Annotated in this window: 45 protein-coding genes (1 of these 45 running past the window's edge); 30 read left to right on the top strand and 15 right to left on the bottom strand. The window is 49.1% G+C overall.

Annotated features, from left to right (window positions below):
• A protein-coding gene (locus tag WG89_RS18790) for a TonB-dependent receptor (protein ID WP_153301686.1) crosses the window boundary here: on the bottom strand, positions 1–284 show its 5' end (the start). The gene continues 2,491 nt to the left of window position 1, outside the view; only the first 284 of its 2,775 coding nucleotides appear in the window; its start codon is at positions 282–284; its stop codon lies beyond the left edge, outside the window.
• A gap of 435 nt (positions 285–719) precedes the next feature.
• Between WG89_RS18790 and WG89_RS18785 the strand changes: the two genes are divergently transcribed.
• Together WG89_RS18785 and WG89_RS18780 are read left to right on the top strand one after the other, a co-directional pair.
• The gene (locus WG89_RS18785) at positions 720–1,670 is read left to right on the top strand and encodes a GGDEF domain-containing protein (RefSeq protein WP_062268690.1); all 951 of its coding nucleotides are present in this window, start codon (positions 720–722) and stop codon (positions 1,668–1,670) included.
• Positions 1,671–1,678: 8 nt separating this feature from the next.
• Entirely contained in the window at positions 1,679–2,713 is a 1,035-nt protein-coding gene (locus tag WG89_RS18780) for an AraC family transcriptional regulator (RefSeq protein ID WP_062268688.1), read from the top strand.
• A 389-nt stretch (positions 2,714–3,102) separates the two neighbouring features.
• Here WG89_RS18780 and WG89_RS18775 read toward each other — a convergent pair whose 3' ends face one another.
• Together WG89_RS18775 and WG89_RS18770 are read right to left on the bottom strand one after the other, a co-directional pair.
• Positions 3,103–4,473 (bottom strand): hypothetical protein, encoded by a 1,371-nt coding sequence (locus WG89_RS18775; protein ID WP_062268686.1) that lies wholly within the window; start codon positions 4,471–4,473, stop codon positions 3,103–3,105.
• A 201-nt stretch (positions 4,474–4,674) separates the two neighbouring features.
• Positions 4,675–5,538, bottom strand: coding sequence for a DMT family transporter (locus WG89_RS18770; RefSeq protein ID WP_172806864.1), 864 nt, complete (start codon positions 5,536–5,538; stop codon positions 4,675–4,677).
• 425 nt (positions 5,539–5,963) lie between these two features.
• Between WG89_RS18770 and WG89_RS18765 the strand changes: the two genes are divergently transcribed.
• From WG89_RS18765 to WG89_RS18700, 13 genes are all read left to right on the top strand, one after another.
• The gene (locus WG89_RS18765; RefSeq protein WP_062268682.1) at positions 5,964–7,220 is read left to right on the top strand and encodes a valine--pyruvate transaminase; all 1,257 of its coding nucleotides are present in this window, start codon (positions 5,964–5,966) and stop codon (positions 7,218–7,220) included.
• A gap of 373 nt (positions 7,221–7,593) precedes the next feature.
• Positions 7,594–8,313: a PepSY domain-containing protein gene (locus tag WG89_RS18760; protein WP_062268680.1), complete on the top strand. Its 720-nt coding sequence runs from the start codon at positions 7,594–7,596 to the stop codon at positions 8,311–8,313.
• A gap of 726 nt (positions 8,314–9,039) precedes the next feature.
• On the top strand, positions 9,040–10,050 hold the full coding sequence (gene argF, locus WG89_RS18750; protein ID WP_062268676.1) for an ornithine carbamoyltransferase: 1,011 nt from the start codon (positions 9,040–9,042) through the stop codon (positions 10,048–10,050).
• Positions 10,051–10,648: 598 nt separating this feature from the next.
• Entirely contained in the window at positions 10,649–12,031 is a 1,383-nt protein-coding gene (locus tag WG89_RS18745) for a V-type ATP synthase subunit B (protein ID WP_062268674.1), read from the top strand.
• Positions 12,032–12,034: 3 nt separating this feature from the next.
• The gene (locus WG89_RS18740) at positions 12,035–12,691 is read left to right on the top strand and encodes a V-type ATP synthase subunit D (RefSeq protein WP_062268672.1); all 657 of its coding nucleotides are present in this window, start codon (positions 12,035–12,037) and stop codon (positions 12,689–12,691) included.
• A complete protein-coding gene (locus WG89_RS18735; RefSeq protein WP_062268670.1) occupies positions 12,681–14,489 on the top strand; it encodes a V-type ATP synthase subunit I in 1,809 nt (602 codons plus the stop codon). The genes WG89_RS18740 and WG89_RS18735 overlap by 11 nt, the downstream gene beginning before the upstream one ends.
• Positions 14,490–14,491: 2 nt before the next feature.
• Positions 14,492–14,941: an ATP synthase subunit C gene (locus WG89_RS18730; protein ID WP_062268668.1), complete on the top strand. Its 450-nt coding sequence runs from the start codon at positions 14,492–14,494 to the stop codon at positions 14,939–14,941.
• Positions 14,942–15,009: 68 nt separating this feature from the next.
• Positions 15,010–15,696, top strand: coding sequence for a hypothetical protein (locus WG89_RS18725; RefSeq protein ID WP_062268666.1), 687 nt, complete (start codon positions 15,010–15,012; stop codon positions 15,694–15,696).
• A 111-nt stretch (positions 15,697–15,807) separates the two neighbouring features.
• Positions 15,808–16,494 carry a DUF2764 family protein gene (locus WG89_RS18720; RefSeq protein ID WP_062268664.1) on the top strand — a complete coding sequence of 229 codons (687 nt, stop codon included), beginning with the start codon at positions 15,808–15,810 and terminating at the stop codon, positions 16,492–16,494.
• Between the two features lie 86 nt (positions 16,495–16,580).
• Positions 16,581–18,425, top strand: a complete 1,845-nt coding sequence (locus WG89_RS18715; protein ID WP_062268745.1) for a V-type ATP synthase subunit A — start codon at positions 16,581–16,583, stop codon at positions 18,423–18,425.
• Positions 18,426–18,815: 390 nt separating this feature from the next.
• Positions 18,816–28,265, top strand: coding sequence for a coiled-coil domain-containing protein (locus WG89_RS18710; protein ID WP_062268662.1), 9,450 nt, complete (start codon positions 18,816–18,818; stop codon positions 28,263–28,265).
• Between the two features lie 580 nt (positions 28,266–28,845).
• Positions 28,846–29,046, top strand: a complete 201-nt coding sequence (locus WG89_RS30465; protein WP_172806863.1) for a hypothetical protein — start codon at positions 28,846–28,848, stop codon at positions 29,044–29,046.
• A 239-nt stretch (positions 29,047–29,285) separates the two neighbouring features.
• Positions 29,286–31,616, top strand: coding sequence for a hybrid sensor histidine kinase/response regulator (locus WG89_RS18700; protein WP_062268657.1), 2,331 nt, complete (start codon positions 29,286–29,288; stop codon positions 31,614–31,616).
• 1 nt (position 31,617) lies between these two features.
• Here the strand turns inward: WG89_RS18700 and msrB are convergent, their stop codons facing one another.
• Positions 31,618–32,010 carry a peptide-methionine (R)-S-oxide reductase MsrB gene (gene msrB / locus WG89_RS18695; RefSeq protein ID WP_062268742.1) on the bottom strand — a complete coding sequence of 131 codons (393 nt, stop codon included), beginning with the start codon at positions 32,008–32,010 and terminating at the stop codon, positions 31,618–31,620.
• Between the two features lie 286 nt (positions 32,011–32,296).
• On the opposite strand from msrB, the gene WG89_RS18690 reads away from it, so the two are divergent.
• The 4 genes from WG89_RS18690 to glyA all read left to right on the top strand — a co-directional run bounded on the left by WG89_RS18690 (position 32,297) and on the right by glyA (position 36,551).
• Positions 32,297–33,511 carry a pyridoxal phosphate-dependent aminotransferase gene (locus WG89_RS18690; protein WP_062268655.1) on the top strand — a complete coding sequence of 405 codons (1,215 nt, stop codon included), beginning with the start codon at positions 32,297–32,299 and terminating at the stop codon, positions 33,509–33,511.
• A 124-nt stretch (positions 33,512–33,635) separates the two neighbouring features.
• Positions 33,636–34,064 carry a hypothetical protein gene (locus tag WG89_RS18685; RefSeq protein WP_062268653.1) on the top strand — a complete coding sequence of 143 codons (429 nt, stop codon included), beginning with the start codon at positions 33,636–33,638 and terminating at the stop codon, positions 34,062–34,064.
• A gap of 102 nt (positions 34,065–34,166) precedes the next feature.
• A complete protein-coding gene (htpX, locus tag WG89_RS18680) occupies positions 34,167–35,054 on the top strand; it encodes a protease HtpX (protein ID WP_062268651.1) in 888 nt (295 codons plus the stop codon).
• Between the two features lie 198 nt (positions 35,055–35,252).
• Entirely contained in the window at positions 35,253–36,551 is a 1,299-nt protein-coding gene (gene glyA / locus WG89_RS18675; RefSeq protein ID WP_062268649.1) for a serine hydroxymethyltransferase, read from the top strand.
• A 55-nt stretch (positions 36,552–36,606) separates the two neighbouring features.
• Here glyA and WG89_RS18670 read toward each other — a convergent pair whose 3' ends face one another.
• Positions 36,607–37,251: a helix-turn-helix domain-containing protein gene (locus tag WG89_RS18670; protein WP_062268648.1), complete on the bottom strand. Its 645-nt coding sequence runs from the start codon at positions 37,249–37,251 to the stop codon at positions 36,607–36,609.
• A 179-nt stretch (positions 37,252–37,430) separates the two neighbouring features.
• Here WG89_RS18670 and gcvH point away from each other — a divergent pair, with 179 nt between their 5' ends.
• The 4 genes from gcvH to WG89_RS18650 all read left to right on the top strand — a co-directional run bounded on the left by gcvH (position 37,431) and on the right by WG89_RS18650 (position 40,063).
• Complete coding sequence (gene gcvH / locus WG89_RS18665) at positions 37,431–37,805, top strand: glycine cleavage system protein GcvH (protein ID WP_062268646.1); 375 nt, start codon at positions 37,431–37,433, stop codon at positions 37,803–37,805.
• A gap of 290 nt (positions 37,806–38,095) precedes the next feature.
• Positions 38,096–39,241: a ribonuclease D gene (gene rnd / locus WG89_RS18660; RefSeq protein WP_062268645.1), complete on the top strand. Its 1,146-nt coding sequence runs from the start codon at positions 38,096–38,098 to the stop codon at positions 39,239–39,241.
• A 79-nt stretch (positions 39,242–39,320) separates the two neighbouring features.
• A complete protein-coding gene (locus WG89_RS18655) occupies positions 39,321–39,617 on the top strand; it encodes a YcgL domain-containing protein (RefSeq protein WP_062268644.1) in 297 nt (98 codons plus the stop codon).
• Positions 39,614–40,063: a YcgN family cysteine cluster protein gene (locus WG89_RS18650; RefSeq protein ID WP_062268643.1), complete on the top strand. Its 450-nt coding sequence runs from the start codon at positions 39,614–39,616 to the stop codon at positions 40,061–40,063. The genes WG89_RS18655 and WG89_RS18650 overlap by 4 nt, the downstream gene beginning before the upstream one ends.
• 10 nt (positions 40,064–40,073) lie before the next feature.
• Here the strand turns inward: WG89_RS18650 and WG89_RS18645 are convergent, their stop codons facing one another.
• Together WG89_RS18645 and WG89_RS30460 are read right to left on the bottom strand one after the other, a co-directional pair.
• The gene (locus WG89_RS18645) at positions 40,074–40,646 is read right to left on the bottom strand and encodes a nitroreductase family protein (RefSeq protein WP_062268642.1); all 573 of its coding nucleotides are present in this window, start codon (positions 40,644–40,646) and stop codon (positions 40,074–40,076) included.
• A 124-nt stretch (positions 40,647–40,770) separates the two neighbouring features.
• Positions 40,771–40,935 (bottom strand): hypothetical protein, encoded by a 165-nt coding sequence (locus WG89_RS30460; protein ID WP_153301684.1) that lies wholly within the window; start codon positions 40,933–40,935, stop codon positions 40,771–40,773.
• A 122-nt stretch (positions 40,936–41,057) separates the two neighbouring features.
• Between WG89_RS30460 and WG89_RS18640 the strand changes: the two genes are divergently transcribed.
• On the top strand, positions 41,058–42,449 hold the full coding sequence (locus WG89_RS18640; RefSeq protein ID WP_062268641.1) for an adenylate/guanylate cyclase domain-containing protein: 1,392 nt from the start codon (positions 41,058–41,060) through the stop codon (positions 42,447–42,449).
• Here the strand turns inward: WG89_RS18640 and WG89_RS30455 are convergent.
• The 5 genes from WG89_RS30455 to WG89_RS18620 form a co-directional block, all read right to left on the bottom strand.
• Positions 42,336–43,301, bottom strand: a complete 966-nt coding sequence (locus tag WG89_RS30455) for a hypothetical protein (protein ID WP_153301683.1) — start codon at positions 43,299–43,301, stop codon at positions 42,336–42,338. The two genes, WG89_RS18640 and WG89_RS30455, sit on opposite strands and share 114 nt — an antisense overlap.
• A gap of 68 nt (positions 43,302–43,369) precedes the next feature.
• Entirely contained in the window at positions 43,370–44,194 is an 825-nt protein-coding gene (queF, locus tag WG89_RS18635) for an NADPH-dependent 7-cyano-7-deazaguanine reductase QueF (protein WP_062268640.1), read from the bottom strand.
• A gap of 421 nt (positions 44,195–44,615) precedes the next feature.
• A complete protein-coding gene (locus tag WG89_RS18630; protein ID WP_062268639.1) occupies positions 44,616–45,395 on the bottom strand; it encodes an ABC transporter permease in 780 nt (259 codons plus the stop codon).
• Positions 45,392–46,354: an ABC transporter ATP-binding protein gene (locus tag WG89_RS18625; protein WP_062268638.1), complete on the bottom strand. Its 963-nt coding sequence runs from the start codon at positions 46,352–46,354 to the stop codon at positions 45,392–45,394. Before WG89_RS18625 ends, WG89_RS18630 begins: the two co-directional genes overlap by 4 nt.
• Before the next feature lie 383 nt (positions 46,355–46,737).
• On the bottom strand, positions 46,738–47,643 hold the full coding sequence (locus WG89_RS18620) for a TIGR01777 family oxidoreductase (RefSeq protein WP_062268637.1): 906 nt from the start codon (positions 47,641–47,643) through the stop codon (positions 46,738–46,740).
• A gap of 793 nt (positions 47,644–48,436) precedes the next feature.
• On the opposite strand from WG89_RS18620, the gene chbA reads away from it, so the two are divergent.
• The 5 genes from chbA to WG89_RS18590 all read left to right on the top strand — a co-directional run bounded on the left by chbA (position 48,437) and on the right by WG89_RS18590 (position 54,121).
• Positions 48,437–48,748, top strand: a complete 312-nt coding sequence (gene chbA / locus WG89_RS18610; RefSeq protein WP_062268740.1) for a PTS N,N'-diacetylchitobiose transporter subunit IIA — start codon at positions 48,437–48,439, stop codon at positions 48,746–48,748.
• Between the two features lie 200 nt (positions 48,749–48,948).
• Entirely contained in the window at positions 48,949–49,953 is a 1,005-nt protein-coding gene (locus tag WG89_RS18605) for a LacI family DNA-binding transcriptional regulator (protein WP_062268635.1), read from the top strand.
• A 270-nt stretch (positions 49,954–50,223) separates the two neighbouring features.
• Entirely contained in the window at positions 50,224–51,537 is a 1,314-nt protein-coding gene (locus tag WG89_RS18600; protein WP_062268634.1) for a 6-phospho-beta-glucosidase, read from the top strand.
• Between the two features lie 104 nt (positions 51,538–51,641).
• The gene (gene chbG / locus WG89_RS18595) at positions 51,642–52,403 is read left to right on the top strand and encodes a chitin disaccharide deacetylase (protein ID WP_062268633.1); all 762 of its coding nucleotides are present in this window, start codon (positions 51,642–51,644) and stop codon (positions 52,401–52,403) included.
• 350 nt (positions 52,404–52,753) lie between these two features.
• Positions 52,754–54,121, top strand: a complete 1,368-nt coding sequence (locus WG89_RS18590) for an OprD family porin (RefSeq protein WP_062268632.1) — start codon at positions 52,754–52,756, stop codon at positions 54,119–54,121.
• A gap of 61 nt (positions 54,122–54,182) precedes the next feature.
• Here WG89_RS18590 and WG89_RS18585 read toward each other — a convergent pair whose 3' ends face one another.
• The gene (locus tag WG89_RS18585; protein WP_062268631.1) at positions 54,183–54,518 is read right to left on the bottom strand and encodes a hypothetical protein; all 336 of its coding nucleotides are present in this window, start codon (positions 54,516–54,518) and stop codon (positions 54,183–54,185) included.
• 672 nt (positions 54,519–55,190) lie between these two features.
• Here WG89_RS18585 and ptsG point away from each other — a divergent pair.
• Entirely contained in the window at positions 55,191–56,624 is a 1,434-nt protein-coding gene (gene ptsG / locus WG89_RS18580; protein ID WP_062268630.1) for a PTS glucose transporter subunit IIBC, read from the top strand.
• A gap of 6 nt (positions 56,625–56,630) precedes the next feature.
• Here the strand turns inward: ptsG and WG89_RS18575 are convergent, their stop codons facing one another.
• Both WG89_RS18575 and WG89_RS18570 read right to left on the bottom strand, forming a co-directional pair.
• The gene (locus WG89_RS18575) at positions 56,631–57,368 is read right to left on the bottom strand and encodes a copper homeostasis protein CutC (protein WP_062268629.1); all 738 of its coding nucleotides are present in this window, start codon (positions 57,366–57,368) and stop codon (positions 56,631–56,633) included.
• A gap of 168 nt (positions 57,369–57,536) precedes the next feature.
• A partial coding sequence (locus tag WG89_RS18570) for a transposase (RefSeq protein ID WP_172806862.1) occupies positions 57,537–57,671 on the bottom strand: 135 nt, incomplete at its 5' end.

Raw genomic sequence — 57,671 nt, 5'->3', positions numbered from 1 at the left:
CCCAGGTAGTTCACAGTCAGTGTGTAAGTACCTGCCTTTACCGGTGGAAACTCGAAGCTGCCGTCCCTTGCCGTAGTGGTTTCAAGGTTCAGTTCCTCAATACGAACCAGGGCTCCCTGCAAACCAATGTTGCTGGCCTCAACCTTGTAACTTCCTTCCAGTCGACCGTCGGCCTGCACAGAGGTGGCTGCACAGACTGATGCAATGGCCATAGCCAACACTGCTGGTTTGAACCGTGCTTTATTCCTTTGTCTTGCCGACTGGTCATTGTTTACCGATGGCATCTTATTCCCCTGATTTCTGCGAGCTTTCTTGTTATTAAGTTTTTTGAAATTCCTTTTCTGGCTTTCGCCAAAAGCTGAGGGAAAACTTAAGCCGGTTAATTTGCAGATTTATGACAGCAAGAGGCTGGAGCGACTGAAAACACTACGAAACAAAGGGGTCAGCCAGACTTTTGAGCTTTATTGACTGTCTAGCCCGGGAACTTGACCTACAACCAAGCACCACACCCCTTGCCGTTCGCACTGAGCCTGTCGAAGTGTATTACCACTCTCCTTCGACAGGCTCAGGATAAACGGAGTATGAATGTACAAGGACAAGTATCTGCTGGAATCACGGCAACTCCCCTGAGCTGAAATGACCCTGCCAACCGTTTTGTCATCAATCTTTCATCAATACGTCATTTAATAGCATTCATTCTTCAAAACGCAGGATGCCTGATGAACAACGCAAAACAATTGCTGGCGCTGCATAAATATAAAATTCTGGCGATTCTGCTGATCGCCAATGCCCTGGTATTGTTGAACCTGGCTGCTGGCGATATCAAATTTCAGCAGGAAGTGGACTGGTTGGATATTTTTGGCGAAGGTGGCGCTGTTATGCTGTCCACCTGCTGGATAGCTCTGGTACTGTGCAGTCGCCCTGCCGGACCGGTGACCAATTTATTGGTGTCAGGTCTCAGCTGCTTTTTCATAGCCAGCTTTCAGGATTTTCTGGACGAAATCATAAGACTGCCGGAAGGGGTGCAATGGGCCTCATGGCTGGAGGCCATGCCCATGCCTGCGGGAATGGTGCTGCTGACCATCGGGCTTTATCACTGGCATAAAGAACAGATCAGTCTCAATCAGCAGTTACAAAAGCGTGAGCGAATTTTTCGGGATCATCGACACTATGATCCGGTCACCTGTCTATCCAGTGCCGCTTATTTAAAACAACAACTGGCCAGAGAGTTAAAGTCTGGCTCTGAGAATCTTCAGCCCACCTCTCTCATTTTGCTGGATATTGATGGCTTCCATCAGATCAACAATAAATACGGACACCACGAAGGCGACAGACTGTTACTTGAACTTTCAGAGTTGCTAACACTCAATCTGAGACGCTGCGACCTCATCTGCCGCTTTGCCGGTGACCGTTTTGCCATACTGCTGCCCCAGACCAGCGAGAGCCTGTCGCACTTGATTGCCGACCAGTTGCGCCGAAGCTGTGAACACTTTGCCTTTAAAACACTGACGGGGGAAACCCTCTACCATACCGTGAGTTCAGGTGCCGCAACTGCGCTGGAGACAACGTCAGAGGTCTTATTGGAGAGCGCCAACAAAGCCCTGCTGCAAGCCAAGGAACAGGCAGCGACACGACAGAACAATGACAAACAGCAGGTTCAGGCCGCATAGGAGCACGGATGTCAGGTCAGCGCTCAACAGAGCTAAGATGGCTGGAAAACGACAGTCGTTTTATTATTGCCCATCAGCAGCCCGCTACCTTGATGGATATTCTGGTCAGCAGAGGTGTCGAGAAAAACCGGCTTCTAAGACATACCGGCATTTTTTATGAAGATGTCATTCGGGGTCAGTTATCCATATCCCCTTCTCAGTTCCTGAAGTTGGTTGAGAACAGCGAACAGTTATACCCGGGTAAAGATTTATCCTTTGTTTTTGGTCACCGTATTTTTCCGGGGAATTATGGTCCTGTGACCGATGCCTTGCTGCAGTCGGCAAACCTCAACCAAGCCCTGGATATTGCCTGTCTTTGCCACTCAATGATTTCTCCTTTAATCACCCCTCATAAAATCATCGATAAAGATATCTGCCATATCTATTTTTACGACACATCAGGCTCAGGAAAGAACCAGAGATTCATTCTGGAAACCATGATGACGGCATTAAGCCACTTTGGCCGCTGGAACAACACCCAGAAGGCTCCCTGGCATTACAGTTTCAACTACCCACAACCGGAGCACATTGAACAGTATCAGGTTCACCTTGGCAGCAAACTTACTTTCAATGCTCAGCTTTGTTCCATGCAGCTGCCAGTGGATTATTTGTTTGAAAAATGGGAAGACGACTCAACAGCTTATACTGTGGCAAGACAACAAAGTCAGGAGATCATAGCCCAGCAACCCAATAGTTTTTTGTATGCTGTGATTCAATACCTTCACGAACATATCAGACACTCACCTTCTCTGGAGTCAACGGCCTCCCATTTCCATATGAGTCCGGCCACATTCAAACGCAAGCTGAAAAAACACGGCGCTCGTTTCCAGAACCTTCAGGATCAGATCAGAAAACAGATTGCGCTCTATCTGTTTCAACACAAAAGCTACAACAATGAGCAGGTTGCCGAGTACCTGAACTTCAATGATATCAACAATTTCAGACGATCTTTCAAACGCTGGACCGGTATGACACCCAGCCTGTTTCGCAGTGACTTTATCTGACCAGAGATTTGTCTCGAAATAACTTCCCGGTTTACATACGGATTCCGTTCACCCTGAGCTTGTCGAAGGGTCGAGGTATTGGACTTCGACAGGCTCAGCCCGAACGGGTTTGCGAAGAGTTCAACAAGGAAGTTAGTTCAGGACTGTCTAGCCCGGAAATTTCATAAAGTGTCGAGCTTCTCGCTCTGCTATTTTTTCGGCTGGCACATTTTTACGACATATTCATGCTTATTGCATGGATCTGTTGTAAAAATGCTGTCACGGCGGAAAAAGAGCTAGCGAGGAGCCGACGAGCGATGTTCGAATATTTTCGTACACATCATAAAACGAACATTCCAGTATTTCTGAGGCCTTGTACCTATTGAAAGCGACTTTATGAATTTTCCGGGCTAGGTATCAGGATCATCTTCAGGCTCGTTCTCAGGATCAGGATCAACACCACCCTGCTCTTGTTCAGGTATGGATAACCGCAGGGCTCTCGAGCACCCATTGTCTATATGCTCCTGCATACTCACATCATCACATCCTTCCTGAGTGTGTGAACACAAAGGACAACTGATCTGACAATGTGCTATTGCCCAGTGATTGATCACCGCTTCTTCAGAATCCAGTGGCAGATCCGCCATGTCAGCGGCATTTTCAAATTGCTGAAGATTACCTCCCACCAGAAGCATTAGCAGCGACATGCCTGCATTACCCTGACAGGCACCACAGCTGTATGACTGTATATGTGTGGTCAGATGTATTTGAAGAGCTTGCTGATTATTGAAAGAAGCAAAACAAAAGCCGCAGCTGTATTGCAGATGGCTATTCATGTGTGAAGCAGAAGGCTGAATGTGCGCCAGCTGATTCATAGGACAACCTGATACCGGGCATTCAGCCTGCCCCTGATGGGAAGACTCAAAATGAGCGGTATTGTCGGTTTCTGCCGTTAAAACAGCCCCACAGTTGGGAAAGATACAGAAAGCATAACAATGTGATAACAAGGCATTCAGCAGTTGCTGCAGGGGAAGGGACAGCTCTATGGGCAGATTACAATGCTGGCACTCCTGATTGATTCTTCCTTGACACCTTTGCTGCAAATGCTCCGTGTGAAAATGAGCCATAACGCCCTGCTGGTCCAACTCCAGAAGCTCACTACCAGGAGGACACAGGTTACAACGAACCTTCGGTCTTCTGTTTTTTCCACAGCATGGACACTTAACAGGAGAGACTCCAAACCCCTTATAGCAGCCTTCACAAAGCCCTCTCCCACAACAGGAATATTGCCAGCATCCCCTATTTTTCTGGCAATACCAGCAAAGATAAGGATTCTTTTTATCCTCCGGTTCAGCCTTGCGATCCTCCTCGTTATTCTCCTTACGATCATCTCCCCCAGCAGCAGCAAGAACCTCTGACGCCTCATCTTCGTCGTCATCATCACTGTCTTCGAGATTTGCAGGTGAACCTCTGCCAGCGGGAGGTGTGCCCTCATTACTGCCACGACTCTGCACCCCTCCAAACTGGATAAAGTCCGGCTGTTCAGAATAAGACGCCTGATAGGTTTTTCCTGCAATCAATCCTTGCAGAAGAGTGCCAGAGTCATTGGATAATATGCCGTTACTGGTGATAGCCAGATTAACCGGCACGTATTGATTAACCCAGGGAGTAAAAAAGGTTAGGAACAAAACCTCATGACAGAAAGACAGATCATGACTGTCGCTCGCCGAAGCATAAAGAGAGTGCCATTGAATCATTATGACCAGTGGCAGAAAAAACATTGTCCTCAAGACTCTGCATGCCATGGGGGGAAAGCAATGTTGTTGTGGATCAGTAGTTATAGTTGCTGGTTTTTAATCTGCCAATACAAAGCGCTATAAATAGCTTTTACATAGATACCCCCTGATGAGGGGTTTCCAATGAACCTGAGACGGCGCACATTAGCCTCTGTAAGCAGTGCATAAGTTCTATCTAATGAAGCATTATTTCCGCATAGCAATATAATTACCGAACATAATCATCAGGACTCCTGCCACGGCACTGAAAGCCCATACATAACCTTCGAACAAGGTTGAAATCATCAGAGCTATCACCGGATAGACTATATCTACATAGGCTGCTCGATCGGCTCCAATGGCTCGGATCAACGCCATATAAGAAACCATCGCAACCACTGAGCCAAAAATGGACAGATAAACCAACGAGCCAATATATTGAGCTGACCAGACAAAATCTGGACTTATCCCTAATACCAGAGCAAGGGCAGCCACCAGCAAACTGCCATAAAGCATGGTATAAGCAGCACTGGATAGAAGCCCCATACCATCCCTTTCATTTTTCTCACAAATAAGGCTGCCGAGAGAAAAAAAGACACACCCTGAAAAGGCCAGACCCATTCCATTCAGAGTGGATGAGCCAACCACGCCCTGAAGCTCCGGAAGAAATATCAACATGACGCCTGCCGAACCGAGTAATCCGCCAGCAATGACTTGCTGCCTGACCGGATTGCCAAACCAGATACGGCCAAAAATCACCATCATATAAAGTTCGGAGGTGGAAATAAGAGCTGAAAGCGCACTGGTTATATGATGCTCGCTCAAGTAAATGAGCCAGTAATAGATACCACACAGGCAGGCACCCTGAAGCATTAAGCGCAGATGCTGCTGTGTAGAATAACGCTCAAACTTTCCAAGAATCAGACTGATAAGCGCCGTCAAAAATGCTGCCAGGAGAAACCGATAACAGACTGACCATAATGGATCAACAACCCCTAACTGCAATGTAATTGCATACCAGGTGGATCCCCAGACAAAGGAGCACACAATAAACAAAACAGCGGTCGGCATGCCTGTATAGACCCCCAGTGTCATTTCTATCTTCGAGACGTCTCAGACACAGCTCTGCCAGGAAAGTTCAAGCTAATGAGTCAGGAAATGCCACCTTCCAGCTCCGTCCCGCAAGGGCATTTCATGAAAAACCCATGAATAAAGTGAATATATCTTTATAGTTGCAGTCTTTTTAGACTGCCAATACAAAGCGCTACAAACATCTTATGCACGAAGACACAATCTCAGTTAAACTGCCGAGGTATTTCCTGATATAAAAACGCGGCATTCAGACGACTTGAATGTTCGCACATAACCTGACGGCAAATTCCGCTCAAAACGGCCTTTAACAGAGAGGTCCTTTCTGGACTTTACCGTGTTTCAGCGGAAGTCTTTTCATTTAAGTTGAGCTGTTCACAGCCTTATACAGAGAACCTGAGGCAAGCATGAAGCTTTCCACATTTGGCACGAAATTTACCAGTCATTCCGGCATACTCCAGCTTATGGATGATCTGGGCCATGCCCTGGCCGGTGGCCAGGATATGATCATGATGGGTGGAGGGAATCCAGCCCATATCCCTGAAGTGGAAGAAACCTTTCGTCAGCGACTTCAGAAAATTGTCGACAGTCAGTCCGAATTCACCCGACTGACCGGCACTTATGATCCGCCTCAAGGTGAAAAAGAATTTGTTCACGAGATGGCTCGTTTCCTGAACCGACAGTTTGGCTGGAAGCTGGGACCGGAAAACATTGCCCTGACCAATGGCAGCCAGGCCGCCTTCTTTATGCTCTTCAACATGTTTGCTGGCGACTACGATGACGGTAGCCATCGCCGTATTCAACTGCCTCTGGCACCTGAGTACATTGGTTATGGAGATGCAGGCCTGAGCGACGACTTCTTTCTGGCCAACAAGCCCGAGATCGAAATCATTAATGAGCACATGTTCAAGTATCATGTTGATTTCAACAGCTTAAAAGTGGATGAGCGTACCGGTGCACTTTGTGCATCCCGCCCTACTAACCCAACGGGTAACGTCCTGACTGATCAGGAAGTCAGCCGACTGGATGAAATGGCCAGAGCCCACGATATCCCGTTAATTATTGACGGTGCTTACGGTACCCCTTTCCCGAACCTGATTTTCAGTGACGCCAACCCTGAATGGAATGAAAATACTATTCTCTGCCTCAGCCTATCCAAACTGGGCCTTCCGGCGGCAAGAACCGGCATAGTGATTGCCAACGAGCAGGTTATCAGAGCGCTGTCGGGTATTAATGCCATCATGAATCTGGCGCCCAACAGCTTTGGCAGCATGATTGTTCTGGATATGATCCGTGACGACAGCATTATTGACCTGAGCAAAAATGTGATCCGTCCTTATTATGAAGACAAAGCCAAATTTGCTGTATCTTCATTGCAAAAGCATCTGAGTGGAGTCAACTGGAAAGTCCATAAACCCGAAGGTGCCATGTTCCTCTGGTTGTGGTTTGAAGGGTTACCCATTAGCAGTCAGGAGCTCTATGAACGCTTGAAGAAACGAAATGTTCTGGTGGTATCCGGCCATTACTTCTTCCCGGGGATTGATGACGATTGGCAGCATAAGCACGAATGCTTGAGAATGACCTACACCCGTGACAATGAAACCGTTGACCGGGGCATCAGCATTATTGCTGAAGAGGTTCGCAAAGCCTATCAGGGGCAGTAACCTCTCCTTGGAGCCTGACCTAGAAGGTATTCAAAGCCCTGAGACCACTCAGGGCTTTTTTCTTTCTGCGAGAAGCGGACGCTTATTAGACTGAATTGAACAAATCCTTCAATCCATTCCAACTTATTGCCCGCTAAATACTGTCAACCGATGACTTTGAAAATATCATGCTCAGGCTTGCATTCCATCCATTCAAATCTACATTAACAGCTAGCCCGTTAAGGTATTTATCCTGACTGAAAATACAGTCACCAAGGGTAGATCCAGTTCTTTTCAGATAAGATGTGAATTCATATTTCTATTTCAATTCCAGTTTGAACGAGATCCCGTCTATGGCCTCACTCCTGAAAAGTGAAGCCTCAGGTACTGTATTATGTACAAAAATCAATTCCTGTCCTGTCTCTGGCAAGCCCCTGTTCTGGCGCTGATTCTGGCAACTGGCAGCAGCTTTGCCGAAACGTCAACACCTGTGAATGACAATCACCTGATGCCTCTGGAACAGATCATCAGCCAGATGCGGAAAAAATATGGCGACCTCGTCGTCCACAATGTTCGTCTGACTGAAGAAGACAAACGTCAGGTGAGAGTGGTTGACTTCTCGGACAGTAAAAACAAAAACCAACGCGCCGTTATTGACGCCCGATCTGGCAAAATCATTGAAGTGGCTCAGTTACAAACGCCCATGTCGCTTGAAAAGACCCTTGAGAAAGTCAAAAGCAAACATCATGTAGCCGCCATCCTCAAAACCCGAATCGATAATAAAAACGGACAGGTGGTTCGGATCGTTGATTTCATAGATAAAAAACACAAACGCTGGAATGCAACACTTGACGCATATACAGGCATGATCATTGATGAATACACCTATAGCATGAAGCCACAGGGAAAAATCATTTCCCTGAATCAGGTCATTACCAAAGCCAGGCAGACTCACAAAAGCATGGTCATACTTAAAACTCGTCTGGCGTATTGGAAAAAGCAGCAGGTTCGGGAAATCTATTACCTGGATGAAAGTCGTCAGAAGAAAAGACTGGTTGTGAATGCCAGCAATGGCGAAGTCATCGAAGACCGAATTTACCCATCGCCTATATAGGTGTCTGTCGAACGAAAAACAGCACAAAAGTGCTTATCACTGGTATTGAGTATTCTAATGAGAGAAACGAGTATACCACCCCAAACATTTAGTTAAGATCAGAACCATAATGTAAGTACTCACTGATTCTGGGCACTGTTACTTACTCCAGTCAGCAACAGCAAACGTAGTTCTACGTAGTGTCATCCCGTTTTTGCGCATATACCCTAAAGCCCTGTCGGAGTTGGGTTCAGCCGCGTACCTGTTTGTCTGGAGCACCACCGGAAGATGCGACAAATGTCCATGGTACAAGACCAAAACCACCATGCTTCCGTGCTTTTGACGGCAGGAAAAAAGACTGTCCTTTTCCTGAGGCCTTCTTTTTTAATGGCTTCAGTACAGGATTCCTTCGTCATCGATAGGTCAGCTCTTAATTTGGCTATTCACTGTATTGTCTGGACAGTGAAGCAAGAGCTATGGATGATGGTCGGTTCGTCAGAGTTACAGAGTGTCCGTCTAATCTCTTCACAGGATGAAGTCGCGCACAAAATGTTGCTCAATCCGCCATGATTCTAAAACAGTCCTGCAGCAATTTAGACTGCAGGCGAAAATAACCTGGCAGAACGTTAAACCGCCTCTGGCCAGAAATGTCGCGCCGTCTATACCCTTCAATAAAGGGCTGATCTTAAGCGTGCTTCATTTCTTTAGAAATCGCCATGCGCCTAATGAAAAGCAAGAGATAAGACGATGGATTTCAGACTGCCCAACCAATCATTCCTGAAACTGCTGGATTTCAGTGCAGATCAAATAGCTGCATTGCTGGATCTTTCTGCTCAACTGAAGCAGGCGAAGAAGGCCGGAACAGAGCCGCGCTTTCTTCAGGGTCGCAACATCGCACTGATTTTTGAAAAAGCCTCCACTCGTACCCGTTGTGCCTTTGAAGTGGCCAGTTTTGATCAGGGTGCCAACGTGACTTACCTGTCCGGTGGCTCTCAAATGGGCAGCAAAGAATCAGTAAAGGATACTGCCAGGGTACTGGGCAGAATGTATGACGGCATCGAGTTTCGCGGACACTCTCAACAACACGTTGAAGAACTGGCCGAGTTTTCCGGTGTTCCTGTCTGGAATGGTTTGACCGATGAATGGCATCCGACTCAGGTTCTGGCCGACTTCCTGACCATGCTGGAGCATGGACAAAATCGCCCACTGAATGAAATGAAGCTCTGCTATGTGGGTGACGGCCGCAACAATGTTGCTCACTCACTGCTGGTAGGCTGCGCAAAAATGGGAGTAGACTTCAGTGTTGCTGCACCAGAAGGCTATACACCCGCCCCTGAACTCCTGGAACTTATCACACCCATCGCTGAAGAATCCGGAGCCAAAATCACCGTCACCCAGTCTGTAGAAGAAGCCGTATCAGAATGTGATTTCATCTATACAGACGTCTGGGTTTCCATGGGTGAGCCTGTCGAAGCCTGGGACGAGCGTGTTCGTCTAATGAAGCCTTACCAGGTCAATGCCTCCATGCTGGAAAAAACGGGGAACCCTGATGTGCGTTTCCTGCATTGCCTGCCTGCATTCCATAATGACGAAACCACTATTGGCCGCGAAATCGCCAATAAATACGGCATGTCAGGCCTTGAGGTGACCGAAGATGTTTTTGAGTCTGAACATTCCATCGTCTTCGATCAGGCTGAAAACCGCATGCACACCATCAAGGCCGTGATGGTAGCGACACTGGGAAGCCAACCGGTGTGATATCAATGATTCAAGAGTGATTGGACTGAAAAACCATTCAGGATCAAGCACTCTTGAACCCATTTGCAGAAAATCAGTTTACCCGCTCGTTATTCATCCAGTCGGGCGAAGTGAAGTCAGGCTCTTCACCCAAATTGATTTTGGCCATTAAATTAGAAATCAGGAGCCTGTCGGACTTAAGCTTTCGAGCATAAATTTCAGTAGAACGAGTCACAGTCTTGAGCGCTCTGGGCAGCTTCGATGGATTCGTGCTAATAGTTAACCTATTTAATCGATTTCATCGAATAATCAGGCCGTTCTTTCTGGAATTCAGGGCGTAAATGTCTTAAGTCCGACAGACTCCCAGACAAACTCTGGACGCCGAAAAGTCTGGAATTGTCTACTATTGAGTAAATTTTGCATTGCATCCAGATTGCTGATCAACACGATAGAACTATTTCTCTCACCCCATCAGCAATCCGGAGATACCTGAGCACTATAACCCTCAATTTTATAGGCGACAGGTACCAGATGATTAACCGGGGGTTCATTGTTAAGAACCTTAAAGCCGGTCTATCGTCCCGATTTTTCAGTTCCCAAGCAGTATAGAGGAGCAGCAATGCCCCAGAGTCTATTGCGATACACCAACATCCTCAGCATTGTTGGTGACTTGATTCGCGTTCAAGTGCCTAACCTGACGGAAGGCAATGCCCGGGCCAGCTATGGTGATCTGGCGATGATCGAACAAAATGGACAGGTATACTCCCTGGCCCAGATCATCAAGATTGACAATGAAGAAGTTTCCCTGCAGGTGTTTGCCGGGACCAAAGGCTTGTCCACTGCCGCCGCCGTCTGTTTCCTGGGTGAGCCAATGAAGGCCACCTACTCCCCTAATATCCTGGGTCGAATTTTCAACGGTGCCGGAGAGCCCATTGATGGAGGCCCCGCTCTGGAGCAGGACCCCAAAGTTGAAATCGATGGCCCGTCCGTAAACCCGGTTCGTCGTGTACTGGCATCGAGAATGGTACGAACCAACGTTCCAATGATTGATGTTTTCAACACGCTGGTTGAATCCCAGAAAATCCCCATTTTCTCTGTAGCAGGTGAACCCTACAACCGCTTCCTGGCCCGTATCGCCATTCAGGCTGAAGCCGATGTGGTGGTTTTCGCCGGTATGGGTCTGATCTTCGACGATTATCACTTCTTCCGCACAGCCTTCGAAGAAGCCGGGGTATCTTCCCGTACCTTAATGTTCACCAATCAGGCTTCTGACCCAACTGTAGAGCGCCTCTTGACGCCAGACATGGCACTGGCAGTGGCCGAACACTTTGCCGTCAATGAAAGCAAAAAGGTTCTGGTACTGCTGACAGACATGACTTCCTATGCTGATGCCATGAAAGAAATCGGCGTAGCCATGGATAAGATTCCTGCCAACCGTGGTTACATGGGTGACCTGTACTCACAGCTGGCCAAACGTTACGAAAAAGCCTGTGACTACAAGGGTGCTGGCTCTGTAACCATTCTGGCTGTTACCACCATGCCGGGTAACGACGTGACTCACCCGGTACCTGATAACACCGGTTACATCACGGAAGGTCAGTTCTACCTGCACAACGGTGTCATTGATCCATTTGGCTCTCTCTCCCGACTCAAGCAGATGGTTCAGGGCAAAGAGACCCGTGACGATCATGCTCACATCATGAACACCATGATCCGCTTCTACTCTGACTCGGTGAACGCCCAGCAGAAACAGGCCATGGCCTTTGAGCTGTCGAGTTATGACCTGAAAGCCATCCAGTTTGGCGAGAAATTCAAGAGTCGCTTCATGATTCTGGATGCCCGGATGAGCCTTGAAGAAGCCCTGGACCTCTGCTGGCAGACACTGGCTGAATGCTTTGAGCCGGAAGAAACCCTTCTGAAGCAGAGCCTGCTGGACAAATACTGGCCCGGCCTCTCTGAAGCTCAGGAACAGGCCGCGGTTACAGCAGCTGCAGAGGCATAAACCATGGCCAAGGTAGCCCTCAACAAAAGCTCGCTGAATAAAGAGAAGCGCAGCCTTAAGACTTATAACCGTTATCTGCCGGCACTGGAATTGAAGCGCCAGCAGTTAATGGCTGAGCGTAAAAAGGCTGAAGAGGCGCTGGCAGAAACCCGGTCACATCTGGCAGACGTCGAGCGTCTGGTCAGGGAACAGCTCCCTATGCTGGCCCGTGAAGACGTTCCCGTCGAAGGACTGGTCAAGGTCACAAATGTCACTCTGATTGATGAAAACATTGTCGGTACTGCTGTACCCAAGGTAGAGAATATCTCCATCAGTGTGAAGCCATACAGTGATCTGGCCAAGCCGGTCTGGGTCGACTTTCTGGTAGACCTGCTCCAGCAGATGGTGCGCCTGCGCATTGAATACCAGGTGCGGGTCTTGCGCCATAAAGAACTGGACAAGGCCACTCGGACCACATCCCAGAGGGTCAATCTGTTTTCCAAGGTACTGATTCCACAAACCCGGAAGAGTATCCAGAAAATTCAGATTTACCTGTCTGACCAGGATCGTGCCAGTGTTATGAACGCCAAACTCTCCAAGGGCAAAGTGCTGGCTCAGGAAGCCAGAATGGCCAAGGCCCGGGAACTGGAATCAGGGGAGGCAGACGTCAATGGCTATTAAACGACTGAATAAGATTACTCTGTACGGACCCGGGGAAGATAAGTCCCGGATTCTGCAGGGGCTTCAGGCTCTGGGCTGCATGCACCTGATTCCACTGTCAGACAAAACAGTGGATCAAAGCCTGCGCATGCAACCGGCTCAGGCCAGTGAAGCTCTGGCCTGGCTGGAGCGTTCACCCCGTACCCGACGACAGCTCAAGGACAAAAACCAGGTCTGTATTGATCAGGTGGTAGCCGAAGTTCTGGACAACAAGGCTTCCGTCCGGGAAGTGTCCGATGCCCGCGATAAACTGGTTGAGCGAATCCGGGAAGTGCGTCCATGGGGTGAATTCAGCTTTCCCAAGCTGTCTGACCTCGACGGTCAGCGCTTCTGGTTCTACGTCGTTCCTCTGGGTGAAATGGAGACTCTCTCCGAAGCCCTGAAGGACAATGACCTGCCCTGGGAAGAAATTCATCGGGATCACCGCGAAGCCTATGTGATCGTGGTCTCTGCAGCAGAACCGGCTGAAGACCTGCTACCCGTTCCTCGCTCCCACGTGGGTATGGTGCCCCTCTCCAGACTCGAAATGGAGCTGGAAGAGTCCGAGCATCTTCTGGAGGAGCTTCTGGCAGAACGCGAGGCACTGACTCGCTGGAACTACCTGTTAGGTCAGGCAGTTGCCGCAAAACAAGATCAGGCAGCACTGGAAGAAGCCAGCAGCGGTACCCAGGATGAAGAAACCTTCTTTCTGGTTCAGGGCTGGCTAGCGGTATCTGAAAAAAATGCAGTGGAGTCCTTCTGTCTTGAGAATGACGTTGCTGCCATTTTTGAAGAGCCAACGACCGAAGACAACCCACCTACCCTGCTGGAAAAATCCAACAGTATTGGCGGTGGGGCCGATGCTCTGGGCTTTTTCCAGACACCCAATTACCGCACCTGGGATCCGGGCAACCTGGTCTTCTATTCGTTCTCCCTTTTCTTCGCCATGATCATGAGCGACGCCCTATACAGTTTGCTGTTTGGCGGCATCGTCTTCATGTTCCGCAAGAAACTGAAAAAGACCGAGGCCGGTTCACGTCTGATGAATCTGGCTTACTTCATGTCCGCCGCTGGTGTGGTCTGGGGCGTACTGATTGGCAGTTACTTCGGTGTTGCCCCCGGTACGGGGGGCGTTCTGGGGCATCTGGCCTTCGTAGACCTCAATGATTACAACGCCATGATGAAGCTGTCAGTCTTTGTCGGAGTGGCTCACCTGATCATCGCTAACCTTATGACCGCTTTGGTCAACCGAGGGAGCAGCTATGCACTCGCCCCCCTGGGCTGGGCCTTGATTATGGGATCAGGACTGTCGATCTGGCTGGGTACGACGAAAACCCTGCCGGTTATCTTCGCTGATCGTCTCGGTCCTGCAGGTCTGATCATGGGTGCATTGCTGGTGTTCCTGTTCACCAGCACCCGACCGGTTCGCTCCATTGGCAGTCTGTTCCTCAGAGGTCTTGACGGCCTGAAGGCGGTTTACAACATCACATCCGCTTTTGGTGACGTCCTGAGTTACATGCGTCTGTTTGCCCTGGGTCTTTCCGGTGCATCCCTGGCCATGACGTTCAACACCCTGGCTATGGACGTGCTGGATTCCAGCCCTGTCACCGGAGTGTTGTTCAGCGGTCTGATTCTGCTACTGGGCCACGCACTCAACTTTGCCCTTTGCATCATGAGCGGTGTCGTACACGGCATGCGTCTCAATGTTATTGAATTCGTTAACTGGGGTCTGTCCGACGAGGGCTACCCATTCAAATCTTTTAGAAAGCAAGAGGACTAACCATGGATAATCTGATCTTGGCCCTGGGCTGGATAGGCGTATTTGCACCGGTTGCACTGGGTGCTGTGGGTTCAGCAATTGGCTGTTCTGTCGCTGGCCAGGCAGCCTGTGGCGCCATGCTCGACGTTGAAAGTGGTTACGGTAAATTCATTGGTCTGTCTGCCATGCCTTCCTCTCAGGTCATTTATGGCATCGTGATCATGTTCACCCTCAGTGGTATCGGTGTATCCGGCAACAGTGCTCCAGGCCTGCTGGGTATTGGTCTGCTGACCGGTATCGCCCTGATGTACTCTGCAATCTATCAGGGTCAGGCTGTTGCTGCTTGTATCAATGCCTCCAAGAACAAACCAGAAGTCTTTGGTCTGTCCATTGCGCCTGCTGCGATTGTTGAAGGTTTTGCGGTATTCGCCTTCGTATTTGCTCTGGTTCTGGGTCAGCAGATTGTTGCCTGATCCGTTAACCATCAAACAGTAGACAGTGGACGGTTAACCCCGTGCACTGTTAACCAGAGGAATAAATTATGACAGCAGCAATCAATCCTGGCGGCCAGAGAGTCTCTGTGGGTGTCCAGGAGCTGATCGAAAAACTGCGTAACCAGGGTGTTCAGGATGGCCGGAATCAGGCTGCCCAGATTGTCACCGAAGCCCAGGACAACGCAGCTGAACTGATTCGAGAGGCTCAGGCAAAAGCAGACGCCATTGTCAGCAAGGCCCGTGAAGAAGCCGACTTCATCACCAAAGCCGGCCAGGAAGCCCTTCAGCTGGCCGAGCGCAATGCCGTGCTGGAACTGAAAGATTATCTGCTGGAAACCTTCTCCGGGCAGATCAGTGCACTGGTCAGCGGCTCTTTAGAGAAAGAAAAAGTGCTCAAGCAGATGATTCTGGAAGTGGCCGCTGAAAATAACCTGCACGGAGAGAAGAACCTCGAAGTCGTTCTTCCTCGCAAGGTGATTGGCGTTGCAGAGCTCCGTGAAAATCCGGATCTGGTAAAACAGGGTCCTCTACTGGAGTTCGTGACCGGTCAGGCTGCGGATATGCTTCAGGAAGGCGTGACTTTCTCTGTGGGCCAGATGGACCAGAGCGGCATCAAGTTCCGTCTGCACGACAAGGACATCGAAGTTGAACTGAGTGACGAAACCGTTACGGCTGTTCTTCTGAGACACCTGCAGCCTCGTTTCAGGGCATTGCTGGAAGGCATCGTCAAGTAAGTTTGAAGTGAGCAGTTAGGAGTTAACAGTTTGAAGTAATGAGTAGAGTCTTCTTCTCACAACTGCAATCTGAAAGCTGTCAACTTCTAACGTTCTTTCGAGGAGATTGAGATGGCAGAAAATGCCTATTACACCCTGCTGACTTCGTTGCCACACATTGATTCCCTGTTTGACAGCAAGATCACTCCAATCTCGCGCCTGCAGTTGGATCGACGCTTGTCCATGCTGAACCAGGAAGACAGGGATACCCTGATCAAAGTGGAACAGCTGATGCACTGGAGCCACCTGGGTGATGATGTTGATGAAGCAGCCCTGATCAAGCTGGCAGCCCGACTTCATGCTGAGCTGCCCAGTCAGACCTTGCGTGATCTGGTGAACTGGCGACTGGATATGAGAACCGTGATGGCAGCTCTGCGCCGTAAAATGCAGGGCAAGCAGGCACCCGGCGACCCTCAGTGGAGCTATGGTACTCGCTACGCCTACATCCGTCGCAACTGGAGCAATCCAACCCTGGGTCTGCAGCATGCCTTTCCCTGGATTCCACAGGCCATTGACTGCCTGAATAAGCAGGACTATCTCACACTGGAGAAAACCCTGCTGGAATCCGTATGGCGCCGACTGGACGACGCTGGCAGACAGCACAGCTTCGATTTTGAAGCGGTTGTTATTTACGTGCTGCGTTGGAATCTGGTGGCCCGCTGGACAGCCTATGACGGTGAGCAGGCTCTGGAACGCTTTAACGAACTGACCGACCTGGCCCTGGGGGAATTTCTTAACCAGTTGCCAGGACAGCCATGAGAAAAGTGCCGTCCGCTCTTACACCGGTATAAAGAGCTTGAGACAGCCATTTTATGGTAAGCAGTAAACAGCTTTGGAAAACTCCAATGAGTGAACAGACAAACACTGAACTGGAACAACAGGCTTCGGCCCGCGTTGTTGCCGTGATGGGTGATATCATCACCATCAAAAGTCTGGGTAGCAAACCACTGACTAAAAACGAAGTGGTTTATGTCATGCCCAGCCGCCGTGCCAATGAGCAGGTTGAAGAACAGCTGATGGCAGAAGTCCTCAGGGTTCGTGGCGATATCGCCGATATTCAGGTTTACGAAGATACCCGTGGCGTGGCCGTGGGCGATGCGATTATCCAGACAGGCCAGCTGCTCTCCCTTGAGCTGGGTCCTGGTATCCTCTCCATGATTTACGATGGCCTACAAAACCCACTGGAAAGACTGGCTTCCCTGCACGGTAAATTCCTGCAACGCGGTGTTCAGATACAAGCTCTGGATCGCAGTCAGAACTGGGCTTTCACAGCAGTAGCCAAAATAGGTGACAAACTGCACGCCGGTGAAACCTTTGGTACGGTGCCTGAAGGTCGCTTTACCCACAGAATCATGATTCCTTTCAACACCGAAGGTGAAGTGGAAGTCATCTGGATTCAGGAAGGCTCCTTCTCCGTTGATACTGTTGTTGCCAAAGTCAGAAATCACCGGGGCGAAGAAATAGATCTGACCATGGTTCAGAAATGGCCTGTGCGTCATTCCATCTCTGAAACCCTGACCCGAAAAGGCAAAACTGAACGTCAGTATCCTAATACCCCACTGGTCACCACCCAGAGAATCGTGGATACCTTCTTCCCGATTGCCCGTGGCGGTACCGGCTGCATCCCTGGCCCATTTGGTTCAGGCAAGACCGTATTACAGCACTCTTTCTCCCGTTACTGCGATGCTGACATCGTAATCGTAACAGCCTGTGGAGAACGTGCAGGTGAGGTTGTAGAAACCATTGAGGAGTTCCCACATCTGCAAGACCCGACAACCGGCGGTTCCCTGATCGACCGTACCGTCATCATCTGCAATACCTCATCCATGCCTGTAGCGGCCCGTGAAGCCTCTATTTACACCGGCCTGACTCTGGGTGAGTACTATCGTCAGATGGGCTACAACGTGCTGGCTCTGGCTGATTCCACTTCCCGCTGGGCACAGGCGATGCGAGAAACCTCCAACCGTCTGGAAGAGATTCCTGGCGAAGAAGGCTTTCCAGCTTACATGGACTCAGCCATTAAGGGTGTGTATGAGCGCTGTGGTGTAATCCGCAACGAAGAAGGTGACGAAGGCTCCCTGACCATGGTGGGCTCTGTATCGCCTGCCGGTGGTAATTTCGAAGAACCGGTCACCCAGGCTACTCTGAGTACTGTTAAAACATTCCTAGGACTTTCGTACGATAGAGCCTACAAACGTTTCTATCCGGCTATTGACCCTCTGATTTCCTGGTCCCGTTACCTTGACCAGTTGTCCGAATGGTATGGCAACAACTTGTCTGCGGAATGGGTAGACACGGTGAAGGAAATGCAGGCCCTGCTGGTCAAAGGCGACAGCATTAATCAGATGATGCAGGTCACCGGCGAAGAAGGTATTACCCTGGAAGACTATGTGACCTTCCAGAAATCCTTCTTCCTGGACATGGTTTACCTGCAGCAGGATGCCTTTGACGACGTTGACAGCAGCTGCCCTCTGAGCCGTCAGAAAGCCTGCTTTGAGCTGGTCGTCAGCTTGATCCGCCAGCAGTACACCTTTAAAGACAAGGAAGTGGCCAGAGACTACTTTGTGAAGCTGACCGGCCTCTTCAAGAACCTCAATTACTCCCATGACGGTTCCCCGGAATACAATGGTTATCTTCAGAAAATCGAAGAATTGAGAAACCTGTACATTAGTACATCAGCCGCCGCTTAACAGGCACCTTCCTCTCAAAATAGCCGACAATTTGTCGGCTACCCTACAAGCAACCACTGTCGTATATAACTAGAATAAAACCAAAGTCCAAGCAAAGATTCACTTTTATCGCTTCTCCCCCCTAACTGCCGCTAAATAGACCCTACCACGGGGGATTACGGCCAATCGTCCCAAAAAAGCAGACAATATCCTTGCACAATCCTTGGTCAAAATTTACATATTTGGCCTCTTGAACTTGCAGCTCTCCATTTAACTGCTAAAAGTTTTGGGTATTTAAAAATTCTCTCACCAGCTTACCGAAACAGCCCAGAGCGAATGGAAATTACTTCCTCGCCTGGTGTGGAAATCATTTTTCACGGTAATAAAAGTACTCAGCTCTGAGGTAGTAGAATGACAAATGCTCGCCCCAATGCATTGAGCCTTGCTGTGGCCGTTGCAATCAGCTCTTCCATCATTGGCACACAGGCACTGGCCGATCGCAAGCTTCAGACAAAGTCTGTTGATATTCCAAGCGACGGACATGCGGAATTTACCCAGAGTGAGGTAGTGGTTAAACCGACTTTAGGTGAAAACCATCAACCAATACCCAACTCCTTTACAACTACCTACCCTGACCAGGCTCAAGCCAGAGCGGGCTATAACGTTCCTTCTGAAGGGTTCTCAGACGTACTTTCTGGCGTCGACGGTGGCGTTTCCAGTGTTGATCTGTTTGAAACAGGTGATGATGACGTCGCTCAAAAATATACAAAGGTACTAAAGGTTGGCGATGAAGGGGTATTCAGGTTCACCCAGAACTTTGAAGAGAATGAACTGGTCATTGAAGTCAGGGGTGGAATGACAGATCACGACTCAGTTGAGGCTGTTCGCGCTCAGCTAGTCGGTAATGACCAGTTAGAGCCCTTAACAAAAATCTCCAACCCTGGACAACTGGCCGGGGTTCTGAAAGGTGCAAATGGAAGAGCAGGAAACCTTGGTGCGGGTGACAATTATGTTGCCCTCGTAACCATTGAAGTAGAAGAAGTTGAAGTTAATGGTCGCACCTTCATGCGTCTTATCTCTTCCGGCGACCAACCTCCTGAGCTTCAGCGCTTGGGGCAATCACTCTTTGTCAATGATGAAGCTCTCCTAGCAGCGGCAACCTCCGCCTATACTCAGGTTCATGTCCTGGGAGAGGATTTACAACAGGAAGCTCTTACTGAATTGCTGGCATACCAGAAACCAGTTGGGTATGTGGTGCACGTTGAGGATGACGCACAGGCTTATCCTGTACCAGAAGGCTATCCGAAACTGGAAGTCACTCAGGCACCAGGTGAGATCATTGTTTTCCATGGTCAGAAGCTGAACCCGGCCGATGCCGCTTTTGTAGAAGGCCTCTACAACCTCAAGGAAGCAGTTGAGGGTGATCAGCCTGCCCCTGCCGTAACTACACAAGTCAAGAAAGACAAGGTCAAAAGCTACCAGTACATTATTCGAAGCAGGCAAATGGAACTGCTGGAAGAGTTTGCAGCTGCACTTGTTGCTCAGCACGATGCAGTTCTTGATGAAGAGAAGTTACAAACTCTTGCCTACTACGAATACCTTCAGCAAGCTCTGAGCAGCGCCACTCCTGACGGAGATGATGAGTTTGAGTTCACAAGAGCGCACATCAAAGTATCTTCGTGGGCTATTACTCCAACCTGGATGAAAGTTCAGCTCGCAAAATTCTTCAGTTTCAAACCATCACTCCAAGGGCTCTTAGCTAACCAGCAATTTATTCAGCAATTTATGCCGGTTGTTACGGGTGTGGCTGCAGCAGCTTATGGTGATGACAAAGAATTTGCCATCAAAGTCATTGGTGACATGACCAAGCAACTGCTTGAAATGGAGAACAAGCTGGAGCAGCTACAGGCAAAAGAAGGCGAACTGGCCCGACTTAGAAATCAACTGCAGACCGCAACTGAGAGAGCCAATGCCAGTGATGAAGAGAAGCTGAGAGCCCAACAACTCAAGCAGCAAGTTGAGGATCAGCTTGAACAGGTTCGTCGAGAACTGGAACAACAGAGAGACCGGGTACAGGAGCTTCAGCAGGAAGCCGATCGTATCCCAGAACTTCAAGCCCAGGTTGACGAAGCCAGAAAGGAAGCTGCCGTAGCTCGCAACCGTGAGTTTGCTCAACAGCTGAATATTCAGGATTGGGACGACACAAAAGAACTGGATGAACAAAATAGACTCATTCAGGAAAGAGTTAGAGAACTCAACCAACAAGTAGCCGATGCTGTTCGAGCACAAGACGACACAGTAAAACAAAAACTTGCTTTGATCGAAGCAGAGTTGGGCCTACAACCGGATGATGGCGACTCAGTAGATGATCGTACCCAAGCTATCCAGAACCGCCTTCAACAACAAGCCGAAGAAGCTGGTCAGGAAGCTGCACGCACTGAAGCTGCCATCAAAGCAAAGCTGGCCATTCTCGAAGGTGAGCTTGGGCTACACCCCGGCCCTGATGATTCTGTTGATGCTCGTACCCAGGCCATCCAGAACCGTCTGCAACAACAAGCTGCTGACGCTGATGAAGCCACTCAGGCAGCTATCAAGGCGAAGCTGGCCATTCTTGAAGGTGAGCTGGGTCTTCATCCCGACGCTGGCGACTCCGTAGACGATCGGACAGAAGCTTTACGTAATCGACTGCAGCAACAAGTGGCCAACGCAGGCCAAGAAGCTGAACGTACAGCAGCAGCCATTAAGGCGAAACTCGCCATTCTTGAAGGTGAGTTGGGCCTTCATCCTGATGCTGGCGACTCCGTTGATGACCGAACTCAAGCCATTCAGAACCGACTTCAGCAACAGGCGGCTGATGCAGCTGAGCAAACACAAGCAGCCGTTAAGGAAAAGCTGGCCCTTTTCGAAGCACGGTTAGGTCTTAACCCTGATGCCGGCGATTCAGTAGATGATCGGACAGAAGCTCTTCAAAACCGATTACAACGACTCACCACCGGAGCACGTGAAGAGACTGAAGCTGCAGTAAAAGCCAAGTTGACCGTCATCGAAGGCGAGTTAGGTCTCCATCCGGATGCTGGCGATTCTGTAGACGATCGTACTGAGGCCATTCGAAACCGGCTCCAACAACAGGCGGCTGAAGCTGACGAACAAACTCAGACAGCAATCAAAGAAAAACTAGCTGTTCTCGAAGGCGAATTAGGTCTTCACCCTGATGCCGGTGACACTGTAGATGATCGCACTCAGGCGCTGCAAAATCGATTGCAACAGCAAGCAGCTGAAGTGCGTGAGCAATCTGAAGCTGCAGTCAAAGCCAAGCTAGCCGTTCTTGAAGGTGAGCTGGGCCTGCAACCTGATGATGGTGACTCTGTTGACGATCGTACCCAGGCTTTGCAAAACCGACTGCAACAGCAAACTGCACATGCTGCACAGGAAGCAGCTCGTACAGAAGCCGCTATCAAGGAAAAACTGGCAGTGCTCGAAGGTGAACTGGGTCTTCACCCTGCACCTGATGATTCCGTTGATGCTCGAACACAGGCCATCCAGAACCGCCTGCAACAGCAAGCTGCTGAAGCCGATGAAACCACTCAGGCAGCCATCAAAGAGAAACTGGCTAATCTCGAAGGCGAGTTAGATCTTCACCCTGATGCCGGTGACACGGTCGACGATCGTACCCAGGCTTTGCAAAACCGCCTGCAACAACAGGTTGAACACGCAGGTCTGGAAGCACAACGTACTGCAGCAGCCATCAAGGAAAAGTTGGCCATTATTGAAGGTGAGCTGGGGCTTCACCCTGATGATGGAGATTCCGTCGATGATCGAACCCAGGCCATTCAGAACCGACTCCAACAACATGCTGCAGATGCGGATGAGCAAACTCAAGCTGCCATTAAGGAGAAACTGGCGGTTCTCGAAGGCGAATTAGGTCTTCACCCTGATGCTGGCGACACTGTAGACGAACGAACTGATGCCCTTCAAACCCGGCTTCAACGTCAGGCAGACGAAGTACGTGAACAGTCTGAAGTAGCTGTTAAAGCCAAACTGGCTATTCTCGAAGGTGAGCTGGGACTGCACCCTGATGCAGGGGACTCTGTAGACGATCGTACTCAGGCTATCCAGAACCGGTTGCAACAACAAGCAGCTGAAACTGATGAGCGAGTTCAGGCTGCGGTCAAGGAGAAACTGGCCCTCCTCGAAGGTGAGCTAGGCCTTCACCCTGATGCTGGCGATTCTGTAGATGATCGCACACAAGCACTTCAAAATCGTTTACAACAACAAGCAGCCGATGTACGTGAGCAGTCTGAAGCGGCAGTGAAAGCCAAGCTGGCCGTTCTCGAAGGTGAACTCGGTCTCCAACCTGATGATGGAGATTCTGTAGACGATCGCACCCAGGCCCTTCAAAACCGTCTCCAACAACAAGCGGCTCATGCCGGTCAGGAAGCTGCCCGTACAGAAGCGGCCCTTAAAGAAAAACTGGCCATTCTTGAAGGTGAACTCGGACTTCATCCCGATGCTGGCGACTCTGTCGATGATCGAACTCAGGCCATTCAGAACAGACTCCAGCAGCAAGCAGCTGACGCAGACCAGACAACCCAGGCTGCTATTAAGGAAAAACTGGCCATTCTCGAAGGCGAGTTAGGCCTTCACCCAGATGCCGGGGACTCTGTTGACGATCGAACTGAGGCTCTACGTAATCGCCTGCAACAACAAGTGGCTCAAGCCGGTGAGGAAGCGCAACGAACAGCAGCTGCCATTAAGGAAAAACTGGCCATTCTTGAAGGTGAGTTAGGCCTTCACCCTGACGACGGCGACTCAGTAGATGATCGAACCCAGGCTATTCAGAATCGTTTACAGCAACAAGCTGCTCAAGCAGATGAGCAGAAGATCGCTGACATCAAAGCCCGATATCGTGCTATAGCCGATCAGTTAAACATCCAGGGTTTTGATGGTGATGCTGATATTGATGAACAACAGCAAGTGCTTCTGCAGAGAATTCAGCAGTTAAACGCTGCTGGCGGCGGGAACGAAGCTGACATCAAAGCCAAACAGGATGCTTTAGCCGCTGTACTGAACATTGAGCTGGATGAAGACGGCACAGTCGACGATCGAAATGGTGTCCTTGAAGAAGCGATGCAGGGCAAAGTCGACAGGGTCGCAGAGCTGGAAGAAGCTCTGGAAGACATGCGAACACCAGGCCACCCCCAAGCCAAGCCGGAAGTGGAAGAGAAGCTGGGTGAAGTGGAAGAAGCTCTGGAGATGGATGACCTTGATGAAGAGGATGATGAGTATCTGCGTCGTCGGGCCATTTCCGAGGATATGAAGAAATACATCACTCAAGCCAGAGAGCGTTCTGAAGAAGAGGCCATTGAAGTTCTCGAAATTCTGGAAGAAAAACTCAACCTCGAAGTCGATGAAGACGATGATAGGGCTGCCAGGCTGGCCAAGGTTCGTGAAAAACTTGCTGCCGATGACTTGGAAGAAGGTGTTCTTGATGAGATAGAAATCGCGCTTAGAGATGATGATGCAGAGGCTGAAGCTCCTGAGGGCACTAAGGATGAAAAACTACAAAGACTTCGTGATCGACTGACCAACGAAGTTGAAGATGTGGATGAGAGAGCCAGAGAAAGACAAACCGAACTGCTTGAAGCTGCTGAAGACAAGCTGGACATCGACATTGACGAAAACGCGGAAAAAAGAGGCAAGGCTTTTAGTGATGACTTAGCAGGACAACTGGACGTTGAATTCGATGACGACGACCCTGATCTGGATGACAGAAAGGGAGCACTTAAAGCCAAAATTCAGGCGTTAGATGACGAAGTAGGCCAAGGCTATGCAGATGAAGGTGTAAGAAGAAACAGGAACATTGAGATAGCCCAGCAGCTAGGCATTGAAGACTTTGATGAAGCCGCAGAAATTGATGCTCAGAACCGTGTTCTTCGGGAAAAGCTCCAGCAACTCGATGGCCAGGTAGACCGTGCCGGTCAGTATACTGTTCAAGAACGCATCGCAGATATTGATGCCGAGCTCGATAAACAAATGGCTCGCCTTGGACCCAAACCACGATACGTGCTTGATCGTGAGGTAGCCTGGTCCAGGCAATTGCTGGCAGAAGCCCAAAAAGAACTGGATGCTGTTCGCCGTAAGCAAGTGGACATTGTTGGTCGTGCTGGCGTCCACCCCATTACTGACGATGAAGCCACTACTCTAAACCAGAGAATGAAGCAGATTCAGACCGAACTGGGCCTGGTTCCAGAAGATGAACAAACCACTGCAGAACGAGTCGAAGCCATCAGGCAGCACCTGCAAGGAGATGGTGCTGGAAGGCGGGCCGATGCCGTTCAGAAATTGAGAACGGCAACAACTGACCTGCACATCCATGTTGATGGTATTGAGGGTGTTGACGATGCAAATCTGGAAGAACCGCAATTTCTGGATGCCATTACAGCCCATGCTGCTAATCATGGAGTCGAAGAAGTAGAAGAAGTGGCAGGTAAACTGCCTGAAACCAGAAGAAAGTACACTCAGGTCACTGACTTCCTGAATGATCACGACCAGAAGCACTTGGATGTGACCAATGCAGAGCGGGCACAAGCAGACGCCCAACGGGATCTGGATGCTAAGAAACAGGAAATAACCAACTTTGTAGGTGACGATCAGCCCGCAAAAACAAGGCTTCAACAGCAAAAAGATCAGCTTGAGTTAAGGCTCAAACATGCCAATGATGCGTTGCCACCGCTCAGAAAAACACTTTCAGATCATGAAGCGCTTCTTAAAACCACTGAAGAAGCTATGGGCCTTAAGCCCACCCCTGCTGATGAACATGAAGCCCGGGTTGATGCCCTGAGAAACAAACAGGCACAACTAGGTGGTGGTGATGGTAACGGCGGTGAGATCCATCGACTGACTCAGGAACAGGCTCGTCTGGAAGGCGAAATTGAAGCCAGGCAAGAGGATTTCCAGACAAGAACTGTCCGTCTGGCAGAAGCAAAAGAAGCCGTTGAACACGACGGTAGTCCGTTCCAGTACACGCCAAAACAGGGAAAAGTACAGGCAGATATGCATACCTATATGCATGATCACTCGCTCAAGAAACAGGCTCTGGAAGCAGCCATTGGTCTGGCGGAATCAGCTGAAAGCAGCGGTAAGGAAAAACCCAACCTTCTGACTTTCGACTTTGACGATGAATTTGCCCCCATTCGTCTGCAGGCCCTGGTTGGGGACGACCTGTCATTTGATCAGGCCAGACGTATTGTTGAAGTCTTCAAGAATCTGAAGACTGCATTCCCGGCTCCTCCTCCTGTCGAGGAAGGAGAAGTTCAACCTATTAGCGTACTTGAAGAAGCCCAGCAACTGGCAGACAAAGCCAGAGCCGAGATGAAAACCGGTGCTCAACAATACGATGACGAAATACACGGCATGGGTGCATCTGCCATACACTTTGTCGAGTATGATCCCAGGGATCTGAAGGGATTCTCAGAATACTTTGCTACCCATTCTGCCAGCGGTAACAAGATCATTGTCCTGCTGCGTGACGGCCTGATCAGCAAGGCTGAACTAGAAAACTATATGATGGCTGCCAGGGATGTTGCTCAGCTGCAGGTTCCTGATCCCTCTCCAGAGCAAATAGCCGAGCTAAGAGCCCGAACTCTAGCATTTGAAGAACAGTATCATGAGCTTGAACATTTCCTTGGCTACAAACACGGCGTCAAGGTGGCTGATTTCAAATCCGTTGTCAAAATACTGTCCGAGGACGGTGTTGAAGAATTCATGCAACGTGCCTTCAACCCTGTGGCTGTAACCACTACCGGCCCAGCGGGCATGAAAGAGTCTGTTGCTGGCATGAAGGAATACGCCGCTTCCGTGATTGCCAACTATGTTCTTGACGATATTGCCTTTGAGAATGGCCGCAAAACGGCTGCATTCCTGGCCAACATTCAGGACACCTTGACACCTTATGCCAATACTGTTGGCATGTCTGAATCAGACTTGCTCAAGATCATTAATGGAACTCTGATGCAGGCTCACGCTGCAGCGGTTGAACATCAGGTGTTTGATTACTGGGTCAAGCCTTCGGCCTTCCTGGTACAGGCTGTCTCCTGGTATTTCACCAGCTACAAGCCTCTGCTGGCTACCAACACAGCCTGGCAGGCAGCCAAACTGTCCTTCTCAAACATGTCGTTCCTGTACCTTCTGGACCTGACCAACAGGGGTGATTATCTGCACCGGATGCCAACACCTTTCCAGAACTGGATGGAGCGTTACGGCATTGATCTGGATCGAAGCGGTCAATATGCGTACCACAGCGGTATCGAACAAGTCTCTGAAGTGGGCGGACTGGTCATGCCATTTGGTAAGGCAGCTTCTTCCGTGATTCTGCTGAGAACCGGCACTATGCTGTTTGCCAGACAGTACCACGCCAACCCCCAGATGTATCGCAGCATTTCCCGCTTGGTGCCCCAGATGCTGAAATCCATGAGCTCAAGACAGGGAGTTCAGGTGCCATTGCTGCATAGAATGACACCGCAGAAAGTGAAAACTCTGGCTTCCACTACTGCAGGTGTAGTTCTGGGCCCTGTAACCACGGCCGGAGCATACGCTTATGGTCTGGTATCTGGATTCACCTACGCCCAGACATTCGGCGCAGCTTTGGCTGCAGGCATCACTTATGACTTCTTCATGAACGACAACAAGGTGCTCACTCAATGGTTGGGTGGCCCTCTGGGTCGTGGTTTAGACTCAATCAACCGCTGGAGAGGTGTAGGTGAAGCAGACGATGAGTATGTGAAACGTAATGCTGTAGCTACACCTCAACGCTACGGTGAATCGGACGCAGCTTACGCCAAGCGTGTTAAAGACAGCAACATGATGCATGGTTGGACGCGCAATGAATCCTATCTGCAGTTCCGTGAACGTCGTGACCGCACCATGAAGATGTTTGAGGACGGTTGGGAGAAATACTTCAAGGAAAATGTGCCCAAGTGGTCATTCTCTCATGCAGAAAGTATTCCTTATTCGTACACCCTGGGTGCCTTCTACGACTGGCAGCAGGGCGATGATAAGGAAGTGCCTGTTCATGATGAGACAAGGACTCCTAAACCAACCTTTACACCTCCACCCGTAGGTAATGAGCTCGATGACGATGAAGACTGGGAAAGCACCAGTGAGTCCACTGTGAAACCAACGGCTACTTCGTCTACTTCGTCTACTTCGGCTACAAGTGCGACTTCTGCTTCCAGTGAAGCTCCATCTGTTACTTCCAGTGTTACACAGACAACGTCTGCCCCAACACCGGTTGAAACACCAACAGTTGCGCCTGCTGATCTGGATGAAGATGAGCAGTGGGAAACAGAAGCTACTACAACTACCGAGGCAACGATTACAACACCGAGCACCACTAGCACTGAAGCACTGGTAACCAGTGAAGTAGTATCTGAACCCACTTCAAGTGTTGTTCAGACAACAACCACCACTGAGTCTGTCATCAAACCAACCACTACACAGACAACTACCAGCAGTGTCACACCAGTAACCAGTGAGACACCTGTGGTGACTCCGAGTGCAACGGTTGTTTCAGAGTCTGCAGTGGTAACAGAACCAGAAACCACTCCACCTGCTAAGTTGGATACATTCGAGGAAGACGAAGAATGGGAGACCACTAAACCAGCACCGGTAACAACTTCGACTACCACTACGGCAGCTACGATAACACCGGCGACTACTACTTCAACCACAACAACATCCACAACAACGACTGTGGTACCTAAGGAAACACCTGCAGTCAAGAAACCTGATCAGGCCGATCTTGATGAGTTCGATCTTGATGAGGATTGGGGTGACGATGAGGATATCCACGACGAACTCTGATTCCTGATATCAGAGGATGACACATCTATAGAAGTCATCTAACTCGAAGCCAGTATGCAGGGATACATACTGGCTTCTTTATGTTTGGAGCCTATGATCAGGAATCTGAAGTCAGGTTGTTAGCTTTATCAGCTGATCAAGACAGTGGTGAATAAATCAAGCACCCGATTGTTTAAAAAATTGACCTCAGATAAAGCCAAATTCATAGAAAGTCGCTCTGTGCAAATAGAGTGTTGATTTCATGGAAAACACCACAACCTGTAAAACGCCTGTGTAACGGTAAATAATATACTCACCATGAGTTGCTGAAACACAGACTTACTACAACCCCCTTATGAGAAGGTATTAATGCATGTATTCCTTCCCTGAAAAAACAACTCAAATGAACAGTTCAAAGGCCCACTTAAATAAAAAGGCACTGAGCCTGTCGAAGCCCAATACCCTCCCCCACAGCCAAGTTCAGGGTGAACAGAATCTGTGTGAAAATCGGGAAGTTATTTCGAGACAAATTCCAAGAATGACATCAACCAGTAGACCTCACTCTTTCGCAACTTCAGCGGCTTCGCTCCTGGCCATCTTAATGGCTTTGAGTTTTACCAACCTGAGCTATGCGGATTGGAATGAAACAGAGGAAGATGAAGATCAACCCATTGCCGAGCAGTTCATCAGTGAAGATGATGACTCCGGTTCTGTAGAGCCTGTTCCCGATGAACCGGATCTGGATGAAATGGAAGACCAGGGTGAACTTGAAGGCTATGATCCAGAAGAAGCAGAGCAGTAGTAGAGCCAGCCCTCTCTTCCAAACAAAATAAACGACTGCGTCAATAGCTAAATTCTGTCGCATGCCCTGGGCATCTTTTGAACGGCTTCAAGGACCCATGCGACAGAAAAAAGTGTCCCATGAAAATAGATAGCAGGAAGTTCGATTCTTCACTGGATATCCAGAACTCTTTGTTGCGTTAGCCTGAAAATGCAGGTAAAAAAGGGCTGCAGAGTAATAATTAAGATAAAGCGGTTCTCATGCCAATCCGTTTCAGGGATCGACTGTCATTCAAACAGGCACGCAACACGGTTGTCATTGCCTTTATCCTGGGACTCTTCCTGAGTCTGTTCCAGGTCATTACCGACTACCAGTCTCAGGACCAGCAAATTGATGCCACCATAGAAACCTATATTGCCATCACCAGGACACCTGCTGCCCGTATTGCCTACAACATTGATAAAGAACTGGCTAACGAACTGGTATTGGGACTCATCGAATCGCCCACCATTGTCAGGGCAGAAATTGTTGACCCATCGGGTGCAGCACTGGCTGCAGTCAGTAAAGAGCCACAACAGGATAAAGCACGACCCTTTACCGATATGTTGTTCGGTGCCAGCCGAACCTACATCAGAGAGTTAAAGGTTCCTTTTGACGAAGATGAAAAACTCGGCTGGCTGAAAATCGTCGCCGATACCCGCCCCATCAGTATCCAGTTTTTCGATCGTTCCATTGTCACCATGGTCACCGGCCTGGTCAGGACCTTCTTACTTTCTCTTGTGCTGTTCATCATGCTCTATCTCATGCTGACCAAACCACTGCTGACCCTTACCGACAGAATGGTTGAACACCCTGAAGACAGTAACAAGATCCAGCTCCCTGAGCCCAAGGGGCATGAAAATGACGAGATTGGTTTGCTGACGCGCACCATTAATCACTATCTCAATAATATTCACCACCACCTGCATCATCGGCGTCTGGCAGAAGAACAGTTGCGGGAACACCTGGCAGAGCTGGAAACCATTATTGCCCGACGAACCAGAGAAATTCGCAAAAATAACGAAACCCTTGAGAAAACCAACCGGCAACTGGAAAAAGCTCGCAGTCAGGCTATGGAAACGGCCAGTCAGAGAGCCAAACAGTTATCCAGTCTGAGCCATGAAATCAGAACACCCCTGAACGCCCTACTGGGTATGCTGAGTATTGCGCTGGATGAAGAATTGACAGAAGTACAACGCCAGCGTCTTACCATCGCCCGGGATTCAGGGTCTCATCTGATTCGACTCTTGAATGACATTCTTGACCTGTCCCGCCTGGAGTCCGGCAAGATGATCCTTGAAGAGATTCCTTTTGATTTGAGGAGCTCTCTGGAAGACGTTGTGGTTCTGACAGGACAGTCCACCTTTGCCAAAGGTGTTCCCGTATTCTGCGATATCGACCCGACATTGCCAGAAGAAGTGGTGGGCGACCCCACCCGATTCCATCAGGTTATTACCAATCTTGTGGGAAATGCGGCCAAATTTACCGATGAAGGTGAAATCCGTATCTGGCTCGACTGTCAGAAAACATCAGACTGCTCGCTGGAAATTATGCTAAACATCAGTGACACCGGCATTGGTATCCCTGAGTCAGCCCTGGATGAAATTTTCAAACCCTTCGCCCAGGCCAGCAGCGATACCAGTCGACGTTTTGGTGGCTCAGGCATGGGGCTGCCTCTGACCCAGTCCATTGTCAGCAATATGGGTGGACAGTTGTCCGTGATTTCAGAACCCGGCGAAGGCAGTACTTTCTCGGTGAAACTCCCTTTCCGCTATGAAACCGGAACAGAAAAAGCACCCGAGCCCTTTGATATCAAAGGTAACCAACTGGTACTGGACTGTTCGGAAGCACTTCAAAGCTGTTGTTCACATCTACTGACCCATTGGGATATTAGCCACCGTCAGACCAGTCATATGGACCCAGGCAATTTGTCGGGCGAATGGGCTGACATTCTGATCACCGAGCATGAAGAGACTGCCAGAAGCGCCAGTGAAGAAAACCCTTCCCTGAAAGTCATTTATGCCGCCCATACGCCTCTGGAGAACAGTCCAGACACTCTGGTTTGGTTACCCTTGCCCCTGACACGAACATTACTGATTCAGGTACTGGAAAAAACCCAGACGATCAGCCATCAGGTTTCACAAGCTCTGCCAGAAGCCCTGAACACCAGTAAACGAAAAGGCAGTCATTACTCGGTACTGGTGGTTGAAGACAACCCCATTAACAGAATGGTGGCCGAAGGAATGCTGGAACAACTGGGCTATAAGGTTGAACTGGCCCACAATGGTGAGAGCTGCCTTGAGGCCTGCCAGCACAACACCTACGACCTGATTTTAATGGACTGCAATATGCCGGTGATGGACGGATTCACCACCACCCGCAGGCTCCGCGATCAGATTGATACCCGGGAAACCCCGATCATTGCCCTGACCGCCAATGCCCTGAATGAGCACAGAAAGCAGTGTCTGGAAGCCGGGATGAATGACCATCTGGCGAAACCCTTCAACAAGGAGCAGCTCGAAGGCACCTTGAGCCGTTGGTTAACCGCCTGAATCAGTCTTCCTGCTTAAACTCCAAAGCCACGGAATTCATACAATATCTCAGCCCCGTTGGCTCTGGCCCATCAGGGAACACATGACCTAAATGGGCTTCGCAGGCAGAGCACACCACTTCTATTCGGTCCATTCCCAGGCTCTTGTCTTCAATGTACTTCACCGCCTCTTTGTCCACGACTTCCCAGAAGCTGGGCCAACCACAACCGGCATCAAACTTGGTGGTTGATTCAAACAAGACCTGCCCGCAACAGACACAGCTGTATGCACCCTGCCCGTCAAAATGGACGTACTCCCCGGAAAAAGGCCTCTCAGTGCCCTTCTGGCGACAAACGTGATACTGCTCATCCGTCAGCTCTTGCTGCCACTGGGCATCGGTTTTCTCGATTTTCATATCATCTCCATCACCCGGAACGGAATAAACCGGGTTTAGATCGTGCACTGAAGCCATAAAGGCATCATAATGATCGCCTGATTCCCTGTCAGAGAGAACATTTTTTACCAGATCTTGTCTATTTATTGCCAGATCCTGGAATTCAGGGAATCCGTTGGCCTGATCCATAGCGATCAAGGAAATTAAAACACTGATTGATGGACAAACGCTCGGGCCAACCCGCCATGAGCATGACAACATACAAAAAGAGATGCGGCCTTTATAGAGACCGCCTGGAAAAGTACCCATGAAGGATATTGAGAAGTCCCTGAAACTGGAAAACGTCTGTTACGAAATACGGGGTCCAGTATTGCGTGAAGCCAGAAGATTGGAGGAGGAAGGCCAGCGTGTTCTGAAATTGAACACAGGCAACCCTGCGCCTTTCGGCTTTGATGCACCTGAAGAGATTATTCAGGACGTCATTCTCAACCTCCCCAACTCCCAGGGTTACACGGATTCCAAAGGCCTTTTTTCAGCACGCAAGGCAGTCATGCACTACTGCCAGCAAAAGAATTTCCCCGGTGTTGAACTGGAAGACATCTTCATTGGCAACGGCGTCAGTGAACTGGTCGTGATGGCCATGCAGGGCCTGCTGAACAATGGCGATGAAATCCTGATCCCGGCACCGGATTACCCTCTCTGGACAGCCGCCGCCAACCTGTCAGGAGGCCGTGCGGTTCATTACCTGTGTGACGAACAGTCTGACTGGTATCCTGATCTGGACGACATTCGCAGTAAAATAACCGCCAAAACCCGTGGCATTGTGGTGATCAACCCCAATAACCCAACCGGTGCAGTTTACCCTCCTGAACTATTGCAGGAGATCATCGAAATCGCCCGACAGCACAGCCTGATTGTTTTTGCTGACGAGATTTACGACAAGATTCTTTACGACGGCACCGAACACACAGCCATGGCGTCACTGGCTGATGACGTTTTCATGATTTCATTTAACGGCCTGTCCAAATCCTACCGGGCAGCTGGTTTCCGCTCTGGCTGGATGGTGGCCAGTGGCCCCAAACATAGAGCCAAAGATTATCTGGAAGGTTTGGAAATGCTGGCTTCCATGCGCCTGTGTTCAAATGTTCCTGCCCAGCACGCTATTCAGACGGCACTGGGAGGCTATCAGAGTATTAATGACCTGATCTTGCCAGGCGGTAGACTACTGGCTCAGCGAGACGTGATCTATGAGCACCTGAACCAGATTCCCGGTGTCAGCTGCGTGAAGCCCAAGGGAGCTCTTTATGTGTTCCCGAAACTGGATCCCAAAAAGTACCCGATTCACGACGATGAACAGTTAGTTCTGGACTTGCTGATTCAGGAGAAAATCCTGCTGGTTCAGGGTCGTGCCTTCAATTGGCCAGACCCTGATCATCTCAGGATCATCACCCTGCCCCGTGTTGAGGATCTGCAGATGGTGGGTGAAAAACTGGAACGATTCCTGAGTCGTTACAAACAATAAAAAAGAGTAGAAAGTTTGAAGTTAACAGCGTTCAGTCGAAAGTGAGATGCCACTCAATACTGAAAGCTGTTAACTGAAAATTAAATACTGTTAACTGAACCCTGTTAACTAATAACTAAGAAAAATGGCCGACATACACATAGACGATTTCTTCCACGACTGCGCCAAAACCCTGGTGCATCTCTACAATGCCTTCCCAAGGCTCACCTCCCTGTATGTCGATGACATTATTACGCCAGAGCCTGTGGATGAGTTTGGACTCCCTAGCAGACGACACCAGGCTTGCTTTGACAGCTTCCTGTGGCTGGCCAGAGAAGGCTACATTCACTATTCAGAAAGAGTCCGACTGGAAGGGCTGGATCAAGTTGTCCTGACAGAAAAAAGCTTCTTGAGACTCAGCTTGCCCAGCCTGAACATTGATCCTGACGAACAGCCAGAACATATCGCTTTAAAGCGTGGAACTCTGGGCTGGCAATTTAGGGAAGTTCTGAAGTCCGGCACCACCCACCAGCTGAATCAGCTCTGCCAGCACTTTTTCACCATCAAAAGCTGACAAACTGTAAACAACTGTAAAAAGCCTGAGTGAGGATTGAAATCCTCACTCCGCGTCTCCATATTTCTTTTATCCGACTAACAAAAGGTAACCATTCCGGTAATGAAAAGAATTCTGCTGTTTCTGGCCACCAACCTTGCGGTCATCGCAGTCGCCAGTATCACCCTGAACATCCTTGGCGTGGGTAGCTATATCACAGCCCAGGGGCTCAACATGAGCTCTCTGCTGGTTTTCTGTGCAGTTTTCGGCTTTGCCGGTTCATTCGTGTCACTGTTCCTCTCCAAAACCATGGCAAAAATGGGTACCGGTACCCAGATCATTGATCAGCCCCGTACCGCTCAGGAGCAATGGTTAATGGAGACAGTGAAAGAGCTGTCTGAAAAAGCCGGTATCGGCATGCCTGAAGTGGGTATTTTCCCTTCTCCGGAATCCAATGCTTTTGCCACTGGCTGGAATAAAAATGCCTCACTGGTTGCAGTGAGTCAGGGCCTTCTGGATCGCTTCAGTCCAAGAGAAGCGCGGGCTGTTATTGGTCACGAAATTGGTCACGTTGCCAATGGCGACATGGTGACTCTGGCTCTGATTCAGGGTGTAGTGAATACCTTTGTCATGTTCTTTGCCCGAATCATTGGCTATGCCGTAGACAGCTTCCTGCGTCGTGACGAAGAAAGCAGTGGCCCGGGTATAGGCTTTTATGTGGTCAGCTTTATCGCCGAGATTGTTCTGGGCATTGCTGCCAGCTGCATTGTCATGTGGTTCTCCCGTAAACGTGAATTCCGGGCGGACGAGGCTGGAGCAGAACTGGCAGGCCGTGGTGATATGATTGCTGCCCTGGAAAGACTGAGAGCGGAATACGACGCTCCAAGTGTCATGCCTGCCACCATGACCGCTTTTGGTATTCGCAAGAATGGTCAGGGCGGACTGGCAGCCCTGTTCTCCAGCCACCCGGCTCTGGAAGACCGTATCGAAGCTTTGCAAGCTCATCGTTAATCACGCACCAAAAAGCAAAGCTCTGATCGAGGCTCGCATATGCGGGCCTTTTTTATGGGTATAATAAAAACCTGCAGTTTCCAATAAGAAATCTTATTGCCGATAGGAGACAATCTGTTTACAGTATTGCCATGGATGACTGAATGATTCAAAACGAAGCAACAACATATAAGCAGAAGTCATTGCAGGAGAATAATAATGAACAAGGCATACCCGACAGAAGGCAACAAAGCTTTTTTCTCTGACAGCCTGGCTGAGGTGGATAGCGCCATCCTGGCTGCTGTTAAAGATGAAAACCTCCGTCAGGAAAAACAGATCGAACTGATCGCCTCAGAAAATATTGTTTCCAAAGCCGTTATGGAAGCCCAGGGCACAGTCCTCACCAACAAGTACGCTGAAGGCTACCCCGGTCGCCGATACTACGGTGGCTGCGAACACGTTGACGTGGTTGAAGCCCTGGCCATTGAACGAGCTAAACAGCTTTTCGACTGCGAATACATCAATGTTCAGCCTCATTCCGGCGCCCAGGCAAACGGTGCTGTCATGCTGGCACTGCTGCAACCAGGTGACACCATTATGGGCATGTCGCTGGACGCCGGTGGTCACCTGACTCATGGTGCTCGTCCTGCTCTCTCTGGCAAATGGTTCAACGCGGTACAGTACGGCGTTTCCAAAGAAACCCAGCGCATTGATTATGACGCCGTTGAAGCTCTGGCCATTGAAAGCCAGCCAAAAATGATCATTGCCGGTGGTTCTGCTATCCCACGAGTCATCGATTTCAAACGTTTCAGGGAAATTGCGGATAAGGTCGGTGCTTATTTGATGGTGGACATGGCCCACATCGCCGGACTCATTGCCACAGGTGCCCACCCATCTCCACTGCCCTACGCCGACATTGTTACCACCACTACCCATAAAACCCTGAGAGGTCCAAGAGGCGGGATGATCCTGTCCAACAATCTGGACCTGGGCAAGAAAATCAACTCAGCTGTTTTCCCGGGTCTTCAAGGTGGACCGCTGATGCACGTTATCGCCGCAAAAGCCGTAGCCTTTGGCGAAGCCCTGCAGCCAGAGTTCAAAACATACATTAATAGTGTCGTTGAAAATGCCAGAGCACTGTCTGAAGTCATGGTTGAGCGTGGCTGTGATGTTGTCAGCGGTGGTACTGATACTCACCTGCTACTGGTCGATTTGCGACCCAAAGGACTGAAAGGCAATCAGGTAGAAGAAGCTTTGGAAAGAGCCGGTATTACCTGCAACAAGAATGGCATTCCTTTTGACCCTGAAAAGCCAATGGTAACCTCAGGCATTCGATTGGGCACACCCGCAGGCACCAGCCGTGGCTTCGGAGCAGAAGAGTTCCGTACAGTGGGTCACCTGATCAGTGATGTGCTGGACGGTTTGATCGCCAATGGAGAAGAGGGCAATCAGGCTGTTGAAGAAGAGGTTCGCCATAAAGTAGAAGCGCTATGCGCCCGCTTCCCACTCTATAGCTGATCTACTTCAGACCCAGCCAGCTCGCTTGAACGGGCTGGGTCTGAAAGTCTATTGTTCAGGTTGTCACCCAAAGAATGACAGCATCTTCCTGGCTGGTTGAAACCACTACGTGGCCCATTTCCGCGTCGTAATAAGCACTATCACCCTCATCCAACTCTATAGGCTGATAAAACTCGGTATACAGGCAAACCTGCCCACTTAACACCAGCAGAAATTCTTCCCCTTCATGACGAACCCAGTCCTGAAAGTCATCGAAAGATCGGGCACAAATGGTTGTACGGTAGGGAACCATTTTTTTGCCCGTCAGCTCTGCTGCCAACAGTTCATGCTCATAGGTCTGGGTAGGATGGGGCTTACCTTCTCCCTTCCGGGTCACGTCCCTTCTACCGACCGCAGGCATATTGCCTTTTGCAGGGCTGAACAACTGGGGAATATCAATCCCAAGCCCATTCACCAGTTTGGTGACGGCAGCAAAGGTGGGCGAAATCTGGTCATTTTCAATTTTTGAGATAGCAGAACGAGACAGTCCGGTCAGCTTACTCACCTCTTCCAGGGTCAGCTTGCGGGTTTGACGTATCTCTCTCACTCGCTGGCCCAGCTGTAACGGTCCAATCGGCTCGTCAGCCTGGATGGCTTTTGCCTTGCGGCGCTCAATACTGATAATTGAATCTTGTTTTAAAAACTCCGCTTGTTCGGTCATAAAGCGCCTGATGACTGATTATTTTCTAAGGTCTCCGTCTGAATATACCTTATCCCCTATTGTATGAATATCGAAAAAACCTTTCCTATTGGAAACTTTTTTATTGATGAAGAAAAACTGACTTGATAATCTCTTCAGCAAGTCATCCACCTTTCAATAATAAAAAAGGAAATTGCACCATGGCAGCCACCCTGAAATTTGCAGAGTCCCACGAGTGGGTTCAACTGAATAACGATGGTACCGTTACTGTAGGCATCAGTGAGCACGCTCAGGAGTTACTGGGGGATGTTGTATTTGTTGAACTGCCCGTAGTAGGTACTGAAGTAACAGTCGGCCAGGAGTTTTCTCTGGTGGAATCGGTGAAGGCCGCTTCCGACATCTACGCGCCGGTCAGCGGAGAAGTCATCGCCGTTAACGAATCTCTGGAAGACACCCCTGAGACAATCAACGAATCCACTTACGAAAATGGCTGGATCGCCAAGATTCGTCTCTCTGACGCTTCAGAGCTGGATAACCTGATGATTGAAAGCGACTACCAGGCCTCTCTGGACTAAGAAAGCCATTTAATCTATGGATTCAAGCAAGGCAGAAGCGATTGAGAAACTCCCCCCGAACCCGCTTCTACCTTGTTCATAGTAGCCAGCATATGATTTTGACTACTGTAACGGTCTTCTTTCGAAAGCAGCACTTCCACAGATCAATTCACCTGAATCCCCAGGAGGCTGACCAAACCTGTTCAAAGTTACTGCGCTGTTCATGCTACTTTCCCCTTCTGTGAAGAATAATATTTTGGCTTCAGTAACAAGCTCTTTATAATAAGCTTTTATTTCTGACCCTACTGCTTATGCCTATAGAACATCCTGATCCTATCTGGGTCCTCGACAGTGACAGCCTCTCCCAATATTGCCAGCAGTGGCTTGAACTGGATGCTATAGCGCTGGATACCGAATTTATTCGTACCGATACCTTCTACCCGGTCCCCGGCCTGATTCAGGTGGGAACAGGCCAGGAAGTATTTCTGGTCGATCCAGTCAGTGTTAAAGACTGGAGTGCGTTTGGTGAAGTTTTACAGGCAGAATCCGTCGTCAAGGTATTGCACGCATGCAGTGAAGACCTGGAAGTATTCAACATTCTGACCGGTTGTCGCCCTGTGTCACTGATGGATACTCAACTGGCAGCTGCCTATGCAGGCCTGGGTCACTCCCTGAGCTATCAAAATCTGTTGAAAAATCTTCTGAACGTTGACCTTCCCAAAGACGCTACCCGTTCAGACTGGCTGCAGCGGCCTCTCACCGAAGCACAAATCAGCTATGCAACTCTTGATGTGGTACACCTTCTGGAAGCCTACCAACTGCTTTTGGATATCCTGAAGGGCAAGCCTCAGCTGGACTGGGTTAAAGAAGACTGTAACAAGCTGGTCACCGGACCTTTATTCCCGGACCCAAGGGAAGTCTGGAAAGATGTTAAACGTGCCTGGCAGTTAAACCCGCAACAACTGGCCGTACTTCGAGAGCTTTGTGAATACCGGGAAAAAGAGGCGAGGCACACAGACACGCCCCGCAACAGAATTATTGCCAAAGGCAGCCTGTGGCCAATTGCACGGTATATGCCAGACAATATTCGGTCATTGTCAGCCATTCAGGATATGAAGCCCAAAACCCTGAGAAAATATGGCGACACTATTCTGGAGCTCGTAGAACAGGCCAAAAAACAGCCTGAAGAGAGCTATCCTGATAAGTTACCTGCACCGCTGCCAAAATCAGCCAGAGACTACGGCAAATTGATCAAAGCCTGGGTTCAGCATAAGTCAGACGAACTCGGAGTGCCTGTAGAGCTGCTCTTCCCTGGCAAGATGTCCAACGCTATTTTACGACAGTGGCAAAGCAGTGGTCGCTTTTCCATGCCTGAAAGCATCAAGGGCTGGCGTCAGACAGAGATTGCAGAACCTTTGATTGTGACTCTGAAAGACTACAAAGCCGACCAGAGATAATTTGATGTCCGTGGTTTGAATGATCCCATCACTCAAACCACGGACTTTGTGAATTGACTGAAGTGATCCAAACCTGATTATGTCCAAGATTCTCGCCTCCATTTATAAAAGCAGCAAACGCAACGAAATGTACCTCTATGTCGAAAAGAGAGATCAGCTTGAGAAAGTCCCCGAGGCTTTGCATCAGGCCTTCGGCAAGGCTACCCATGTTATGGATATTCTGCTGACGCCAGAGCGAACATTGGCCAGAGCCGACGTGGAAAAAGTCATGACAGAGATTCAGGAAAAGGGTTTTTACCTACAGATGCCACCGGTCGAAGAAGACTATATTCAGCACCTTCCTGAAGAACTGCTGAGCTTTAACGACCCTGTATGACAGACCCTTTCTGGCAAACCAAATCCCTGACAGACATGACCTCTGAAGAATGGGAGAGCCTGTGTGATGGCTGTGGACGTTGCTGCCTGCAGAAGCTGGAAGATGAGGACACCGGTGAGGTTCACAACACCTCTCTGGCCTGCCAGCTTCTGGATATCAATAGCTGCCAGTGTTCAGACTATGCCAACCGCAAGGAAAAGGTGCCTGAGTGTCTGAAGCTGACCGTCAGTGATATACCGCATTTTCACTGGCTGCCTGCCACCTGCGCCTATCGGCTATTGTCAGAAGGCAAGCCTCTTTATGATTGGCACCCGTTAATATCCGGCAACCCTGACAGTATTCACCAGTCGGGGATGTCCGTCAGGGCTTTTGCCCAATCAGAAACCACTGTGCCTGAAGAAGACTGGGAAGACTATATTATTCCATTGCAGTCTATTGACTCTTAGGCAATCAACTTTATCCCTGCCACGAACTCACAAAGTCTTGCGGATTTAAAACCTCCACCTTCTTTTTAGGTCCGCTGGGTGTTCCAAGATAGATAAAGCCCAGCAATTTCTCATTTTCACTTAGTCCAAGACCTTTGGCTGTAGCCGCATAATAATTTACCGCGCCTGTTCGCCACATGGCCCCTATGCCCTGCATATGAGTAGCATGAAGAATATTCTGGGCTGCCGCACCGGCTGACAGGTATTGTTCTAATTCAGGTACTTTTGGATGCTCGGCCAGCTTACAAATCACCGCCACCAGCACAGGAGCCCTTAGAGGCAACCCTTTGAAGCGCTCTACCGCTTCAGGGGCAAGATCAGGCTGCTCCTGTAGAGCTGAGTGCGCAAACAACTCACCCAGCATTACTCTCGCATCGCCCGCTATGGTTAAAAAGCGCCAGGGTCTCAACCTCCCATGATCAGGAGCTCTCAAGGCGGCTTGAAAGATAACCTCCAACTGCTCATCACTGGGACCCGGGTCACTCAGAACCGGCCTTGAAACTCGATGAGTCAGCCACTCCACAGGCAGGTTTTGCTCATCCATAGATTGAAATCCTCACAAAGTTTTTGATGCTGAATACAACCTGTCCCGTGCCAGCCACAGCCGGACAATAAAAGACTTCAGCATTGTATTGAAGGCCCGGGCCATCTGAAAATTACTGGTCGGCTTACCATAGCAGAATCCACTCATCATGAAAGCCATTCAGACTGACTCCTACTGCCACCTTAATCTGGGCTATTTTCCAGATAAGAATGATAGTGTTATAGTCTCTACCACTGACATACGCTTGTCTGGGACGACAAGCCTTCCAGCCCCGAAAGACGGGCTCCATGATTCATTTCGCCTGAACTGAAAACTTCAAGGCATTACAATAAGAAAGCATCCATGAGCGAGAAATGCGCCCAAGACAATGACACAGGGCCTATTCATGGGAGAATAAGTGCCAGGAGTGCAATGGCGAAGCAAGCAATCTTCAGCAGCTTATACAGCCCGGTCAGCAGAGATTACCAGGCAAGAGTCCTGGCCTATACTCTGGTCGCCCTGAGTATCGGCTTTGGGGTTTACAAGGACACGCTCCCCAACCATATGGTCTTTTTCGGAGTGTATGCTGCGGTGTACCCTCACATCGCTACACTCCTGCTGTTCTTCATTAACCAGCTTTACCCCAAGAAAGATAAATCGGCCTCTCTGGTGGCTGACTCCCTGAATTCCGGTGCATTTCTTATTGCTGCAGGCTTACCCCCGGTAGAGTCAATGCTATTCAGTATGATCCTGATGTGCAGCGGCATTATTCGATACGGTCTGGTTTCTCTGGCCGTGATCCCCGTATTGATGCTGGCATCCGGTGGCGTGACTTACTTCCTGCTTCCTCAACAATTGATGCAGCCCTTACCCATTCCGGTAACCCTTGTTGTCACATTATCGGTGATGATTTACATGTTTTATCTGGCCTGGATCATACGACAGAAGCATAAAGTTTTCGTCAACCTTCGGGACAAGGCCAGAGCTCAACAACGGCGCTATACCATTCTGGCAAGCAGTCTGACCAAGTACCTGTCCCCTCAGGTCTGGCACTCCATCTTTGTTGGCAGGAAAAGCGCCAAACTGGAGAGTCAGAGAAAAAAGCTCACTGTCTTCTTTTCAGACATCAAGGGATTCACCGAACTTTCAGAGGAGCTGGAGCCGGAAGCCCTTACCGACATGTTGAACCAGTATCTGACAGAAATGTCTAAAATCGCCTTAAAATACGGCGGCACGATCGACAAATTTGTTGGTGACAGCATCATGATTTTCTTTGGTGACCCTCGTACACGGGGCCCCAAAAAAGACGCTTTGGCAGCCGTTTCAATGGCTGTTGCCATGAGAAGGCACATGAAAGTGCTCCGCCACCAATGGCGTAAACAGGGCATTGAACGCCCTCTGGAAATCCGTATGGGCATTAACACGGGTTACTGTACGGTAGGTAACTTTGGTGCCGAGAACCGAATGGATTACACCCTGATTGGGAAGGAAGTAAACCTAGCCAGTCGACTGGAAAGTCAGGCTGATGCCAATCAGATTCTGATCTCTCATGAAACCTGGTCACTGGTGAAAGAGCTGATCTTATGCCAGTCGGTGGGAGCATTACGAGTAAAAGGATTCAGCCGGGCGGTTCCCTGTTATCGGGTATTGGATTTCCGTCGTAATCTGGGCCAGAAGCAAAGCTATATGGACTTTGAAGCAAAAGGCTTCTCAATCTATGTAGATGGAGACTCTATTGATCATAAGGATCGAAAAGAGATCATACGAAACCTTAAGGTAGCTGCTGAAAAACTGGAGCGAGAAGTCCTGACAGAAGACGGCTAAACAACATACCACCGCACTTTTTTTTGAGGGTAAATAATCCTCTGACATCCACTGAGGCTTGCTCTCATCGCTTTTCTCATCACCGTCCCTGATTTGCAGAGTCCCCATTCCTTCGCCCAGGGCAGAGGCTTCATCCTGCAACTCCACCGTTTGACCTTCGGGCCCTTCCTGATCCTCATCACTTAAGTCTTCAAAGACGGTAAAGACAGCAGGTGCAACCCCTGAGACAGACGACAAAAAGCCATCATAAGCATTCATCTGAACATTCCCCTCCTCGTTATGAAAAACCTTCAGGGTGACAGGGATCGTTGCGCTGACAGATACAGGAATATTGGCTTGTACCAGCCATATGGGCTGATTCTGCTGATCGCCTACAACCTGAACCTGATGAAAATGAATCAAAAGCTGGCCAAACAGTTCGGGCACAAACAACTGATTCGTTGACTGAATGTTGATCACACCTCCTGAAATAAAATGATGAGATAACCATAATGCAGTGATTCCATTAACATTTGCTTGATTCTCACTGTCAACACGAAACTGAATTTCCTGTTCATACTGCATCATCTGTCCAGTGTAGTATTCCAAGCCTCCGAGCCCATTAAAATTAGCTTGACGAGCCCACCCCTGCCGCCTGAGCAAAACCGTGGAAAGTTGCTCCAAAGGACTGGCACCTCTCATGGCTCGACGATCCAGTGCCATACATTGATTCAGCCATTCCACAGTAAAGGTTCTGGTAATTTGCAGGTTGGATAGATGGGTTGTGTAGGTTTTTTTAGCCAGCGAAGGAGTGCAACACAACAAAGCAAGAAGTGCTAAAACAATGCCAAACTGTTTGCGGGAGAACAGCACCGGGAGCAACCCATTCTTCTACATCAGTAAAATAATAGACTGAGCCCGGCGTGCGAAGGGCGTATTTTTTACTGCCTGATCAGACGCAGATCATCTTGCTCAGCCTGATCAGTACTGCGCCATGGATTAATGTCCAACCCACCACGCCTTACGTAACGGGCATAAACCGTCAGGGATTCCATCTGGAATCGGGTCTGAATCTCAGTAAAGACCCTTTCAACACACTGCTCATGAAATTCCTGATGACCTCTGAACGAACAGATAAATCTCAGGAAAGACTCATGGTCAATGGCTTCGCCCTTGTATTTAACAACAACTGTCCCCCAATCGGGTTGACCGGTCACCGGGCAATTGGATTTCAGCAAGTGAGAGTGAATAGTTTCATCTCTTATGCCATCAGCTTTTTTCAACAGGTCTGGTTTATAGTCGTAACAATCAATAGCCACATCCAACTCATCCACCCCTGTACCTGGAGCAGGCTTGAAACCAAAAGCCTCCATTTCAGCCACAGTCATCAGTTTCACTTTTACTGGCGCGCCGGCGCTTTGGCTCAAATCTTTTTCCATCACCGACTGAACCTGCTCAACTGAGTCGAACTTTGTCTGGTTGAATGAGTTCAGATAGAGCTTGAAAGATTTGGATTCGATCAGGCTGGGAGAGTTACAGGGCAACTCGAACCGCCCTACCATAGCCAGGGGCTTACCCTTGGCATTCAGCCAGGACAACTCATAGCCAAACCATACATCACTGCCAACAAAGGGCAGACTTTCCGGGTCCAGGCCCAGTTCAACCTGCTTCTCCTTTCGGGGAATGGGGAACAACAATTCCGGATTGTACTGAGTCTGGTACTCACTGAACTTTCCCAGGGGGGAAGCATTTACTAACTCGCTCATAACTACTATCTGACCTGTTGAGATCTGGCAAAAGGATTAAAAGCCGGGCTATTCCTGCCAGACCCTATTTAACTCAGCACAGTCAAATAACCTGACTTCCTAGTACTGCCAAGCGTTAATTGTCATACCTACTCCGTTCATCCTGAGCTTGTCGAAGGATGCTGGAAATGCACTTCGACAGGCTCAGTGCGAACGGTTTAGGGTTTAACGCTCAGTTGCACCAGGAGCCTGTGCCGTGCAATCTGCAAAACCGCCAAATGATACGCAGATGAAGCATAGTCTGCCAGAAGTACGATTGTTTAATAGACAGAAATCAGGGTAAGCAAGGTATTTCCGGAAAAGAACTATGAACGTTTGTTCCAAGTATTATCAGGCAGCAAACAAACGGGCTATGAAAGCCCCGTTAGATAGATCAATTGTTTTAGTTTCTCAAACCTTTACCGACTCGTAGCAGATGCAGTGCCCAGGCGGCCATAATCACAATTGCCACTATCATCACAACGAAAGCCCAGCCAATACTGATGCCACTGTCCTGACCCAGGATGCCGTAACGGAATGCATTCACCTGATACAGGATTGGGTTCAGCATTGAGAGGGATCTGAAAGGCTCAGGTAGCACGTCCACAGAGTAAAAAACACCACCCAGATATGTCAGAGGTGTCAGTACAAAGGTAGGAATAATCGCCACATCATCGAACTTTCTGGCAAACACTGCGTTAATAAAGCCACCCAAGGCAAACAGTGTTGCTGTCAGGAAAACAGCCAGCAGGGTAATGAGCATATGATGCACCTGCAGCTCTACAAAGAAAGCCCCAAGGATCATTACCAGGATACCGACATACAAACCTCTGACTACGCCGCCCATGGTATAGCCCGCCAGAATAATCCAGTTTGGCACAGGGGAAACCAACAGTTCTTCAATGCTTTTCTGGAACTTATTGCTGAAAAAGCTGGAAGCCACATTACTGAAACTGTTGGTAATCACTGCCATCATGACCAGGCCTGGCACGACGAAGGTCATGTAGTCAAAGCCACCCATTTCCCCCACTCTGGAGCCAATGACGGCACCAAAAATGACGAAGTACAATGACATGGTGATCGCAGGTGGCAACAAAGTCTGCGGCCAGATGCGCATGAACCGGCGAATTTCCTTGCTGAAAATGGTGTTAAACGCAACCAGGTTATACTTCCATTCACTCACTGTGCGCTTCCCCTCTTCTCAACTGCACTGCCATTAGCGGGTTCATTCGTGTCAGAAGTCAGATTGACAAACAGTTCCTCAAGTCGGTTGGACTTGTTTCTCATACTGGCAACTTCAATGCGGTATTCACTCAATTGCTGGAACAGATCATTCACGCCCTGATGCTTTCCAACCTCAACCTCGATACTGCTGTTATCCACTTTCTTCACGGTATAACCGGCAAATGTTGGCAGATCATCAATAGGCTTGTTAAGGTCCAGAACAAAGCTTTCCTGCTGGAGCTTGCTCAACAGTTCTTTGGTGCTGGTATTCTCGACAATCTCACCGCGATCGATAATGCCGATGTTACGGCAAAGCTGCTCAGCTTCTTCGAGATAGTGAGTGGTCAGGATAATCGTGGTGCCCTGCTCATTGATTTCACGCAGAAAATCCCAGAGAGAACGGCGCAATTCGATATCAACGCCGGCCGTTGGTTCATCAAGAATCAACAGCTTTGGTTGATGCACCAATGCCCTGACAATCATCAGACGGCGTTTCATACCGCCGGACAACATTCTTGAGACATTGTGTCGCTTATCCCAGAGGCCCAGCTGCTTCAGGTATTTTTCAGCACGACTGCGGGCTTCTTTTGCTGGAATCCCATAATATCCGGCCTGGGTGACAATAATGTCTTCGACTTTTTCAAACTGGTTAAAGTTGAACTCCTGAGGAACAACCCCCAGCATCCGCTTAGCTTTGACAAGGTCAGTATCAATATCGTGTCCGAATACAGAGACCGAGCCGGAACTCTTGCGAACCAGCGATGAGATGATACCGATAGTGGTCGATTTGCCAGCACCGTTGGGTCCCAGCAGGGCGTAAAAGTCCCCTTCTTCGACAGAAAGATCTATCCCTTTCAGGGCTTGAAAACCATTGTCGTATTGTTTTCGTAGATCCTGTATTTCCAGTGCCTGGGTCATGCTTTGATAATCCGTAGCATGCAGAACCTTTACTCCGTCAAAGGCACTGCATAGTTTCACTCGTAATTGTTTTCGCTCATGGCTGGCCCATGAGGATCACTCCATCGACTGAAGCGACGAAATGACTGATTATGCTCATGGCCGTTACTTTGAACGTTTTTCCATTGTGAGGATATAGAAAGACACCCTGCTACTCATAACTGTCAGTACTTACAGCTTATTGCGACATAGAGGTTCCACTCTCTGGTTGAAGTGGTAAACCCATCAGAAGGGTACAGAAAAGAAGATTGCAGCTGCCGCTCAATCGCTCCCCAGAATGGAAAAGAGAATCATTCTATTATAAAACGAATCATTAAACGGCATTTTTAGATCATTTTTTTGCGCTAGTCTGTGATCAGCTGGCTCAGAGCTGTCTTCAAGTCAGGATACTCGAACTGAAAACCCTCAGCCAAAAGGTGTTCCGGGTAAACATTCTGACCTTTCAGCAGCATTTCAGAAGACTCCCCCAGCATTAACTTCAAAACCACAGCTGGCATCGGGAGAAAGGCAGGACGGTTTAGAGTAGCGGCCAGAGTTTTGGCGAATACTTTATTACTGACAGCTCCAGGTGCAGTGGCGTTATATGCCCCTTGTGCAGTCTCGCTCTCCAGTAAAAACAGCAATGCATTCACCATATCATCCATGTGAATCCACGACATCACTTGTTTACCTGAACCAAAAGGGCCACCTATTCCCAGCCTGAATGGAGGCACCATCTCATGCAGCGCACCCCCTTCAGGATGTAAAACTACACCGGTTCTTATCTGACAAACTCTCAAGCCAAGAGATTCTGCCCGTTGCGCAGCCTGTTCCCAGCGGATACAAAGACCTGCAGAAAAATCGTTGCCGGTCCCGGAAGATTCGTCCAGTCGGACATCATCGTCCCTCCCACCGTAATAGCCAATGGCTGAGCCACTGATCAGGCAGGCAGGACGATTTTCCATTCTTTCTATCAGATCTACCAGCTCAGAGGTGAGCGTCACTCTGCTGTCTAACAACTGTCTTTTTCTGGCGGGTGTCCAGCGTTCATCCATAACGCCTTCGCCTGCCAGGTTGATGACGGCGTCAAAAGCTACTGATGGATTTACGGCTGATAAGGATTTAACCGGCTTCACTTCGCTGGTGAGTAAACGACGAACTTCTTTAGCATCCTGGCGACTCAAAACAGTGAGCCGGTGCCCCTTTGACAGGAGTTTGGCCACCAGCCTCCGACCAATAAATCCTGTTCCACCGGTAATCAGTATCTGCATGGTAAGAAAGCCCTGAAAAGATATCTGGTGAAGATCAGAAGAATCTTCTGCCCTTATAGGATAAAGCCCTTACCTTCATAATAAACAGCCACGGGGACTAGAAACAATTTTTCAGGACATAAATCAGCCCTGATCGACAGAAAGTATTTACATCACCCTCAGACATGGAAAAATTTTAACCATAAAAAAATACCCTGGGTCCCCTCAAACCCGGGTATTTGACTGGCTGGCTTGTCACTGGCTCCCGCTTCTCTTTGTTATATCCCTGAATTCCCTGGCGCTGTTGGTGTTTTTGTTGATTTGCCTGAGTGACTTCATCATACGTATTTACCGACATCAGAATTTTGACCCAGATCAATTTATTGCGACTTATACCTATCCACGATAGTTTTCAGTAGTGGGTTATCAGTGGACAGTTTTAAGCAGATAGAAAGTCAGGAGCAAAAAGTTGACTGTTGCAGTCGGATTCACCTTAAACATTTAGCTGCAAGAACCTGCCATGAATGACTGAAAACGGTTAACTGCAACCAGCCTGCTCAAAACAGAATACTGTTAACTCACTACTGTTATCTTCGATAATGTTTATTTGTGACAAGCTTCTCAGTATGACGGCCAGCAACTTGGTTTTTTGATTTATGTCAACCATAATGTAACCGGTTTCAGAAACCGGTTACACCATGAACAAACACAGTGTAAACTGAGCTTCACAACTGATTTTTCAGTAGCTGAAAGTACTTTTCATAAAAACACTTTCAGCTTATTGGGTAACCGTTTTCCAGACAGGAGTATCACCATGGATCTTGAATCCGCCGTAATGGAGATCATCATCAACTCTGGCCAGGCCCGAAGCTGCGCTTATGAAGCCTTGTCGAAAGCAAAAACAGGCGACTACCAGGGCGCTGAAGAGATGATGGCCCAGTCTCAGGAAGCCGCCAAAGAAGCCCATAAGGTTCAGACACAACTGATCGAGGAAGATCAGGGTGAAGGCAAGACACCCATGACACTGGTAATGGTGCATGCTCAGGATCATTTGATGACCTCCATGCTGGCTCAGGAAATGGTTCAGGAGTTGATAACACTTCACAAAAAAGTCGATCAGCAGTAATAATGGCCGGATCACAGCATTTCAGAGGAGAAATTGCCTTTTTCCCATGGTTTTCCATAAAAGGGCTCTTTCTTACTCATAACTGCAGACAAAGACTTTCTGGCTGCAACACAGTGATCCGGACTTCACATGCCCATAGCGCAATCGCAAGAGAGCCGTGAAGAAAAGGGTCGGGTAGCCTTTTACGCAGGATTGGACTAATGGCAACAATAAAAGACGTCGCAGAGCGAGCAAAAGTATCCCGGGCAACAGTCTCCAGGGTACTGAACAACACCGGGCAGGTCACTGAGGCCACACGCCTGCGGGTGAAGGCCGCTATCGACGATTTAAAATACCGCCCAAACCCTGTCGCTCAGTCTCTGGCCAGCAACACCACCAACACCATTGGTTTGATGATTTCGTCTTTCCGAGGTGGCTTCTTTGGCGACCTGATGGCCGAAGTTCAGCAGGTAGTGGACTCTGCCGGAAAAGTCATGATTGTCACCCAGGGCAAGCACAGTGCGGAAAGTGAACGCGCTGCCATTGATTACCTGATCAACATGAGGGTCGATGGCCTTCTGCTTCACGTACGTTACCTGAGTGATGACGAACTGATAGCCATTGCCGAAACCGCGCCTCCCTTTGTACTTCTTGATCGCTATGTCGATGCCCTTGCTGAGCGCTGCATCACCTTTGATCACATCAAAGCCAGTGACAGTGCGGTAGAAATTCTGCTCAAGAATGGTCACACCGATATAGCCTGTCTGGCCGGTAAGCTGACCAAATCCAAGGCCAAAGAACGCTTTCAGGGTTATGCCAATGCCCTGACACGACACGACATAGCTCTGGATATGGACCTGGTCACAGAAGGCAACTATACGAGAGAAGCCGGATATGAAGGTGCTAAACAACTGCTTTCTACCGGTAAACCCTTTACCGCTGTTTATGCCTGCAGTGAAGAGATGGCTGCGGGCTGTATGGATGCATTTCGTGAGAGCAATATCCGTGTTCCCGAAGACGTTTCCCTGATCAGTTACGACAGTGTGGACCTGTGCACATTCCTCACCCCACATGTCACAGCTCTGCATTTCCCCGTAACCGAGATGGCCAGCGTCGCCGGCACACTGTTAATGAATCGACTCAGGGAGGAGGGTTTTACCAGGCCGGATCACACCCATTTTGAAGGGGAGCTGCGCCTGAGAAATTCAGTAAGGAAACTCAATTAGCTTTCGGTCAGACAGTCCTCTGCCCGTAGTCTGTGTCTGCTGGCTCAAAACAAGAGCTTTGCAAAGCCTGAAACGACTGCTGTCCGAAAAGCCATGAGCTTAAAAAAACAGCCAAAAGCTAGATAGTGCAGCCTCATCTGAATGATTAGAAACAGCTGCATCCCGATGGCTGCATTTTGATAGTAAAAACATTTTCTGCAGCCTGAGTTCCTGCCGATTCAATCTTTATCCAGGCAGGCCAAGGCAGCAGTCGGAAGTGAAGGTATACAGATGAAAAAACTGAAACTCGCCGTTATTGGTGGTGGCAGTAGTTACACGCCAGAACTGATTGAAGGGGTGATCAAAAGAGCCGATCGCCTGCCCGTGGCACAGATTGATCTGGTGGATATTGACGCCGGCCGCGAAAAGCTTGAAATCGTTACCCGTCTGGCTCAGCGCATGGTTTCCAAAGCTGGCCTGGACATCACTGTTCGTGCAACTCTGGATCGTCGCGAAGCCATCAAAGATGCCAGCTTTATCATGACCCAGCTGCGTGTGGGTGGACTGGCGGCTCGTGCTCGTGATGAGCGCATTCCTCTGAAATACAATGTCATTGGTCAGGAGACCACTGGACCGGGCGGCCTGGCTAAAGCCCTGAGAACCATCCCTGTTCTTCTGGATATCTGTCATGACATCGAAGAGTTGGCTCCGGATGCCTGGCTGATCAACTTCACCAACCCGGCAGGCATGGTGACCGAGGCCATCACCAAGTACACCAAAGTCAAAGCTCTGGGTCTGTGTAACGTCCCTATCCACATGCATCACGATGTGGCCAAGGCTTTCAACGTTGACTTTGATCGCATCAAAACCACATTTGCAGGCCTGAACCACCTGGTCTGGATGAGCGATGTTCGTCTGGATGGAAAAGACATTACCGGCGACCTGATCGAGAAACTGTGCGACGGCGCTCACATGAATATGAACAACATTCATGAATCTCCCTGGGATCCAGACTTCCTGCGTGGCCTGGGCGTCATCCCCTGCCCTTACCACCGCTACTTCTACATGCAGGACGAAATGCTGGCTGAAGAGCAGGAAGCCGCCAAGTCCAAAGGAACCCGTGCTGAACAGGTCATGAAAACAGAAGAAGAACTGTTCGAGCTATACCGTGACCCGAATCTGGACATCAAACCCCCTCAGCTGGAAAAACGGGGTGGTGCTTATTACTCCGACGTATCCCTGAACCTGGTGGACTCTTTGTTCAATGACACGGGCATGATCAATGTTGTAAACACTGTTAACAATGGCGCCATCAGCAATATGCCTGATGATTGTGTCGTGGAAATCAGTTCTGTCATTGACAGTGGCGGTGCCCACCCGATCTCTATGGGTGAACTGGCTGAAAACCAGATTGGCCTGGCCCGTTCAGTGAAGTCTTATGAATCTCTGGCGGTTGAAGCTGCCGTTCACGGAGATTACAGCAAAGCTCTGCAGGCACTGACCGCCAATCCGCTGATCCCCAGTGCCAAGATTGCCAAGTCCATTCTGGATGACATTCTGGAGCAAAATGCCGACTACCTGCCTCAGTTTGATCTGAAGAAGTAATCCAGACGCGCTCACTGAAATACACTTCCCGGTTCACTGCACCGGGAAGCCATAAATTTTCACGATAAAGCATGTGACAGCTTCCGGCTTTCACAGGAGAAGTCATGAAACTGATTGCCAATGCCGACGACTACGGGCTCAGTGAAGGGGTCAACTACGGCATCATTGACGCCTATAAAAATGGTATTGTTCGTTCCACCACCATGATGGTAGGTATGCCAGGCGAAGCTCATGGCGTTGAGCTGGCCAAAGAGTATCCCGGCCTGAAAATCGGCATTCATCTGCGTCTGACCGCCGGACATTCTCTGTGCAAGGGTCTTAAGACACTGACGGATGAAACGGGTCAGTTTAATTCCCAGACCGACTTTTATGGCAATGAAAACATCTGCCCCGAAGAAGTTGAAAAAGAGTTTCGTGCTCAAATCGACCATTTTATTTCATTGGGTCTGAAGCCCACTCATCTTGACAGCCACCACCACTGCTATGGCCACCCTGTCGCCTACCCGGTAGTAAAAAAGATTGCCAGTGAAATGGGAATCCCCTTAAGAACGGTGGATTCAAAAGAAGTCAGTACCATTGGCGAATACAGCTATCGATTCAGTGATGAATTTTATGGCGATGTCAGTGAAGCCATGCTGCTAGAAATTGTTGATCAGGAAATCGCCTCTCAGGGCAGTAACTGTATTCTTGAACTTATGTGTCACCCGGCGTTCATTGACCCTGCTCTTTATCAGATGAGCTCTTACTGTATTCAGCGAGTTAAAGAGACCGAAATACTGAATTCAGAGTCTTTGAAACAGAAGCTGGCTGATCGTGGCGTTGAGCTGACCGACTACAATTTCGTATCACAACAGGCTTCGCCCTGAACGTCTGAAAGCCTTATAAACAGGGCTTTCCATTGATCTTTCGCCGCTTCTGCGGCGGAAGAGATATCACTCGCCTAAACACTAGACAGCACTCCCTTTCCCTCCCTTAATGAACCGGCCACCCTCACTTTAAAAAGTTCATTTTTATTTCACCAAATTGACATTTTTGTGAACTCTGTCACAGCAAAGATCTGAAAATGCAGCACAATAATAACCACATGTAACCGGTTTCATTCTGTGATCCAGCAGTACAGATATGGCGTCCAATAACAAAGTGAATTCAAACAGCTGGCTACCCAGCCCTTGTTAGAAATTCACACCAACAAGACATACACAGGGACATAATAATAATGAAAATCATGACCAGGTCACTGCTAAGTGCTGCCGTCAGTACTGTTGTTGCTTTTTCCGCCCCTTCAAGTGCTGTTGCCAATGAAGCCTCCCCATTCTTCGCAGACTCCTCCATCAGCGGTAGCGTAAACTTCTTCCTTCGTGACAGGGATCGTGCGGGTACTGATGCCAATGGCAAAGACACCTCCAAGGCCAGCAACCTCGATCACGGTTCCGCCTTTGCCAACCTGAGCTTCCAGTCTGGCTATATCAATGACTTTGTGGGTCTGGACGCTATGGTTTATGCCACCTATGACATGTGGCAGGACGCCAGTCCTGATCATGAAATGAACTTCTGGAATGTTGATAACCCGTACGACAAGAATCCGGAAGACGCCAAGTGCACCAACATCTGGACTGACTGTAATGTCAATGGCGCTTCTATAGGCACTGCAGCCCTGAAGTTCAAACTTGGGGAGAACAGCACGGCCAAACTGGGTTACTTCCAGCCTTCTGTACCCAGCACATTAGGGGTTAACTGGTCTTTTGCTCCAGGTACCTATCGCGGTGGTGAAATTGGCACTCAGTTTGGCGGCGTATCACTGGGTCTGGTGGTGGCAGATCAATATAAGGCGCCCTGGTATAAAAACGACTACGAGTTCAGAACCACTCTCAATAAAGATGCCGGAGAAGTTTACTCGACAGGTGCCCGCTACACACTGGAAAATGGCATCGCACTTGATGTTGGTTACGGTGCTCTGACCGATGGCGACAGAAAGAATGCTCACATCAAACTGAAAGGTGAAACAGCCGGCGGCGTAAACTGGTCACCACAGCTTTACGTGACCAGCGATGACGAAAAGTATGATTCAACCGCTTTCCAGCTTGCCCTGCTGACAAGCATGTCTTCAGGCCAATATTCATACAGGGCTGAAGCCACCTACACATCTGCGGAATCAAAAGTTAAAGGAGTTTCTGAAAACTTCACCTATCGTCTGACCACACAGTTTGGTGGCTCTAACGGCGCCTATGACATCTGGTGGAATAATCGCTCTGACTTCAACCATGATGAAGAGTTGGCATTCTTCCTTTCAGCCAGTCGAGACTTTTCAGATATAGATGCGCCAGGATTCAGTGCCGGTATCAGTGGCGCTTACGGTTTTGGTTCCAAAGCCACCGGGTATGATGATCTGAAAGAGTATGCTTACAGCCTGTTTGCCAACTACTCCATCCAGAATGGTGCTTTGAAAGGTGCGAACATCGGCCTGCACTTCACTCAGTACTTCAATGACACGGATGCAACGGCCTGGAATGGCTATACCAACCTCTTCCAGGATGAAACTGATTTCAAACTGATCTTGAGTATGCCATTCAGCATCAAGCAGTAATCGAAAGACGAAAAAAAACGGAGCCCAACGGCTCCGTTTTTTATTTCCGTTCAGTGAAGTCTTACCTGCGACCCATTGGGCCCGGATTAAAAATCATTGAGCTCTGTTCCATACCACCGCTTCTGGCAACAATTTTCCAGGTACCAACGCCACTGGTGAAAGGCAAGTAAATCTGAGCACGACCTTGACCGTCAACCTCTCCCTGTCCAACCACATTGCCGTTTGTGTCCATAACCATGACCTGACCCTCTGAAGCGGGCTGGCCATCATTCATTACATGCACATTGGCCATGTTTCCGAACATATTACCAAACACGTCCAGGTCAGCGGCTGAGGCACTCACAGTAAAAACAGCCAGAGCGGCAGCAGAAGTCACTTTAAGCATTTTCTTAAGCATGATTATCTCCTTCAATCAAATTCAGATGCACAGCACTGGGCTGTATAAAGTCATATTAGGTGCTCATACAGTGAGGCTATTAAATAGCACATACCCTGAAATAACGTTTCCAATCTTGCTAATTACCTGAGGTTCTAAAAATTTCTGAAGGTCACTCTTAAAATGCCCGCCTTTAAACTTTAAGCGCGACTCACTTTGCACACCTTTCAGAGGCTCAGAAAAAAGCCTTAAAACTCAGTGCATTAAGAACATTAAAAAGGAACAATAAAATGACACTCCTCAGCCATGATCACTGTGCAACTGCGCTCATTTGACAGCATGTTCCATGGGAATTTATACAAAAGACGTCTCGAGAGTTTCAGATCAAAGAGCTACCAGCACACAGGACCTGTCTGAACTCTCAAAACCCGTTCGGGCTAAATCTGTCGAAGCCTAATACCACCACCCTTTAATAAACTCAGGATGAATGGCATCCGTGTGTAAATCGAGAAGTTATATCGAGGCAAATCCATACATGACTGCATGGCCATATTCCTTGAGCTTTAAAGTGAGCCACATGACCTTGAATTGAAAATGTTTTTCCTACGCTCACGGCTGTTTGGTCTATTCTTGCATCAATTCATAAACCTTCAGCTAGCTCTCAGATTAGAATCTTCCTCCCGGAGTCTCCCAATGGTCAAATCTGCATTCGGCACACTTCAGCAGATAGGTCGGGCACTCATGCTGCCTGTCGCAGTTCTACCTGTTGCAGGGATACTGCTGGGTGTAGGCAGTGCCGGCTTCGATTTTATTCCAGACCTCATGTCCAGCATCATGGCCCAGGCAGGCGGCATGGTGTTTGGCAATCTGCCTCTGATTTTTGCCATTGGGACAGCCATTGGCCTCACAGACAATGATGGTGTTTCCTCAGTAGCCGCTATCGTTGGCTATGTGGTCATGCTCGGCACCATGGGCATTATGGCTACTGAACTGGGTGTTGAACCCAGTTCCATCATGGGCATCGATACCATAGAGACGGGGGTCTTCGGAGGCATCATTGTAGGCATTCTGGCGGCCTGGCTCTTTAATCGCTATTACAAGATCAAACTGCCCGACTATCTTGGCTTTTTTGCCGGAAAACGCTTTGTTCCAATTATCACGGCCATTGGCGCTATTTTCCTGGGCATACTCCTGAGCTTTATCTGGCCACCAATTCAGGACGGAATAGATGCCTTCTCACAATGGTCCGTGACTGAAAACCCGGTTATGGCAGGTTTTGTTTACGGGGTGGTTGAGCGCGCTCTGATTCCCTTTGGACTGCATCATATCTGGAATGTCCCCTTCCAAATGGAAATGGGCGAATTCATTGATCCATCAGGTAATGTATACACAGGTGATATTGCCCGATTCTTTGCTGGAGACCCCACTGCAGGATTCCTGGCCGGAGGTTACCTGTTCAAGATGTTTGGCTTGCCAGCAGCAGCTATAGCTATCTGGCATTGCGCCAAACCTAAAAACAAGCACAAGGCAGCAGGTTTAATGATATCAGCAGCACTCACCTCCCTGCTGACCGGTATCACCGAACCCATTGAATTCTCATTCCTGTTTGTAGCCCCCATTCTCTACGTTATCCATGCTCTGCTGGCAGGTCTGGCTTATGCCATTACCAACTACCTTGATATCAAGATGGCCATGTCATTCTCCAATGGCCTGATTGATTATGCCCTCTACTACAGCATTGCCACCAAACCCTCATGGATAATCGGGCTGGGAGCGATATACGCCGTTCTGTATTACATTATTTTCAGGGTTATGATCACCCTGCTGGATCTCAAGACACCAGGCAGAGAAGAAGAGTCCGAGATGGCTGCCAAAGTCACTGTTTCCAGTGATCTGGCCAGAAATCTCATTCTTGCATTTGGAGGAAAAGGGAACATCAAGAACCTGGACGCCTGCATTACTCGACTCAGAGTCACTGTCAACAACCCTGATGACGTCGACCAGGACGCCATCAAACAGTTAGGTGCCACCGCTGTGGTGGTGGTAGGCCAGAATATGCAGGCTATTTTTGGTACTCAGTCAGACAATATCCGTACCGAAATGGAAGAAGCGATCAAGGCTATGTAGATCGTTTTACTGAAAAGCTTCCACAGATTGACAGAGAGAACGGACTCTCTCAACGGACACCTCCCCCCCTTCCAGCACACTGCTGTAGGCATGCACACTGACAGGATGATTTTCTACCGGCAGCTGGTCGAGAATCTTCCGGATATTATCAGGAACGACACCTCCACCAACCACCAGCTCTAACTTTTTATCCGCTCTCAGCATCAACTGCTCAAGCATTTTCACACCTTCAAAAGCCCCGTCTGCTGACCCCCATGCAGTTCCACTACTCAAAATACGATCAACGCCGTATTGAATAAGCACTTCCAGGCTTTCAAATACATTAGGTGTTGCATCCAGGGCGCGGTGGAAAGTCACAGACAAATTGCGAGTCTTTGCAGTATCAACAAGCCGCCCCAATACATCTCTATTAATGGTATTGCCAGGAAGTTGCAACGCACCAATGACAACGCCGTCAGCCCCTGCTTTTGCAGCATCAGAAATTTGCTTCTCCATCAGCAAGACTTCTTCAGAACCGAATGCAAAATCACCACCACGGGGACGTATCATGCAAAGAAGACCGGGTCGATCCCTGAATGCCTCTCTTGCAGCTTCAAGGTGAGTAAGATCAGGTGTTACACCGCCTACAGACATATCTCCGCATAACTCAATGCGTGAAGCACCGCCATCATAAGCAGCTGCGACAGAACGATAAACATAGTCTGGGTTTAAACTGTTAATGCAGATCTCAACAGGGATGGACAATGTATGACTCCTGAAACACGACACCAAAAACCTATTATAGAAGCCTGACTCAGCCCAGTAAATGATCCACGTTCTTAGAACGTGGTTTTGCTTTATGCCCCCCCTATAAGGGGGCTGAAACCGCCAGCCTTCAGAGAAGGCTGGTGAGAGTTGCCCCAAGATTGCAGATTATTTCCTGAAATCTATCTCCTGCTGGAGACGTTCTTTCTTTTCTTGGTACTTCACATATTTACGGATCATTTCTGCATCTACTCCGACAGTATCGACACAGTAGCCTTTTGACCAAAAGTGATTACCCCAATA

This window comes from Endozoicomonas arenosclerae, assembly GCF_001562015.1.
GTDB classification, from domain to species: domain Bacteria; phylum Pseudomonadota; class Gammaproteobacteria; order Pseudomonadales; family Endozoicomonadaceae; genus Endozoicomonas_A; species Endozoicomonas_A arenosclerae.
The sequence above is the reverse complement of the archived record's forward strand: the minus strand, read 5'-3'. Positions and strand labels throughout refer to the sequence as shown.

Bases quoted from the DNA above. Each gene is read 5' to 3' on its own strand.
- WG89_RS18775 (WP_062268686.1), bottom strand. From the start codon at position 4,473: ATGTTTTTTCTGCCACTGGTCATAATGATTCAATGGCACTCTCTTTAT.
- glyA (WP_062268649.1), top strand. From the start codon at position 35,253: ATGAACAAGGCATACCCGACAGAAGGCAACAAAGCTTTTTTCTCTGAC.
- WG89_RS18620 (WP_062268637.1), bottom strand. From the start codon at position 47,643: ATGCAGATACTGATTACCGGTGGAACAGGATTTATTGGTCGGAGGCTG.
- WG89_RS18685 (WP_062268653.1), top strand. From the start codon at position 33,636: ATGGCCGACATACACATAGACGATTTCTTCCACGACTGCGCCAAAACC.
- WG89_RS18785 (WP_062268690.1), top strand. From the start codon at position 720: ATGAACAACGCAAAACAATTGCTGGCGCTGCATAAATATAAAATTCTG.
- WG89_RS18670 (WP_062268648.1), bottom strand. From the start codon at position 37,251: ATGACCGAACAAGCGGAGTTTTTAAAACAAGATTCAATTATCAGTATT.
- WG89_RS18720 (WP_062268664.1), top strand. From the start codon at position 15,808: ATGGCAGAAAATGCCTATTACACCCTGCTGACTTCGTTGCCACACATT.
- WG89_RS18735 (WP_062268670.1), top strand. From the start codon at position 12,681: ATGGCTATTAAACGACTGAATAAGATTACTCTGTACGGACCCGGGGAA.
- chbA (WP_062268740.1), top strand. From the start codon at position 48,437: ATGGATCTTGAATCCGCCGTAATGGAGATCATCATCAACTCTGGCCAG.
- WG89_RS18730 (WP_062268668.1), top strand. From the start codon at position 14,492: ATGGATAATCTGATCTTGGCCCTGGGCTGGATAGGCGTATTTGCACCG.
- WG89_RS18605 (WP_062268635.1), top strand. From the start codon at position 48,949: ATGGCAACAATAAAAGACGTCGCAGAGCGAGCAAAAGTATCCCGGGCA.
- WG89_RS18710 (WP_062268662.1), top strand. From the start codon at position 18,816: ATGACAAATGCTCGCCCCAATGCATTGAGCCTTGCTGTGGCCGTTGCA.
- WG89_RS18740 (WP_062268672.1), top strand. From the start codon at position 12,035: ATGGCCAAGGTAGCCCTCAACAAAAGCTCGCTGAATAAAGAGAAGCGC.
- WG89_RS18655 (WP_062268644.1), top strand. From the start codon at position 39,321: ATGTCCAAGATTCTCGCCTCCATTTATAAAAGCAGCAAACGCAACGAA.
- ptsG (WP_062268630.1), top strand. From the start codon at position 55,191: ATGGTCAAATCTGCATTCGGCACACTTCAGCAGATAGGTCGGGCACTC.
- msrB (WP_062268742.1), bottom strand. From the start codon at position 32,010: ATGAAAATCGAGAAAACCGATGCCCAGTGGCAGCAAGAGCTGACGGAT.
- WG89_RS18715 (WP_062268745.1), top strand. From the start codon at position 16,581: ATGAGTGAACAGACAAACACTGAACTGGAACAACAGGCTTCGGCCCGC.
- WG89_RS18645 (WP_062268642.1), bottom strand. From the start codon at position 40,646: ATGGATGAGCAAAACCTGCCTGTGGAGTGGCTGACTCATCGAGTTTCA.
- queF (WP_062268640.1), bottom strand. From the start codon at position 44,194: ATGAGCGAGTTAGTAAATGCTTCCCCCCTGGGAAAGTTCAGTGAGTAC.
- argF (WP_062268676.1), top strand. From the start codon at position 9,040: ATGGATTTCAGACTGCCCAACCAATCATTCCTGAAACTGCTGGATTTC.
- chbG (WP_062268633.1), top strand. From the start codon at position 51,642: ATGAAACTGATTGCCAATGCCGACGACTACGGGCTCAGTGAAGGGGTC.
- rnd (WP_062268645.1), top strand. From the start codon at position 38,096: ATGCCTATAGAACATCCTGATCCTATCTGGGTCCTCGACAGTGACAGC.
- WG89_RS18690 (WP_062268655.1), top strand. From the start codon at position 32,297: ATGAAGGATATTGAGAAGTCCCTGAAACTGGAAAACGTCTGTTACGAA.
- WG89_RS18700 (WP_062268657.1), top strand. From the start codon at position 29,286: ATGCCAATCCGTTTCAGGGATCGACTGTCATTCAAACAGGCACGCAAC.
- WG89_RS18590 (WP_062268632.1), top strand. From the start codon at position 52,754: ATGAAAATCATGACCAGGTCACTGCTAAGTGCTGCCGTCAGTACTGTT.
- WG89_RS18765 (WP_062268682.1), top strand. From the start codon at position 5,964: ATGAAGCTTTCCACATTTGGCACGAAATTTACCAGTCATTCCGGCATA.
- WG89_RS18625 (WP_062268638.1), bottom strand. From the start codon at position 46,354: ATGACCCAGGCACTGGAAATACAGGATCTACGAAAACAATACGACAAT.
- WG89_RS30465 (WP_172806863.1), top strand. From the start codon at position 28,846: ATGGCTTTGAGTTTTACCAACCTGAGCTATGCGGATTGGAATGAAACA.
- WG89_RS18770 (WP_172806864.1), bottom strand. From the start codon at position 5,538: ATGCCGACCGCTGTTTTGTTTATTGTGTGCTCCTTTGTCTGGGGATCC.
- WG89_RS18585 (WP_062268631.1), bottom strand. From the start codon at position 54,518: ATGCTTAAGAAAATGCTTAAAGTGACTTCTGCTGCCGCTCTGGCTGTT.
- WG89_RS18600 (WP_062268634.1), top strand. From the start codon at position 50,224: ATGAAAAAACTGAAACTCGCCGTTATTGGTGGTGGCAGTAGTTACACG.
- WG89_RS30460 (WP_153301684.1), bottom strand. From the start codon at position 40,935: ATGGAGCCCGTCTTTCGGGGCTGGAAGGCTTGTCGTCCCAGACAAGCG.
- WG89_RS18650 (WP_062268643.1), top strand. From the start codon at position 39,614: ATGACAGACCCTTTCTGGCAAACCAAATCCCTGACAGACATGACCTCT.
- htpX (WP_062268651.1), top strand. From the start codon at position 34,167: ATGAAAAGAATTCTGCTGTTTCTGGCCACCAACCTTGCGGTCATCGCA.
- WG89_RS18725 (WP_062268666.1), top strand. From the start codon at position 15,010: ATGACAGCAGCAATCAATCCTGGCGGCCAGAGAGTCTCTGTGGGTGTC.
- gcvH (WP_062268646.1), top strand. From the start codon at position 37,431: ATGGCAGCCACCCTGAAATTTGCAGAGTCCCACGAGTGGGTTCAACTG.
- WG89_RS18745 (WP_062268674.1), top strand. From the start codon at position 10,649: ATGCCCCAGAGTCTATTGCGATACACCAACATCCTCAGCATTGTTGGT.
- WG89_RS18780 (WP_062268688.1), top strand. From the start codon at position 1,679: ATGTCAGGTCAGCGCTCAACAGAGCTAAGATGGCTGGAAAACGACAGT.
- WG89_RS18760 (WP_062268680.1), top strand. From the start codon at position 7,594: ATGTACAAAAATCAATTCCTGTCCTGTCTCTGGCAAGCCCCTGTTCTG.
- WG89_RS18640 (WP_062268641.1), top strand. From the start codon at position 41,058: ATGGCGAAGCAAGCAATCTTCAGCAGCTTATACAGCCCGGTCAGCAGA.